General features: G+C 60.6%; 50 protein-coding genes and 1 other RNA gene (1 of these 51 only partly in view). 25 read left to right on the top strand and 26 right to left on the bottom strand.

What is annotated here, in order from left to right:
• Positions 1-31, bottom strand: the 5' end (the start) of a protein-coding gene (locus tag G8764_RS15580) for a hypothetical protein (RefSeq protein WP_166165594.1). The gene continues 1,277 nt to the left of window position 1, outside the view; 31 of the gene's 1,308 nt are visible here — the first part of the coding sequence; it begins with the start codon at positions 29-31; its stop codon lies beyond the left edge, outside the window.
• Between the two features lie 293 nt (positions 32-324).
• Between G8764_RS15580 and pap the strand changes: the two genes are divergently transcribed.
• A complete protein-coding gene (gene pap / locus G8764_RS15575; protein ID WP_166165593.1) occupies positions 325-1,812 on the top strand; it encodes a polyphosphate:AMP phosphotransferase in 1,488 nt (495 codons plus the stop codon).
• 137 nt (positions 1,813-1,949) lie between these two features.
• Here pap and G8764_RS15570 read toward each other — a convergent pair whose 3' ends face one another.
• Both G8764_RS15570 and cysQ read right to left on the bottom strand, forming a co-directional pair.
• A complete protein-coding gene (locus G8764_RS15570) occupies positions 1,950-2,171 on the bottom strand; it encodes a hypothetical protein (RefSeq protein ID WP_166165592.1) in 222 nt (73 codons plus the stop codon).
• A gap of 122 nt (positions 2,172-2,293) precedes the next feature.
• Positions 2,294-3,163: a 3'(2'),5'-bisphosphate nucleotidase CysQ gene (gene cysQ, locus G8764_RS15565; protein WP_166165591.1), complete on the bottom strand. Its 870-nt coding sequence runs from the start codon at positions 3,161-3,163 to the stop codon at positions 2,294-2,296.
• A 211-nt stretch (positions 3,164-3,374) separates the two neighbouring features.
• Between cysQ and yrfG the strand changes: the two genes are divergently transcribed.
• From yrfG to G8764_RS15535, 6 genes are all read left to right on the top strand, one after another.
• A complete protein-coding gene (gene yrfG, locus G8764_RS15560) occupies positions 3,375-4,040 on the top strand; it encodes a GMP/IMP nucleotidase (RefSeq protein WP_166165745.1) in 666 nt (221 codons plus the stop codon).
• Complete coding sequence (locus tag G8764_RS15555) at positions 4,040-4,432, top strand: RNA-binding S4 domain-containing protein (protein ID WP_166165590.1); 393 nt, start codon at positions 4,040-4,042, stop codon at positions 4,430-4,432. Before yrfG ends, G8764_RS15555 begins: the two co-directional genes overlap by 1 nt.
• A gap of 67 nt (positions 4,433-4,499) precedes the next feature.
• Positions 4,500-6,122 carry a S1C family serine protease gene (locus tag G8764_RS15550; RefSeq protein ID WP_243748836.1) on the top strand — a complete coding sequence of 541 codons (1,623 nt, stop codon included), beginning with the start codon at positions 4,500-4,502 and terminating at the stop codon, positions 6,120-6,122.
• Positions 6,123-6,148: 26 nt separating this feature from the next.
• Entirely contained in the window at positions 6,149-6,592 is a 444-nt protein-coding gene (locus tag G8764_RS15545; RefSeq protein WP_166165589.1) for a DUF4124 domain-containing protein, read from the top strand.
• Positions 6,593-6,818: 226 nt separating this feature from the next.
• Entirely contained in the window at positions 6,819-7,703 is an 885-nt protein-coding gene (gene hslO / locus G8764_RS15540) for an Hsp33 family molecular chaperone HslO (RefSeq protein ID WP_166165588.1), read from the top strand.
• Between the two features lie 74 nt (positions 7,704-7,777).
• On the top strand, positions 7,778-9,457 hold the full coding sequence (locus G8764_RS15535) for a phosphoenolpyruvate carboxykinase (RefSeq protein ID WP_341806403.1): 1,680 nt from the start codon (positions 7,778-7,780) through the stop codon (positions 9,455-9,457).
• A 102-nt stretch (positions 9,458-9,559) separates the two neighbouring features.
• Here the strand turns inward: G8764_RS15535 and ruvX are convergent, their stop codons facing one another.
• The 4 genes from ruvX to gshB are packed head-to-tail and all read right to left on the bottom strand — an operon-like array spanning position 9,560 to position 12,548.
• The gene (ruvX, locus tag G8764_RS15530; RefSeq protein ID WP_166165586.1) at positions 9,560-9,997 is read right to left on the bottom strand and encodes a Holliday junction resolvase RuvX; all 438 of its coding nucleotides are present in this window, start codon (positions 9,995-9,997) and stop codon (positions 9,560-9,562) included.
• A 26-nt stretch (positions 9,998-10,023) separates the two neighbouring features.
• Positions 10,024-10,602, bottom strand: a complete 579-nt coding sequence (locus tag G8764_RS15525; RefSeq protein ID WP_166165585.1) for a YqgE/AlgH family protein — start codon at positions 10,600-10,602, stop codon at positions 10,024-10,026.
• A gap of 50 nt (positions 10,603-10,652) precedes the next feature.
• The gene (locus tag G8764_RS15520) at positions 10,653-11,558 is read right to left on the bottom strand and encodes an energy transducer TonB (RefSeq protein ID WP_166165584.1); all 906 of its coding nucleotides are present in this window, start codon (positions 11,556-11,558) and stop codon (positions 10,653-10,655) included.
• Between the two features lie 39 nt (positions 11,559-11,597).
• Entirely contained in the window at positions 11,598-12,548 is a 951-nt protein-coding gene (gene gshB / locus G8764_RS15515) for a glutathione synthase (protein ID WP_166165583.1), read from the bottom strand.
• A gap of 255 nt (positions 12,549-12,803) precedes the next feature.
• Between gshB and G8764_RS15510 the strand changes: the two genes are divergently transcribed.
• From G8764_RS15510 to G8764_RS15485, 6 genes are all read left to right on the top strand, one after another.
• Positions 12,804-13,214: a response regulator gene (locus G8764_RS15510; RefSeq protein ID WP_166165582.1), complete on the top strand. Its 411-nt coding sequence runs from the start codon at positions 12,804-12,806 to the stop codon at positions 13,212-13,214.
• A 101-nt stretch (positions 13,215-13,315) separates the two neighbouring features.
• Entirely contained in the window at positions 13,316-13,678 is a 363-nt protein-coding gene (pilH, locus tag G8764_RS15505) for a twitching motility response regulator PilH (RefSeq protein WP_166165581.1), read from the top strand.
• A gap of 13 nt (positions 13,679-13,691) precedes the next feature.
• Positions 13,692-14,282, top strand: coding sequence for a chemotaxis protein CheW (locus G8764_RS15500; RefSeq protein ID WP_166165580.1), 591 nt, complete (start codon positions 13,692-13,694; stop codon positions 14,280-14,282).
• A gap of 114 nt (positions 14,283-14,396) precedes the next feature.
• Positions 14,397-16,589 (top strand): methyl-accepting chemotaxis protein, encoded by a 2,193-nt coding sequence (locus G8764_RS15495; protein WP_166165579.1) that lies wholly within the window; start codon positions 14,397-14,399, stop codon positions 16,587-16,589.
• Between the two features lie 117 nt (positions 16,590-16,706).
• Positions 16,707-22,757 carry an Hpt domain-containing protein gene (locus G8764_RS15490; protein ID WP_166165578.1) on the top strand — a complete coding sequence of 2,017 codons (6,051 nt, stop codon included), beginning with the start codon at positions 16,707-16,709 and terminating at the stop codon, positions 22,755-22,757.
• 27 nt (positions 22,758-22,784) lie between these two features.
• Positions 22,785-23,276 (top strand): chemotaxis protein CheW, encoded by a 492-nt coding sequence (locus G8764_RS15485; protein ID WP_166165577.1) that lies wholly within the window; start codon positions 22,785-22,787, stop codon positions 23,274-23,276.
• Positions 23,277-23,327: 51 nt separating this feature from the next.
• Here G8764_RS15485 and G8764_RS15480 read toward each other — a convergent pair whose 3' ends face one another.
• From G8764_RS15480 to G8764_RS15450, 7 genes are all read right to left on the bottom strand, one after another.
• Positions 23,328-24,200 carry an HDOD domain-containing protein gene (locus G8764_RS15480; protein WP_166165576.1) on the bottom strand — a complete coding sequence of 291 codons (873 nt, stop codon included), beginning with the start codon at positions 24,198-24,200 and terminating at the stop codon, positions 23,328-23,330.
• Between the two features lie 38 nt (positions 24,201-24,238).
• Entirely contained in the window at positions 24,239-24,967 is a 729-nt protein-coding gene (locus G8764_RS15475; protein ID WP_166165575.1) for a 16S rRNA (uracil(1498)-N(3))-methyltransferase, read from the bottom strand.
• A gap of 70 nt (positions 24,968-25,037) precedes the next feature.
• Entirely contained in the window at positions 25,038-25,877 is an 840-nt protein-coding gene (gene metF, locus G8764_RS15470; protein WP_166165574.1) for a methylenetetrahydrofolate reductase [NAD(P)H], read from the bottom strand.
• 12 nt (positions 25,878-25,889) lie between these two features.
• Positions 25,890-27,296 (bottom strand): adenosylhomocysteinase, encoded by a 1,407-nt coding sequence (gene ahcY, locus G8764_RS15465; RefSeq protein ID WP_166165573.1) that lies wholly within the window; start codon positions 27,294-27,296, stop codon positions 25,890-25,892.
• 51 nt (positions 27,297-27,347) lie between these two features.
• The gene (metK, locus tag G8764_RS15460) at positions 27,348-28,562 is read right to left on the bottom strand and encodes a methionine adenosyltransferase (RefSeq protein ID WP_166165572.1); all 1,215 of its coding nucleotides are present in this window, start codon (positions 28,560-28,562) and stop codon (positions 27,348-27,350) included.
• The gene (locus G8764_RS15455; RefSeq protein ID WP_166165571.1) at positions 28,555-29,583 is read right to left on the bottom strand and encodes a metalloregulator ArsR/SmtB family transcription factor; all 1,029 of its coding nucleotides are present in this window, start codon (positions 29,581-29,583) and stop codon (positions 28,555-28,557) included. Before G8764_RS15455 ends, metK begins: the two co-directional genes overlap by 8 nt.
• A gap of 69 nt (positions 29,584-29,652) precedes the next feature.
• Positions 29,653-30,702 (bottom strand): phospholipase A, encoded by a 1,050-nt coding sequence (locus G8764_RS15450; protein ID WP_166165570.1) that lies wholly within the window; start codon positions 30,700-30,702, stop codon positions 29,653-29,655.
• A gap of 145 nt (positions 30,703-30,847) precedes the next feature.
• Between G8764_RS15450 and G8764_RS15445 the strand changes: the two genes are divergently transcribed.
• Entirely contained in the window at positions 30,848-31,324 is a 477-nt protein-coding gene (locus tag G8764_RS15445) for a peroxiredoxin (protein WP_166165569.1), read from the top strand.
• Positions 31,325-31,403: 79 nt separating this feature from the next.
• The gene (locus G8764_RS15440; RefSeq protein ID WP_341806406.1) at positions 31,404-32,474 is read left to right on the top strand and encodes an endonuclease/exonuclease/phosphatase family protein; all 1,071 of its coding nucleotides are present in this window, start codon (positions 31,404-31,406) and stop codon (positions 32,472-32,474) included.
• Positions 32,475-32,551: 77 nt separating this feature from the next.
• On the opposite strand, the gene G8764_RS15435 is transcribed toward G8764_RS15440, so the two are convergent.
• From G8764_RS15435 to G8764_RS15420, 4 genes are all read right to left on the bottom strand, one after another.
• The gene (locus G8764_RS15435; RefSeq protein ID WP_243748834.1) at positions 32,552-33,238 is read right to left on the bottom strand and encodes a 5-formyltetrahydrofolate cyclo-ligase; all 687 of its coding nucleotides are present in this window, start codon (positions 33,236-33,238) and stop codon (positions 32,552-32,554) included.
• A gap of 126 nt (positions 33,239-33,364) precedes the next feature.
• A non-coding RNA gene (gene ssrS, locus G8764_RS15430) (6S RNA) lies at positions 33,365-33,543 on the bottom strand.
• An 80-nt stretch (positions 33,544-33,623) separates the two neighbouring features.
• The gene (locus G8764_RS15425) at positions 33,624-33,911 is read right to left on the bottom strand and encodes a cell division protein ZapA (RefSeq protein WP_166165567.1); all 288 of its coding nucleotides are present in this window, start codon (positions 33,909-33,911) and stop codon (positions 33,624-33,626) included.
• A 35-nt stretch (positions 33,912-33,946) separates the two neighbouring features.
• Entirely contained in the window at positions 33,947-34,177 is a 231-nt protein-coding gene (locus G8764_RS15420) for a TIGR02449 family protein (RefSeq protein ID WP_166165566.1), read from the bottom strand.
• 167 nt (positions 34,178-34,344) lie between these two features.
• Here G8764_RS15420 and G8764_RS15415 point away from each other — a divergent pair, with 167 nt between their 5' ends.
• The 4 genes from G8764_RS15415 to G8764_RS15400 all read left to right on the top strand — a co-directional run bounded on the left by G8764_RS15415 (position 34,345) and on the right by G8764_RS15400 (position 39,170).
• A complete protein-coding gene (locus tag G8764_RS15415; protein WP_166165565.1) occupies positions 34,345-34,935 on the top strand; it encodes a UPF0149 family protein in 591 nt (196 codons plus the stop codon).
• A gap of 80 nt (positions 34,936-35,015) precedes the next feature.
• Positions 35,016-36,332 carry a Xaa-Pro aminopeptidase gene (pepP, locus tag G8764_RS15410; RefSeq protein ID WP_166165564.1) on the top strand — a complete coding sequence of 439 codons (1,317 nt, stop codon included), beginning with the start codon at positions 35,016-35,018 and terminating at the stop codon, positions 36,330-36,332.
• Between the two features lie 24 nt (positions 36,333-36,356).
• Complete coding sequence (gene ubiH / locus G8764_RS15405; protein WP_166165563.1) at positions 36,357-37,577, top strand: 2-octaprenyl-6-methoxyphenyl hydroxylase; 1,221 nt, start codon at positions 36,357-36,359, stop codon at positions 37,575-37,577.
• A gap of 327 nt (positions 37,578-37,904) precedes the next feature.
• Complete coding sequence (locus tag G8764_RS15400; protein ID WP_166165562.1) at positions 37,905-39,170, top strand: UbiH/UbiF/VisC/COQ6 family ubiquinone biosynthesis hydroxylase; 1,266 nt, start codon at positions 37,905-37,907, stop codon at positions 39,168-39,170.
• A 36-nt stretch (positions 39,171-39,206) separates the two neighbouring features.
• Here G8764_RS15400 and G8764_RS15395 read toward each other — a convergent pair whose 3' ends face one another.
• On the bottom strand, positions 39,207-39,683 hold the full coding sequence (locus tag G8764_RS15395) for an Lrp/AsnC family transcriptional regulator (protein ID WP_166165561.1): 477 nt from the start codon (positions 39,681-39,683) through the stop codon (positions 39,207-39,209).
• A 188-nt stretch (positions 39,684-39,871) separates the two neighbouring features.
• Between G8764_RS15395 and G8764_RS15390 the strand changes: the two genes are divergently transcribed.
• The 3 genes from G8764_RS15390 (at position 39,872) to G8764_RS15380 (ending at position 45,474) form a co-directional block, all read left to right on the top strand.
• Entirely contained in the window at positions 39,872-43,360 is a 3,489-nt protein-coding gene (locus G8764_RS15390) for an indolepyruvate ferredoxin oxidoreductase family protein (protein ID WP_166165560.1), read from the top strand.
• Positions 43,361-43,371: 11 nt separating this feature from the next.
• Positions 43,372-44,445: a Leu/Phe/Val dehydrogenase gene (locus tag G8764_RS15385; RefSeq protein WP_166165559.1), complete on the top strand. Its 1,074-nt coding sequence runs from the start codon at positions 43,372-43,374 to the stop codon at positions 44,443-44,445.
• A gap of 138 nt (positions 44,446-44,583) precedes the next feature.
• Positions 44,584-45,474: an alpha/beta fold hydrolase gene (locus tag G8764_RS15380; protein WP_166165558.1), complete on the top strand. Its 891-nt coding sequence runs from the start codon at positions 44,584-44,586 to the stop codon at positions 45,472-45,474.
• A 20-nt stretch (positions 45,475-45,494) separates the two neighbouring features.
• On the opposite strand, the gene G8764_RS15375 is transcribed toward G8764_RS15380, so the two are convergent.
• Together G8764_RS15375 and G8764_RS22815 are read right to left on the bottom strand one after the other, a co-directional pair.
• Entirely contained in the window at positions 45,495-48,104 is a 2,610-nt protein-coding gene (locus G8764_RS15375; protein WP_166165557.1) for a tetratricopeptide repeat protein, read from the bottom strand.
• A 198-nt stretch (positions 48,105-48,302) separates the two neighbouring features.
• Positions 48,303-48,434: a hypothetical protein gene (locus G8764_RS22815; RefSeq protein ID WP_279538460.1), complete on the bottom strand. Its 132-nt coding sequence runs from the start codon at positions 48,432-48,434 to the stop codon at positions 48,303-48,305.
• Positions 48,435-48,712: 278 nt separating this feature from the next.
• Here G8764_RS22815 and hisB point away from each other — a divergent pair, with 278 nt between their 5' ends.
• Both hisB and hisH read left to right on the top strand, forming a co-directional pair.
• Positions 48,713-49,306 (top strand): imidazoleglycerol-phosphate dehydratase HisB, encoded by a 594-nt coding sequence (hisB, locus tag G8764_RS15370; protein ID WP_166165556.1) that lies wholly within the window; start codon positions 48,713-48,715, stop codon positions 49,304-49,306.
• A gap of 75 nt (positions 49,307-49,381) precedes the next feature.
• A complete protein-coding gene (gene hisH / locus G8764_RS15365; RefSeq protein ID WP_166165742.1) occupies positions 49,382-50,056 on the top strand; it encodes an imidazole glycerol phosphate synthase subunit HisH in 675 nt (224 codons plus the stop codon).
• Between the two features lie 42 nt (positions 50,057-50,098).
• On the opposite strand, the gene G8764_RS15360 is transcribed toward hisH, so the two are convergent.
• On the bottom strand, positions 50,099-50,494 hold the full coding sequence (locus tag G8764_RS15360) for a PilZ domain-containing protein (RefSeq protein WP_166165555.1): 396 nt from the start codon (positions 50,492-50,494) through the stop codon (positions 50,099-50,101).
• A 229-nt stretch (positions 50,495-50,723) separates the two neighbouring features.
• Between G8764_RS15360 and hisF the strand changes: the two genes are divergently transcribed.
• Complete coding sequence (gene hisF, locus G8764_RS15355; RefSeq protein ID WP_166165554.1) at positions 50,724-51,497, top strand: imidazole glycerol phosphate synthase subunit HisF; 774 nt, start codon at positions 50,724-50,726, stop codon at positions 51,495-51,497.
• A 94-nt stretch (positions 51,498-51,591) separates the two neighbouring features.
• On the opposite strand, the gene G8764_RS22810 is transcribed toward hisF, so the two are convergent.
• The 4 genes from G8764_RS22810 to gpmI all read right to left on the bottom strand — a co-directional run bounded on the left by G8764_RS22810 (position 51,592) and on the right by gpmI (position 57,186).
• Positions 51,592-52,515: a divergent polysaccharide deacetylase family protein gene (locus tag G8764_RS22810; RefSeq protein WP_166165553.1), complete on the bottom strand. Its 924-nt coding sequence runs from the start codon at positions 52,513-52,515 to the stop codon at positions 51,592-51,594.
• A 322-nt stretch (positions 52,516-52,837) separates the two neighbouring features.
• On the bottom strand, positions 52,838-54,214 hold the full coding sequence (locus G8764_RS15345; protein WP_243748833.1) for a S41 family peptidase: 1,377 nt from the start codon (positions 54,212-54,214) through the stop codon (positions 52,838-52,840).
• A 237-nt stretch (positions 54,215-54,451) separates the two neighbouring features.
• Positions 54,452-55,597: a murein hydrolase activator EnvC family protein gene (locus tag G8764_RS15340; protein ID WP_166165552.1), complete on the bottom strand. Its 1,146-nt coding sequence runs from the start codon at positions 55,595-55,597 to the stop codon at positions 54,452-54,454.
• A 41-nt stretch (positions 55,598-55,638) separates the two neighbouring features.
• Complete coding sequence (gpmI, locus tag G8764_RS15335; RefSeq protein ID WP_166165551.1) at positions 55,639-57,186, bottom strand: 2,3-bisphosphoglycerate-independent phosphoglycerate mutase; 1,548 nt, start codon at positions 57,184-57,186, stop codon at positions 55,639-55,641.
• Between the last annotated feature and the right edge of the window lie 107 nt (positions 57,187-57,293).

Raw genomic sequence — 57,293 nt, 5'->3', positions numbered from 1 at the left:
TGACAACCAGATCGCGTAGTTTACTGGCCATGACTTTGGTCCTTGGTGAACAAAACTCCTGTTTCCAGGCAGCATAATCGCGTTTGCAATACGCCACAATTGCTATCAGTAAAAGCAGCCAATTCTGGCGTGCAATGTGCTCTGGCGGATGCTCTGGCGCGTCTTGCTCCAAGGTCGATGGCCGTTGCCGCGCTGGCTGCACCGATCTGACATTGCTACCATGAGCGGGAGAATTAATAAAAGAATTAATCATTAGCAGGATCACTCAACCCCATTAAGTGACGCTGGCCCTAAACGGAATCCACGATCTTCACCGGAGTGAATATGCCGCCATCGCGCTTTGCCGCCGACCCCCAGCCCCGCCTTCGCAAGGCGGAATTCAAGCAGCGAGAGAGTAGCCTGCATACCCACCTGCTGCAGGCCCAGCAGCAGTGCCGGCAGGCGGGCAAACCGGTGGTGATTCTGGTGTCCGGGGTCGAGGCGGCCGGCAAGAGCGAGGTGGTCAATCGCCTCAGCAGCTGGCTGGATATGCGCTTCGTGCGCACCCTCACCTACTGGCAGGAAAGCGATGAGGAGCGCAGTCGCCCCCGGGACTGGCGCTATTGGAGGGGCTTGCCGGGCAAGGGTGAAATGTCGATTCTGTTCAGCTCCTGGTATATGCGCACCATTCTGCAGGCCCTGCCGGACGAATTGTCCGGGGAAGCCAGTCCCGTGGCTCACGATCAATTAAAAACCCTCAAACAGCAGTGTGAGCACATCACCCGCTTTGAGAAACTGCTCCGCGATGAAGGGGTAGTGCTGATCAAACTCTGGTTTCATATCGGTAAAAAAGCACAGAAAAAGCGCCTGCAAAAGAAAAAGGCGGCAGGCCATTACGTCAATCCCTGTGAGTCCGTGCACGCCCGCTTTTACGACCAGTTTGTCGATGTCGCCGAGCGGGTGCTCGAGCGCACCGATACCCTGGTGGCGCCCTGGCATATTGTGCAATCCGAGGACGAGTTGGGGCGGGATTTGCGCGCCGGTGAAATCATCCTGGAGGGATTGCGGCGGAGCTCCGGGCACAGCCTTGAAGCACAACCCTGGCTACAGGAGATGACCGCCGGTCTGCCTCTACAGCAGGTAGAGCAACAAGTGTTGCCCGCTCCGAAGTACAAAAAGGCGCGGGCGCGCTACCAGCGTGAACTGGGCGAAATACACTGGCGTCGCTGGGATAAGCAGCGCTCTGCGGTGTTGCTGTTTGAAGGCTGGGATGCCGCCGGCAAGGGCGGGGCGATTCGCCGCCTCACCGCGGCGATGGATGCGCGGCTGTACCGGGTCATACCTGTCGCTGCGCCCACCGATGAAGAGCTGGCGCACCACTATCTGTGGCGCTTCTGGCGGCAGCTGCCGCGGGATGGCTATATAACCATTTACGATCGCTCCTGGTACGGTCGGGTGCTGGTGGAGCGGGTGGAGGGTTTTGCCAGCGACGCGCAGTGGCAGAACGCCTACGGGGAGATCAACGATTTCGAGCAACAACTGACCAATCATGGCATTACGCTGGTTAAATTCTGGCTGCAAATAACTCCCCATGAACAATTGCGACGCTTTCAGGAGCGCGAGCAACTGGCACACAAGCGCCACAAGATCAGTGATGAGGACTGGCGCAACCGGGAGCGCTGGACCGATTACGAGCTGGCGCTGGAGGATATGCTGGCGCGCACCAGTACCGCGGCCGCCCCCTGGCACGTGATTGCAGCTGACAACAAGCGCCACGCGCGAGTGGAAATATTAAAAACTGTGTGTCAGCGGTTGAGCCGGGACATTGATTAACTAGCCCGCACTCGCCTGGCGCAACTGGTTGCTGCTGTTTGCGGAAGCCTTCCTGCGCTAATAGCCGCGGGGCTTAGAGGTGGTAGCTATATGCATGCTATTCAGGACGGCGACGTTGAGGGAAGATCGAGGCGCCGTTAAAACAGGGTTGTACCCGGCATTGTGATCAGCATTTCCCGGCGCGAATGGATCATCTCCCGGTAGGTTTGCTCGAGCGAGTAATCCACTCCGTCATCGAGCAATTTCAATTGTTTGAGCTTGCTTTCCAGCGAGTTGATTTCCCGCATCAGTTGCTCGCGCATGGCGATGGAATTGCCGTTGTCGACGTTAACCAGCGCCGTTGCAGGTTTTTGCTGCATTATTAATTGCCTCTCTCTGGCCTTAGGGCTGTCGGGCCTGTGCATCGAGAGTAAACCGGTTTGTGCGGAAAAGCATGGGGTCTGTGGCAAATTGGCGCGAATTGTCTCTTTATTGGCGCCGTTTAGCGAGCTGCGCCAGAATTTCCCAGAATACTGACCCAGTTGAAGTTCGAATCACCGATAACGTAGAAGAACGGGTTCAGCAGGCTGTCTTTCTGGTTGTAGCGCAAGGGCTGTAGTTGTACATCCAGCACGGCACCGCCGGCAGCCTCCACCACTGCCTGGGCGGCCGCGGTATCCCATTCGCTGGTGGGCGCCAGGCGCGGATAGAAATCGGCAGCACCTTCAGCGATCAGGCAGAATTTGAGCGAGCTGCCCATATTGCGGGTCACCACGTCACCGGCCCTGGCCGCCAGCCGCTCTAGCAGGGCAGCAATGGCTTCGACGCCGTGACGGCGGCTGGCAATTACCTCGATGGGCAGCTGTTGCTGCTGGCGGGCGGCGATGGTGCGGACCCGGATGGCGCGGCTGCTGCCGTTTTCATATTTGCGCGCGCCGCACTGGACGAGGCCGCTGTAGCTTACGCTGGTTAGCGGCAGGTGCACCACGCCCAGCACCGCTCTCCCCCGCTCAACCAGGGCAACGTTGACGGTAAACTCGCCATTGCGCTGGATAAACTCTTTGGTGCCGTCGAGAGGGTCTACCAGCCAGTAGCGCTGCCAGTGGCGGCGGATATCGAAAGGCGGAATCTGGCCCTCTTCGGACAGCACCGGTACGCCGGGCAACAGATTCCTGAGGCCGGGGTCCAGAATTGCGTGGGCGGCGCGGTCGGCGGCGGTAACTGGCGAGTTGTCGGCCTTGTTCGTCACCGCGATGTCCGGCCCGCGCTGGTAGACTGCCATTATGGCGTCGCCAGCCTCGCGGCACAGGGCCAGCAGTTGGTCCAGCAAGTGCTGGTCCAGTGTCCCGGCTTCCAGTAAAGTCTCGCCCATCACCTCTGCTCCCGTTAAAATAAAGTCAGTATACAAGCTGGGCAGCGGGGCTGCTCAAGCACCCGCAGCCAGATCTACTTACTGTAGTGCCAGCTGCAGAATGCTTGGCTTTGGTGGTTAAAAGGTAAATTTATGGGTCGATTAAGTGTTAGACCTATAAAAATGTGTCTTAAGTTATGCAATATGCAGGAGTCCCTAACAGTTGGCAGGCATGATTGACTGGAACGCTATCGATACCGTCCTGCTGGATATGGACGGCACGCTGCTGGATTTGCATTTCGACAACTACTTTTGGCTGACCCACCTGCCCAAGCGCTACGCCGAGACTTACGGGGTCGACGAGGCCACTGCCAGGGCCAGGCTGGAAGCTCATATTCGTGCCCATGAGGGTACCCTGAACTGGTATTGCCTGGAGTTTTGGTCCGCGTCGCTGGGGCTGGATATCCGCGCCCTGAAAGAAGAGGTAAAGGACAAAATCAGCGTTCGCCCGTTTGCAGTGGAGTTTTTGCAAGCCCTGCGGGCGCGGGACAAGCGCCTGGTACTGATCACCAACGCCCACCCCCAAAGCCTTGATTTGAAGCTGGAAGTGACAGCCATCGACCGCTGGTTACACATGGTGATCTCCTCCCACGAATTCCAGCAGCCCAAGGAGGCGCAGGAGTTTTGGCAGCAGTTGCAGCTGCGCGAGGCGTTTGACCCCGCCCGCACCCTGTTTATCGACGATACGGTGCGGATCCTTGATTCCGCCCGTGAATTCGGTATCCGTCATTTACTCTGTCTGCACCAGCCGGACAGCCAAAGCGCCCATCGGCAGATAGACGCCTATCCAGCCATCCACCATTTTGATGAAATAATGCCCCATGCGGAGGTTGGCTGATGGAGCGGGTGCGGGTCGACAAGTGGCTGTGGGCGGCGCGATTCTTCAAGACCCGCAGCCTGGCGAAACAGGCCATTGACGGGGGCAAGGTGCACTGTGACGGGCAGCGCATCAAGCCCAGCAAGGAGATACCAGTCGGTGTGGAGCTGACGGTGCGCCAGGGTTGGGACGAGAAAACTGTGCAGGTCATCGCCCTGTCGGAACAGCGCCGGGGAGCTCCGGAAGCGGCGGCGCTGTACCGGGAAACCGAGCAAAGTCGCACCAAGCGCGAAGCCGCGGCGCAGCAGCGCAAGGCGCTTAGCGGCAGTGGACCCCAGGCCAGTAGCCGACCCAGTAAAAAACAGCGGCGCCAGATTCATCGGTTCCTGCGTGAAGATAGCGACCAGCGCTAGTTGTAATATGTAGTTGGCGCCGCTGGCATTGATAGGCCGGATAAACATGAAAATAGCAGGAGTAATTATGGCGACCAGCCCACGGGCTATGGTGATGGCACTGGGGCGGGCTGGGATGCCGCGTCCTGCCCTGCTGGCGGCGCTTGTCCGGCGTGCAACTTTGACCCGTTCAGTCATTTGGCGAACCAGGGTCCCCATGGCCATGGCGCTGCTGGCTTGCGGCCTGCTGGCAAGCGGGTTGGCTCGGGCTGCGGTCGTCAGCGGGGTCGAACAGCTCAAGGACGCGGTGGTAAAAATTCACACCACCTCCACACCGCCGGATTATTTCACCCCCTGGCGGCTGCTGAACGCCAGCCAGGGCAGTGGATCCGGGGCGGTAATCAGCGGCAAGCGCATCCTCACCAACGCCCATGTGGTCGCCGATGCCACCTATATTCAGGCCCAGAAACACGGCGATCCGAAGAAGTACCTGGCGCGGGTCGCCTTTGTCTCCCACGAGGCAGACCTGGCCATCCTGGAGGTGGAAGAGGCATCGTTTTTTGATGGTTTGCGGCCGCTCGCCATCGGCAAATTGCCGGCACCGCTGCAGGAGGTATCGGTGTTCGGCTATCCGTTCGGCGGCACCACTCTCAGCATTACCCGGGGGGTGCTGTCGCGGGTGGAGCACCAGTACTACGCCCACGGCAGCGGCTACCTGCTGGCGGGCCAGATTGACGCTGCCATCAACCCCGGCAACAGTGGCGGCCCGGTCATAGTCGACAATCGCATTGTCGGCGTGGTGATGCAGGCCAATACCAGTGGCAGTGCCGAGAACCTTGGCTATTTCGTTCCCCCCAGCGTTATTCGTCACGTGCTCAAGGACGCCGAGGATGGGGTCCACGATGGCTTTCCCCGCCTCGGCTTTCGCACCCAGGACCTGGACAGCCCCGCCATGCGCCGCCTCTACGGGGTGGAAAACCAGTCCGGCGGGATGCTGGTGGTAGATGTATTTGACGGCAGCGCCGCTGACGGCAAGCTGCTGCCCGGCGATGTGATTCTGGCCATCGACGGCTTCGCCATTGCCGATGACAGCAGCATCGAGTTTACCCGCAACTTGCGCACCAATTACAAATACGCGCTCGACCAATACCACCACGGCGACCGGGTCGAGCTGCGACTGGTGCGGGCCGGCCAGCGCCTGACCATTGATCTGACGGTGGACCGGCCACCCCGGCACTACAGCCTGGTGGTGCCGGAACAGTTTGAGCAACAGCCCCAGTACCTGATTTACGGCGGGGTGGTGTTTGTGCCACTGAATATGAACCTGATCAAACGCTGGGGCAGGGACTGGCACCGCAAGGCGCCGGTGGATTTTCTCGAGGCCCGCAACCAGCGTTCCACCGAGCAGCGGCGGCAGTTGGTGGTGGCCCTGAAGGTGTTGGCCGCAGACGTCAACCTGGGCTACCACGACTGGAAAAACTGGCTCATAGAAAGCGTTAACGATGTGCCAATCGCCGACTTTAACCAGTTTTGCCAGTGGGTGACGAGCGAACCCCGGGAATTCACCGCCTTCCGCGATGCTCGCGGTTACCAGATGGTCATCGACCACGCCGACGCGGTGGCCAGCGAGGCGGTGGTGCTGGAGCGCTATCGGGTGCCCGGCAGTCACGTCTGTGAGCCCAGTGGCGGCTCGGCAGGTAGCGGGTTGTGAGTCGGGCCATAAGTGGAGTGAGGCTTGTGAGTCGGCAGCTGCTACTGGCGGGATTGCTGTGCTTGCCGGCAGCGCCACTGGTGGCGGAGGTTTACCAGTGGCGGGACGAGCAGGGGCGGGTGCATTTTAGCGATCGCAAACCGCCCGACCGGAAGACCAAAGTGGAGGCCCGGGAGGTCAAAGTCAGCAATATCGACGAGAGCTCTGCCGAGCGGGAAAAACTGGGCAAGTTGTTCCAGCCGGCCACGGCGGCGGAGCAAAAACTGCAACGCCAGCAGGCGCAGCAGCGGCAGCGCGACCAGCTAGAGCGTGCGCAGCAGTGCACTGAGGCGCGACAGCAGCTGCTGATCTTGCAGGGGCCGGTTTACTTTACCCGGGAAGACGGCAGTACCTACACCATCAGCGAAGCCGAGCGCGAGCAAAAGGCCGCGGCCGCGGCGGCCTGGATAGCGAGCCACTGTGACTTGTAGGCCGCAGGCCCTTGTCCGGCGCCTCTGTTTATCATCCGGCTTGTATAGCCCCAACCCTGGACATTTCCGACAATAGCTGTGCGCACAGCCGGACAAACCCGGGCACCGTTGCTGTCATAGCAAGCAGCGTGACCAAAAAGTCGCCGGGATCCGCGTTTTTCGTCCCAGCCGTGTTAAAATCCGCGTTTTTCCCCTGTCCCAACTCCCAGACTCAGCCCGGTAACCCATGCCCAGTAGTGACCTTATTCACCGTTTTATCTTCGATAAAGCCGACCTTCGCGGCGAAATATCCACTTTACAAGACAGTTATGGCGAGGTGTTGCAGCACAACAGCCACCTGCCGGAGCGGGTCAAATCCCTGCTGGGTGAGTTCCTGGCAGCGGTCACCCTGCTGTCGGGTACCTTGAAATTTGACGGCATTCTCACCCTGCAGGCGCGCGGCGACGGTCCCCTGACTCTGGTTATGGCCGAGTGCAGCCACCACCGGGCGGTGCGCGCCATTGCCCGGCTCGATCCGGACGCCGATGACGCGGCCCTGGCGGCGCTGGATATGCAGGCGCTGCTGGGCAGCAGTGTACTGGCCATCATTATTGAACCGGACAAGGGGGAGCGCTACCAGGGTATCGTGCCCCTGGATGGTGGCTCATTGGCGGCCTGTCTCGAACAGTACTTCGCCCGCTCGGAGCAGCTGCCGACCCGTTTTTGGCTGGCCAGCGATGGCACCACCTGTACCGGCATGATGCTGCAGGCGCTGCCCCGGCAGGTGGCCAGCGTCGAAGCTAACCAGCAGCTCTGGGAGACGGCGACGGTGCTGGCGGACACCGTCAAGCAGGAGGAGCTTTTGAGCCTGCCGCACGGGCAGTTGCTGCACCGCCTGTTTCACGAGCAAGAGGTGCGTTTGTTCGAGCCGGCGGCAGTGCATTTTGCCTGCAGCTGTTCCCGGGAGCGCTCGGCTAACGCACTGGTATCGCTGGGGCGGGCGGAAGTGGAGGCACTGCTGGTGGAGCAGGATATGATCAATATCGACTGCCAGTTTTGCAACCGCAGCTACGCTTTTGGCGCCGCTGACCTGGACCAGTTATTCGGCCCCGGTGAGCGGGAATTGCATTGAATAAAAAATCGCCAGCCCGGGATCGATTCCGGCGTTATTGTCTGGCATAATGTGCGCCCAATTTAAAATAGCGAATGGGCATAAGTACCCAATTGCAAATAATAATGAGACTGAAGTTGCCCCACGGCGTGTTTAGGAACAGTTTCCCCGTTAGGGGAGAGGCCAAGCCCACAAGCAAACAGGACTACAAACGCATGACAAAGATTGAAAACACGGCCCAGGCCGTATTCACTAACCTTACCTCCGCCGAGCTGGTTGAACAAGCGCTATTGCGCCGCGAGGGTCAATTGACCCACACCGGCGCCCTGGCCTGTGATACCGGCGCTCGCACCGGTCGCTCCCCGGCGGACCGCTTTATCGTGGAAGAGCCCTCCACCGCAGAACATATCGACTGGGGCACGGTCAACCGCCCTTTCCCGGCCGACAAATTTGACCTGCTGTGGAGCCGGGTACAAGAGTATCTGGCACAGACCAACAATTTCGTCTCCCAGTTGCACGTTGCTGAAGACCCGGATCATTACCTGCCGGTCAAAGTGACCACCGAGACTGCGTGGCACAACCTGTTCGCGCGCAATATGTTTATCCGCACGGAAAACTACAACCCGCAGGGCAAGGAAGAGTGGAAAATACTGCACGCCGCCAATTTTGTCTGCGAGCCCGAGCGCGATGGTACCAATTCTGACGCGGTGGTCATTATCAACTTTGCCCAGCGCAAGGTACTGCTGGCGGGTATGAAATACGCCGGTGAAATGAAAAAATCCATGTTCTCCGTGCAGAATTTTCTGCTGCCTGAGAAAGATGTGATGCCCATGCACTGCTCTGCCAACGTCGGCAAGGACGGCGATACCTGCCTGTTCTTCGGTTTGTCCGGCACCGGTAAAACTACCCTCTCAGCCGACCCGGAGCGCTACCTGATCGGCGACGACGAGCACGGTTGGGCCAAGGGTGCCGTCTTTAATATGGAAGGTGGCTGCTACGCCAAGACCATCGACCTGTCGCAAAAGAACGAGCCGGTTATCTGGGATGCCATCCGCTTTGGTGCCATTGTGGAAAATGTTGTCCACAACGAGCAGCGGGTGCCCGACTACTGCGATACTTCCCTGAGCGAAAACGGTCGCTGCTCCTATCCACTGGAGCACGTCGAGATGCGCGTGGAAGAGAACCGTGCCGGCGAGCCGAAGAACGTCATCTTCCTGACCTGTGACGTCTCCGGTGTGTTGCCGCCGGTGGCCATTCTCTCCAAGGAGGCGGCCGCCTACCACTTCCTGTCCGGCTATACCGCGCGCGTGGGTTCCACTGAAATGGGTGCTGCTGCCGGCATTCAGCCCGCTTTCTCAACCTGCTTTGGTGCGCCCTTTATGCCGCGTCCGGCGCGGGAGTACGCCGAGTTGCTGATGAAGCGAATCGAGGATTTTGACGCCAATGTCTACCTGGTGAACACCGGCTGGACTGGCGGCTCCGGCGGAGCCAACGGCGAGGGTTCGCGCTTCCCGATTCCGGTTACCCGCGCGGTAGTCGCCGCCTGCCAGGACGGCTCCCTGCAAAATGTCGCCACCGAGACTCTCGAGGCGATGAACCTGCAGGTGCCGGTGGCCGTGGCCGGTGTTGACAGCAAGTACCTCAACCCACGCAAGGCCTGGGCGGACCAGGCGGCCTACGATAAAGCAGCGGCGAAGTTGGCCGGTTTGTTTGCGCAAAACATCAAGAAGTTTAACGTCAGTGCCGAAGTTGAGGCAGCGGGCCCGCAAGCCTGACCTGACCAATAACGCCGCCGCCAGATTGCGTGGCGGTCGCAAAAAAGCCGCCCCGTCAGGAGGCGGCTTTTTTTATGCCTGCCGGTTGTATGCCCAGCCGCTTTAGGGCGATTGCTGGTTTTGTTGCTGTTGCTGGGTCAGCCAGCTTTCGAGAATCAGGCGCGCGGCAATGGAGTCGATGGGCTGCTTGCTGTAGTTGCCGCGCTGGCCGCGTTCACCGGCTTCATCCTTGGCGGCATAGCTGCTCAAGCGCTCGTCCATCATCTGCACCTCAACCCCGAAGCGACCGTGCAGGCGTTTGCCGAATTTCCGCGCCCTGGCGCTCAACTCACTCTCGCTACCATCCATATTGAGTGGTAATCCCACCACCACCTGGCGCGCTTGCCACTGCGCCAGCAGCCGCGCTATCTGCTCCCAGTCCGGGACTCCATCCCGGGCCTTGAGCGGCGCCAGCTCTGAGGCCAAACCGGTTTCAGGCTGGCTGCAGGCGACGCCGATATTGCGCAGGCCGTAGTCAAAAGCGAGGACGGGAGAGGGCATAAGATGGTAAAGCGGTGGTGGCCGGCTCAGGCGTGGCCGGCGGTAGTGGAAATCAGGTTGAGGTCGATACCAAGGTTTTGCGCCACCGAGCTCCAGCGCTGTTCGATGGGCGTGTCAAAAATAATGCGGCTGTCGGCGGGCGCGGTGAGCCAGGCGTTGTTGGCAATTTCGTTTTCCAACTGGCCACTACCCCAGCCGGCATAACCGAGCATAATCAGGAATTTCTCCGGCCCCTTATCTGTAGCGATGGCGTCAATGATATCCCGGGAGCCGGTCAGCATCACGTCCTCGGCAATGGCCATACTGGAATTCCACTGGCTGTCGGGGCTGTGCAGGACAAAGCCGCGCTCCGGTTGCACTGGCCCACCGGACAGGACCGGGGCGGCGGCAGTGCTGCCTTTGAAGCCCATCTGTGCGAATATTTCCGCCAGCGAGACATTCAGTGGCTGGTTGATAACCAGGCCCATTGCGCCATCGTCATTGTGCTCACAGATGTAGGTGATGGTGTGGGAAAAAATTGAATTGCTGAGCGCCGGCATGGCAATCAGGAACTGATTGCGGAGGCTGCCCAACTGGCAGGATTGTTTATCAGTGGAAGCGTTCATACAAGCAGTATTGGGCCGCTGCCGACGGAAAACAAGCGTTTTTTCCGGCTTTAGTTGGCGCTGCTGCTGGTTGACAGCCCGCTCAACTCAAAGTGCCAGGTGCGAATAATCTCCAACTGGTCGATATCCTTGCGCAATTCCAGCGGAAATGGCGGAAAAGGTGAGGCAAGGTGGACGATTTGCAACGCCGCTTCATCGAGGATCGGATGCCCGGAAGATTGCAGGATTTCCACCGATTGCACGCTGCCGTTGGAGCGCAGGGTGGTGGCCAGGCGCAATTTGCCGAAGATCTGTTGCTGGATCGCCTGCTGGGGGAAATTGCGGTTGCCGATATACTCCACCTTGCTGGTCCACTGGTTCAGGTAGGCGGCGTCGGTTGACGCCCGGGTGGCCACCGAGGTGATGCGCCGCAGGCGCGGTTTCTTGGCAATGGCCCGGCGCTGCTTGTCCAGCCTGGCGCGCAAACTCGCAATCTCCGTGCTCAGCGGGGTGTCCTGCTCATCCATGCCCTCCTGCGGCTGCTGCAGTTCCTCTTCCACAGCAGTTTCTACCCTTGCCTGGAATTTGCTCTCGGAGCGAGTGACCACCGGTACCAGGCTCTCGCTGGGGGTCACCGTAACAGCGCGCTGCTGGGGCAGTGGGTTGTTGGGCTGAATCAGGGTGTCGTCGATGGGAGCCAGCTGGTCGCTGGTCAACTGCCGGGCCTGGGTTTCGGTACCACTGGCCAGCTGGTTAAATTCCGCCAGGTAGTCGGCTTGCTGCGGCGCGCTATCGGACCTGTGGCTGGCGAGGGTGATTTCCAGGGTGGGGGGTGGCGGCCGGGTAAAGTCGGCGCTAAAGGTGATGCCAAGAATCAGCAGCGCGTGCAGAGCCACCGCCAGGAACACGGTAAAGCTGAGGCGGTCGCCGGTATCCACCGGCTCGGCCTCGAGTGCTACAGGATGTATTGCCGTCATTGAGCCTTTATTTATAGAGACCTGAGCCTGGCTACAGACCTAGGCTTGCAAGCGTTTCTCGATCGCGTTCATCAGGCGACCACCGATGTCAGTATTGTAGGCCTTGTCGATTTCGCGGGCGCAGGTGGGGCTGGTGACATTTATCTCGGTCAGATAGTCACCGATGACATCCAGGCCCACGAAAATCAAGCCCTTGCTTACCAGTGTAGGCGCCACCTGGTCAACTATCCACTGGTCGCGCTCACTTAATGGCTGCGCCACACCGGCACCGCCGGCCGCCAGGTTGCCGCGGGTTTCGCCCACCGCTGGCACTCGCGCCAGGGCAAACGGCACCGCTTTGCCGTCGATCACCAGAATGCGCTTGTCGCCCTGCAGTATTTCGGGGATATAGCGCTGCGCCATGGTCAGCTGGCGACCGTGGTTGGTCAGGGTCTCGAGGATGACCCCGACATTGGGGTCGTCGCTTTTACAGCGAAAAATGCTGGCGCCCCCCATACCGTCCAGGGGCTTGAAAATGACATCGCTATGCTGCTTGTGAAAGGCCCGTAATTGCTTGAGATTGCGGCTCACCAGCACCGGTGGGCAGCACTGGGGAAACTGGGTGGCGAAGACCTTTTCATTGCAGTCGCGCAAACTTTGTGGATCATTTATCACTAAACAGCCGTCTTTCTGTGCCGCCTCCAGAATATAAGTGCTATATATATACTCATTGTCAAAGGGTGGATCCTTGCGCATCAGCACCACATCCAGCTCCTTGAGCGCGATATCCTGTTGCTCGCCCAGTTCGAACCAGTGTTGCGGGTCGGCAAATACCTGCAGCTGTCGGGTGAGGGCGCGGGCGTTGCCATTGTCGAGATAGAGGTCGGCCTGCTCCATATAAAACAGCGAGCAATTGCGAGCCTGGGCAGCGAGCAACAGGCCCAGGCTGGTGTCCTTGGCATAGTTGATTCGATCGATAGGGTCCATGACGACCCCGAGTTTGATGGGCATGGGAAAGATCCGTTTGGCGTTGGCTGGTGGGCCGTTAAGGTACGATTTGAGGCGCTCTAAAGCAACCCTTTCAAGCTTGTCAACGGTTGTGAAGCAGCAAGTAACGGGCGCTGGGGCGGGGAATAAAAATGCCGGCGCCGGCGCGCCAAGTGGTTTATAGTTGTCTGTTGTACAAGTTTTGTGAAGTTATTGCTGCAATCAGCCAGTCGCGGCTAATTTGCACGCGGCAGAGATAATTTAAGAAGGTCCAAGTTTATGGAAATGAATCTCGAAAGCTTGAAGGTGATGGTGATCGATGACAGCAAAACCATCCGCCGTACCGCTGAAACCCTGCTCAACAAAGTGGGTTGCACGGTTATCACCGCCACAGATGGCTTCGACGCATTGGCAAAAATAGCCGATACCCGACCCGACATCATCTTTGTGGATATTATGATGCCGCGCCTGGATGGCTATCAGACCTGTGCGCTGATCAAAAACAACAGTGAGTTTAAATCGACACCGGTGATTATGTTGTCCAGCAAGGATGGCCTGTTCGACAAGGCCAAGGGCCGCATTGTCGGCTCCGATCAGTACCTGACCAAACCCTTCAGTAAAAACGAGTTGCTGGGCGCTATCCAGGCACACATCAAGGATCCGGAAAAGATAACCGATGCCTCCGGTTAAGGCTTGCCGGTTGCGGCCGGGTGCCGCGTCAAGCCGATACGGCTGACCGGCAGCGGCACCTGCACAAACATCAATATAACCTGTGGTAAGTAAGGTACAGTATGGCAAAAGTACTCATCGTCGACGATTCACCCACTGAAACCTATAAGTTGACCTCCATTCTGGAAAAGCATGGGCACACGGTCATCACCGCGGATACCGGTGAAATCGGAGTCCGGGTGGCCCGCAAGGAGCTGCCGGACCTGGTGTTGATGGACATTGTAATGCCCGGGCTGAACGGCTTTCAGGCCACGCGCCAGCTCACCAAATCCCCCGAGACCAGTGCCATTCCGGTGATTATCGTCACCACCAAGGATCAGCAAACCGATCGGGTTTGGGGCCTGCGCCAGGGCGCCCGAGCCTATCTCACCAAGCCTATACTGGAAAAAAACCTGATGGATGTGCTGGCCGAAGTAATGGCCTGAGGTGAGAGCGACCATGTCGGAAGAGATTAGCGCAGGCGATAACGCGACTGCTAACGCAACTAATAGCGCAGGCGGCCAGGCCGGTTTCCAGGCGCTGTTGAACCTGGCCGTGCAGTGCCGCCGCCACGCTCGCGGGTTGCCGGCCCAGGTGGATATCACACCGCACTGGAGTGGCATCGGTTTCGAATTGCTGGGGCGGCGCTTTGTGGCACCGCTGGGCGAAGTCAGTGAAATGCTGGAGGTGCCGCCCTACACCCGTCTGCCGGGGGTGCAGAGTTGGGTCAAGGGGGTGGCCAATGTGCGCGGTCGACTGTTGCCGGTGTGCGACCTGGCGGTGTATCTCGGTGATCGCCTGCACAGCCCGCGCAAGCAGCAGCGCATCCTGATTCTGGAAGATCACGATCTCTATACCGGGCTGCTGGTGGAGAAGGTATTTGGCATGCAGCACTTTCCCGTGGACAGTTTCGGGACTGCTGCAAATAGCCCGGCGCGGGCCGAGCCCTATGTCGATGGCTGCTATCGTCACCAGGACGTGGAGTGGCTGGTGTTCAGCCCAGCCCGCCTGGCGCAAGACCACAATTTTTTAAACGCCGCCGGCAATTAAGCGGTCGGGTACAACCGGTATTGAGAGCGGCTTCTGGTCGCCAGTCCGGGTCAAGGATACTGAAAGAGCAACGCCCGCCAAGGGCTGAACTCGCAACGTTGTCAGGAGCAAAAAATGAAAAATGAGTCCAATAGTCCAGTCTCTGCGGTCGGAGCCAATCGCACCATGACGGTGTTGGTGGTGGCCCTGTTCCTGGCACTGATTGCCACGGTGGTGAGTGTTATCCTGGTGCAGCGGGATGCTGCCAGGGATCAGCAATACCTGGGGGTTACTGCTGAATTGCGGGCGCTGTCCTACCGGGTTACTTCGCTGTCGCGGGAATCTACTTCTGGCAACGAGCAGGCGTTTACCGAGTTGCGCAGCGTGCTCGACAATATGGCCAGGTCCTGGAGCCAGGTGCAGTCCGGTGATGCCGTCACTCGCGCCGCACTGGCGGCAGAGATCAGCAACTATGACAAGGTCTGGCGCCGGGTCAAGGACAACGCCGAGACCATTATTACCAACAAGGACACCATCCTGTTCCTCAACGATGTGGCCGAGAAATTAAACAAGTCGCTGCCGGAGCTGCAGGCCGAGCACAATTACATTGTTGAAAGCTTGCTGGAGAACAAAGCCCCGGCCGACCAGGTGGCGGTAGCCCAGATGCAGTCCTGGCGCGCCGAGCGCATTGGTCGTAACGTCGACAAGATGCTGGCCGGCGGCAGCGATGCCGGCAATGCCGCAGACCAGTTTAACCTCGATGCCAATCTGTTCGGCAAGGTGCTGGCGGGTATGAAAGCGGGCGACACGTCCATGAACATTTCCCGCGTGACCGACCCCGATGCGGTGGCGAGCCTGAACGAAATCACCGAACTGTTTGCCTTCGTCAACTCGTCCATCAAGGAGATCTTCGAGGCCTCGCCGGCCCTGTTTAACGCGCGCCAGTCGGCTGACGCCCTGCTCGATGATGGCCCGGTGCTGCTGGAGGCCTTGAACCAGTTGTCGGAGGGCATTCTCGCCCAGGCCAGTCAGCGCCAGCCCAATAACCTCACTTCGCTGGTACTCGGTGGCCTGGTACTGCTGTGCCTGTTACTGCTCGCCTACCAGATGTACAGTGGCACCAACCGTCGTTTGAAAGAAACCGCCCAGACCAACGAGCGCAACCAGGCGGCCATTTTGCGCCTGCTGGACGAATTGGCTGACCTGGCCGACGGCGACCTGACCACGGCCGCCACGGTCACCGAGGATTTTACCGGCGCCATTGCCGACTCGGTCAACTACACCATCGACCAGCTGCGGGTGCTGGTCTCGCGTATCAACGAGACCGCGGAGAACGTTTCTGCGGCGGCCCAGAGCACCCAGCAGACTGCCATACATTTGGCCGAGGCCTCCGAGCACCAGGCCCAGGAAATTGCCGGTGCGTCGGCGGCGGTAAACGAAATGGCGGTCACCATCGACCAGGTTTCCGCCAACGCAGCCGAGTCGGCAGCGGTTGCCGAGCGTTCGGTATCCATCGCCAACAAGGGTTCGGCGGTGGTGCAAAACACTATCAATGGCATGGACACCATTCGCGAACAGATCCAGGACACCTCCAAGCGTATCAAGCGACTGGGGGAATCTTCCCAGGAAATTGGCGACATCGTCTCGCTGATCAACGACATTGCCGACCAGACCAACATCCTCGCCCTCAACGCCGCTATCCAGGCGTCTATGGCCGGTGACGCGGGCCGCGGCTTCGCGGTGGTTGCCGATGAAGTGCAGCGCTTGGCAGAGCGCTCGGCGGCGGCGACCAAGCAGATCGAAGCGCTGGTGAAAACCATTCAAAACGACACCAACGAGGCGGTTACCTCGATGGAACAGACCACCGCAGAAGTAGTTCGCGGTGCCCGCCTGGCGGAGGATGCGGGTGTGGCGCTGGAGGAGATCGAAGGGGTGTCGGCCAACCTCGCCGAGTTGATCCAGAGCATCTCCAACGCCGCCCGTCAGCAGGCATCGTCCGCCGGCCATATTTCCAACACCATGAACGTGATTCAGGAAATCACCTCGCAAACCTCCTCTGGTACCTCCGCCACTGCCGAATCTATCGGTAACCTGGCGGAAATGGCACTGGATCTGCGCCAGTCTGTGGCCGGCTTCAAGTTGCCCGAAGACGGCGTCAAAGGTAGCGCGTCAGGGGATAATTTTACCCCGGAAGAGGCGAGCTTCTCCCTGCCTGGGGAAATTACCCGCATCCAGAAAACGGCAGTAAAGGACGCTGACCTGACCTCCGATGAGGCCTTTGAACTGGACTTTGCGGAATTGGACAAAGCCAGAAAATCGAACGCTTGAGCGCTGGCAGCTGCTGGCACCGGAACCGGTCCCTGATGGGCCGGCTGGCTGGGAGTGCAGCGCACCGGCGCCGAGTGTTGATGCGCGCAGTGGAAATGATTGAGGGGATGCCTGAGCATGGCAACGAACCATAATTTTGCCGGCCTGGACTGGGTGGTCGGTGAAATCAGCGAGACCTTGAAAAAAGCTCGCCAGGCACTGGAGGCCCACGCCCGCGAGAGCGGGGAAGATAGCCAGTTGCACATCTGTCTGGAAAATATCCACCAGGTCAGTGGCAGCCTGCAGATGATCGAGTTTTACGGTGCGGCGCTGCTGGCGGAAGAAATCGAAGCCATGCTGCGGGCCCTGATCGCAAACAAAGTCAGCGATGTTGCCGCCGCGCAAGAATTATTGATGCGGGCGTTCCTGCAGTTGCCTGCCTATCTTGAGCGGGTCAAGGCGGCCCGTCGAGACGCCCCGGCGACCCTGTTGCCGTTAATGAACGCGGTGCGGGCGGGACGCGGTGCGCCGCCACTGCCGGCCAGCCAGTTTTTTGATCCCGACTTGAGCCCCGCCAGAATCATTCGGGGCGAACCGCATGCGGCCCAGGCCAACGATGCCCAGTTCAAGGCCCTAGTGGCCAAGATTCGCAAGATGTATCGCTACGCCGCGGCTTCGGTCATGCGCCAGGTGGATGTCGAAGAGAATCTTCCCTATTTAAAGAAAGCCGTGACCCGGCTCTGCAACTTGACCGCGGGCAGCCCGCGCAATCCAATGTGGGATCTGGCGCTGGCCATTGTCGAGGGGCTGGAGGACGGCCAGGTGGAGTTAAACGACTCCGTGCGCGAGCTGTTGCGGGTGCTGGATCGGGAGATGCAGCTGCTTGCAACTTCCGGGGTCGAGGAGCTGGGCAACTATAGCCCCGACGATCTAATCAAAAAGTTACTGTTCGTGCTGGCAGACAGCCCGGTTGCGAACCCCCGCAGCGATCGCTTGCGGCGTCACTACGGGCTTGATCAACTGGCGTTGGCACTGCCCACCATCACCCTTTCCGGTCCTGACACAGACACTATGCGCACCGTAGTGGCGGCCCTGAACGAAGAGCTGGTCGACATCAAGGAAGCGCTGAGCGACTGTGCTGTCGGCATTGATCAAAGCGCTCCCGAGCGGGCCCTGGCGATCATGACCCGCGTTGCCGATACCCTGTCGGTACTGGGCGTCGCAGACTTGCGGGCGAATATGTTGCAGCAAATCGACCAGCTGCAAACCGTTGTCAGCGGCGGCGTGATCGACCACGCCGCGCTGGCCACCATTGCCGAACAAGTAGTCGCGCTGGAGCACCATTTGGCGGCTCTGGCTGCGGTCGACTCGGGCGCGGTTGGCGGGCGCCAGCCAGACCGGGTGCAATTTGGCGCTGCCCAGCGCGCCGTGATTGAGGAGGCTATCAAGGGGCTTGAAGAAGTTAAAACCGTGGTCATTGGCTACATCGCAGCGCAGTGGGACCGCTCGAAACTGGAGCCTGTGCCGGCGCTGTTGAACAGCATTAGCGGTGGCCTCTCGATGATTCCACTGTCGCGACCCGCGCAAATACTGCAGGCCTGCCGCCACTATATCGATCACAATTTGCTGCAGCGGGGCGAAGTGCCCCAGTGGCGTGAACTCGATGCTCTGGCCGATGCGGTGGCGGGTGTCGAATACTACCTCAAGCGCTACAGTGACGGCGCCCAGGAGGAAGAGGATTGGCTGTTGACGCCGGCCGAGCACAGTATTACCGCACTGGCCCCGGCGGGTGAACTGCCTGTGTTCAAGCCTGCTGTGAGCACGCCGGTGGCGGACGCGAACAAGGCTGGCGCCGGGCCTGTGGTGCCGATGCCAGGGTCAGAGCAGCGCGATGTTGCTGCCACTGTCGCCGGCAGTGGCTTGCCTGCTGACAACAGCACTGTGGTTAGCGAGCCAGAGCCGGAACCAGCGCCAGCGGCACCTGCTACCGCAGCGGAGCAGGTTGGGGCGGACACCGACGAGCTCGAGTATGACGCCGAGATCGTGGAAATTTTCGTCGAGGAAGCCGGCGACGTGATGGCCACTATCGATGAGTTCCTGCCCCGCTGGCGCCAGGACCTGCTCGACCGGCCGGCGCTGGAGGAGGTGCGACGCGCATTCCACACGCTCAAGGGCAGCGGCCGTATGGTGGGCGCCAAGCAGATCGGAGAGCTCGCCTGGGCGCTGGAAAATATGCTGAATCGCCTGCTGGATGGCGGGCACGAGGCCCAGTTGCTGCAAGTGCAACTGGTGGAGGACGTGCGGGGATTACTGCCGGCGCTGGTGACTGCCTTTGAGCAGGGCCAGGATTACCCGGATCGCCAGCGCCTGGATTACCTGGCAATGGCGGCAGAGGCCTTTGCCAGCGGCCAGGTGCCGGAGCCTTACTCCAGCCCCAGTGATACTGGTGCAGTGGCGAGTGCAGGGTTCAACGCACCAACGGAGCCGCCTGCGACAGAGCCCGCTACCGACAGCGAGCAAGCTGGCGCCGAGGCGCTGCCCGTGGAACCCTCGCCGATCGCAGGCGCCACCCAAGTACCGGCTGGCGCTGACTGGGACGACGACGAGGATTCCAACGCCGTACTCTGGGAAATTTTTGCCGCCGAGGCCGATACCCACCTGCAGACGGTGAGCGAGTTTATTGACTCCATGGAGCAGGCAGCACCGCTCTATACCCCGCCCAGCGATGCCATGCAGCGCGCCCTGCACACCCTCAAGGGCAGTGCCCACATGGCCGACATTTACGACGTGGCGGCACTGGCGACGCCGCTGGAACGCTTTACCAAGGATCTGCGCGCCTACCAGCTCGATATCGACGATGACATCCTGCAGCTGTTTAAAGACGCGGTGGCATACATCCGCAAGGCGCTGGAGCAGTTGCGCAACGGCAGTCCTGCCACCATCGACAAGCTGGAACAGTTCCAGGCCCGAGTGGCCGAGTTGCGCGATCTCTTTATCAGCCCATTTGCCCACCGACCCGAGGCAACCCGGGTCAAGGCGGTGGATCCGCGTCTGCTGTCGATCTTTATGGCCGAAGAGATGGACCTGTTGATCGATGCCGACGACCTGCTCAAAGGCTGGCAGCAGGAACCGCTGCAGGCCGGCCAGTTGCCGGCGCTGCTGACCGAGTTGCAGGCCCTCGCCAACGGCGCCCGCCTGGCGAACCTGCCGGACATGGCGGAGCTCAGCTTGCAGTTGGCCGGAGCCTACGATGCGGCCGGGGATAATTTATGCGGCCTGGAGCAGGCTGATTTTGAGCTGTTACTGCAGGCCCACGAGCGACTGCTGGATATGGTGGATGCGGTGGCGGCGGGCCAGAACCAGCGCCCGCTGGAAGTACAGCTGTTGCTCTCCCTGGCGCAGCTGCAAGCGCGCCTGCTCGGGCACGAGGATGCCCGCGATAGCGACGCGGAGCCGGCGGGCGACGAATTGCACCACGCGACTGACGCCGATTCGGGCCCAGCGCCAGTGACTGCACCTCTCGATGAACCTGTGCTGGAACAACAGGGCTGGGAGGAACTTTTACAGGAAGCGGCTGGGCTGGACGAACTCGCCCAGGGTGAATCCGGCGCGGAAGAATTTGCCAGTGATGAAGCCCCTGCCTGGCAAGCGGCCGGGCAGGCGCCAGTCGAACAGCCGGACTCGAGCCCATGGAAAGCTGCGCCTGTTGCGGACACTGTGGACCCAGTGGACAGCGGCAGTGAGCTGGCGCGCGAGGCCGAACTGGACGCGGAAATCGTGGAAATCTTCCTCGAAGAAGCCCATGAATTGATGGAGGACATCGAGCAGGCTGTACATGAATGGAGCCAGGACTGGCAGCACGGCGAAAGTGGCGAAGCGCTGAAGCGGGCCCTGCACACTTATAAGGGCGGCGCGCGGTTGGCCGGCCTGACCAGCCTCGGTGATATCGCCCACGATTTTGAAACCGACATCATCGGCAGCGTCCAGTCCGGCGCTATCAATGGCGAGTTTTTCAGCCGTTTAAACAGCTACCTGGACCAACTGCTGAAAGGCCTGGAACAAGTGCACGGACAACTCGAGCGGCCGTCGGAGTCGGAGCAGGGTGCGCCGCAGCCGCAAGCCAGCGGCGCGGTGAGCGAGCAAACGGCGCCAGCGTCGCCGTCGCCCTCGTCGTCTGATAGTGCCCCGCCGGCAGAGGCAGAGATTTTGCCGTTCACCCCGAAGGACCTTATCCCGCTGGTGCGCAGCGGCGACCGGGCGCCGTCAGGCTTGCCCGGCCAGGGTGATTTTGTGCCCACCGGTGGTGGCGCCCGGCTCCAGCCGAGCCGTCGTTTTGCCCCCCAGGAAGTGGTCAAGGTGTCGGCGGAATTGCTGGAAGAGCTGGTCAACCTGGCGGGCGAGACGTCCATCAGTCGCGGCCGCATGGAAGAGCAAATGAGCGAACAGGGCTATGCCATTGAGGAGATGGCGGCCACCATCAGTCGCCTGCAGGAACAGCTGCGGCGCCTGGATATCGAAACTGAAGCACAAATTCTGTTCCGCCAGGAGCAGTTGGCGGAGGCGGAAGATTTTGACCCGCTGGAAATGGATCGCTATTCACAGTTGCAACAGCTGTCCCGCTCCCTGATCGAGTCCGCCTCCGACCTGATGGACCTGAAGAATACCCTGGCGGATAAAACCCGCGACACCGAAACCCTGCTGCTGCAGCAGTCGCGCATCAACACCGATCTGCAGGAAGGCCTGATGCGCTCGCGCATGGTGCCCTTTGCGCGCATGGTGCCGCGCCTGCGGCGCATTGTGCGGCAGGTGTCGGGGGAATTGTACAAGAACGTCAATCTGGAGATTGACAACGCCGAGGGGGAAATGGACCGCACGGTGCTGGAGCGCATGTTGGCGCCGCTGGAGCACATGTTGCGCAACGCCATCGACCACGGCATCGAGTCGCCGGCGGAGCGCTTGCAGCGAGGCAAGGCGGAAACCGGCACTGTGCGCCTGAGCCTGAGCCGGGAGGGCAGCGATGTGCTGCTGCGGCTGGTGGACGACGGCCGCGGTATCGACCTGGAGAAAGTCCGGGCCAAAGCCATCGAGAACGGGTTGCTGGCGGCTGAGTCCGCCCTCAGCGACAACGATATGATGCAGTTTATCCTGCAGGCCGGTTTCAGCACCGTGGAAGCGGTAACCCAGATATCCGGGCGCGGGGTCGGCATGGACGTGGTGCACGCGGAAATCAAGCAGCTGGGTGGCTCCATGACGATCCACTCGCGCTGGGGCGAGGGCACCGAGTTTGCGATTCGGCTGCCGTTTACTGTTTCCGTCAATCGCGCCCTGATGGTGCGTATCGGCGACGATCGCTACGCCATTCCGCTCAATACCATCGAGGGAATCGTGCGGGTCAGCCCGTTTGAACTGGAACATTATTACCGGGATGAAACAGCGGTGTTCGAGTACGCCGGTGAGCAGTACCAGATGCGCTACCTGGGCAATCTGCTCAACAGCGATGCCCGTCCCAAACTGGAGCTGCAGTCCATGCCCCTGCCAGTGGTACTGGTCAGGACCGCGCAGTTTGCGGTCGCCATCCAGGTCGACATGTTGATGGGCAGTCGCGAGATCGTGGTCAAGAGCCTGGGGCCCCAGTTTGCCGGGGTGCTGGGCGTGTCCGGGGCGACGGTGATGGGCGATGGCAGCGTAGTGGTGATCCTCGATCCGCACGCGCTGATTCGCCAGCAGGCGGCGCTGGTGCACGGGCCCGAGCCCATGCTGCTGGATGCCGTGCCGGAAAAAGTCGACACTGAAGTCAAAACCGTCATGGTGGTGGACGACTCGGTGACGGTGCGCAAGGTCACCGGTCGCTTCCTGGAGCGCGAGGGCTACGAGGTGATCACCGCCAAGGACGGTGCCGATGCCCTGATGCAGCTGCAGGATCATATTCCTGACATAATGTTGCTGGATATCGAGATGCCGCGCATGGATGGCTTTGAGGTGGCGAAAAACATGCGCTCCAGCAGCCGCCTGAAAAATATCCCGATTATTATGATTACCTCCCGCACCGGCGAGAAACACCGCCAGCGGGCGTTTACCCTGGGGGTAAACAAGTATATGGGCAAGCCCTATCAGGAAGAGCTGCTGTTGCACAATATCCAGCAGCTCACCGGCGCCGGCAGCGGCACGTCGGCGAGCAGCCACCCTTAATCACAGAGACAGAGCGACGCAAACGAGATGACGCAAAACAGTCTGCAGAGCCGGCCCCAACCGGCGCCTGAATCGCTGCCCGGTTTAATGATACCGCTGGCATCACGGGTGCTGCTGGTGCCCACTGTGGCGGTAGCTGAAATTGTTGCCTACCTGGAACCGCTGCCTGTAGACCCGGCCCCGGCCTGGCTGCTGGGTGATTTTCCCTGGCGTGGCCAGCGGGTACCGCTGTTGTCGCTGGAGTTGCTCAGTGGCGAACCGGCGCCGCCCTTGCAGGCGACCACCCGCGTCGCGGTGTTCAACAATACCGGGGTGAGTACTGACCTGCCCTTTATCGCCATTGCCACCGAGGGTATTCCGAAGCTGGTGCAAGTGAGCGAGCAAGATCTGCAGGCCAGTGATAACGGGCCGCGCTCATTTGAGAGTGCGCGGCTTGTGTGGCAGGGCGAGGAGCTGGTGATTCCCGATCTCAGCGCGCTGGAGCGGGCCTGCCTGGACTGCTCCAGCAGTAACGGCTAAAGCGTCAACCGCGAGATTCGAACCATTACCGTCCATTCCCGGCACAGGGCCTTAGTGAAATGCCTGTGCCGCCGCCACGATTTGCTTCAGGTTCTGGCTGATCACATTGAGTAAACCCCGCTCATCCAGCTGCTGCTGGCGCTCGGGCAGGCGCTGGAAACAGGCCAGCCCGGTCAGTGCTGGCAGGTTGTGGTCCGGTTTGAGCAGGCAGACGCTGTGGTAGAGGGACAAATTGACCACGTCGAGCGTGCTCATCGCCCCGGCTGGGCTGCTGCTATCCGCGGCGCTCCAGTTGCCGCACTCCTTGGTGATCTCGATGTACTTGGAGTCCAGGTCCCAGCGCCGCAGGATGATGGTCGCCAGGGATTTGCTGTAGTGGCGGCACAGGGTCAGGTAGGTGCGTTGATCGGGCACCTCTTTCACTCCACTCAGGGACGACAGGATGGCGAGGGTGCCCACTTCACTTAGCAAGCTGGAGATAAAGGCCTCATCGGCGGATTGACCCGGAATAGTACTGGCCAGGAAGCGGCTCATGGAGGCCTTCAGCGCCTGGCGCTTCCAACTGATGGCGAACAGCGCCTTTAATTGCGGGTTGTTGTTGATAAACAGGCTCTTGAGGCTGTGGGCCATGATGATATTGGCAACGTGGGCGATGCCCATCAGGCGCACGGCGCTCTCCAGGTCCCGGGCCTGCTCCAGGGTTCGGAAAACCGGGCTGGAGGAGTGGCGCATGATGACCACACTGAGGCTGGGGTCGGTGCCAATCAAGCTGCACAGCTTGCTGATGGTGGTATTGGGGTCACTGGCGGCGCGGCGGATCTGAAAGGTCATGTTGGGCAGGCTGGGCAGGCGCTCCTCGCCCTGCATCACCTGCTCAATGGCCTTGCGATAGATGGCAAAGGTAGTCGGTTGGGCCGCTGACATGTGATGATTTCTCTCTCTGAATTCCCTGAGTTACGACACTAGGATAGATCGCCCCACAAGAATTGCAAAATACTGATCGCCGCCACCGGCGCGGTCTCGGTGCGCAACACCCGCGGCCCCAGTGCCAGGGGCTGGAATTGCAGGGCCAGGGCGCGCTCAATTTCGGTGTCGGAAAAACCGCCCTCTGGCCCGATGGCAAGGGTTACGGAAGTGGGTCGCGACGCCGCGGACAGGCGCGTGTCGGTGCGGTGGTGGAGAATAAAGCGGCAGGGGTCGCTGATGCTCGCCAGCCAGTCGGCGGCTTCCTGCGGCGCCTGCAAGTCCGGCAGGTGGGTGCGCTGGCTCTGCTCGCAGGCAGAGATCATGATTTGCTGCCAGTGTTGCTGCTTTTTCTGCAGTCGCTCGGCGCGCAGTTTGACTTCGCTGCGCTCGGTAAACAGCGGCGTCACGGCGCTGACACCCAGCTCCGTGGCCTTCTGCAGTACCCAGTCCATACGTTCACCCCGGGATATACCGATACCGAGATGGATCGCCAGCGGCGATTCACGCTCCTGGGCAGCAAACTCACCCACCTCGACCAGCGCACTTTTTTTGTCCAGTTGCAGCAGGGTTGCGTTGAACTCCCCGCCCTCACCATTAAACAGCAGCAGTGGCCGGCCCGGCTCCATGCGCAACACCCGCCCCAGGTAGTGGGCGGCGCTTGCATCCAGGGTCAACTGCGCGCCGCTGTTGAGCGGCTGGCAGGTATAGAGTCGCGGTATGCGCATGGCGTTGGCGTGTCTATTCTTTTAGTGGCAGTAAGCTAGTGGCAGTAAGCGTGCTCGTCAGCGCTGTGGCTTAAAAGCGCTCCAGGTTGCGCACGATGGTGGTGGTGGGCTCCGCCTGGTTCATGGTGTAGAAATGCAGGCCCGGGGCACCGTTGTCGAGCAGGGTTTCGCACAATTCCGACACCAGGTCGATGCCAAAGGCCTTGATGCTGGCGCTGTCGTCGGCGTAACTTTCCAGTCGCTTGCGCAGCCAGCGCGGTATCTCCGCGCCGCAGCCCTCGCTAAAGCGGATCAGGTTGCGGTAATTCAGGATTGGCATAATGCCCGGGTAGATGGGCTGGTCAATGCCCTGCCGCTGGCACTGGTCCATAAAGTAAAAGTAGGCATCCGGGTTGTAGAAGTACTGGGTAATTGCACTGTCGGCCCCGGCGTCGAATTTGCCTTTCAGGTAGCGCAGGTCGGCGTCGTAACTGCTCGCTTCGGGATGCACCTCCGGGTAAGCCGCCACTTCCAGCTGGAACTGGTCGCCGAAGTGTTGGCGAATAAACGCCACCAGCTGGTTGGCGTAGACCATCTGGTAGGCGCCGCCCATGCCCGAGGGCATATCGCCGCGCAGCGCCACGATACGGTCGACGCCGGCCTCCTGGTAGGACTGCAGCAGTGCCTTCATGGTGTCTTCGTCGTCACCGCCGAAAGACAGGTGCGGCGCGATGGAGACACCGGCGGCGCGGTAGTCGACCACGATACCGCGGGTATTGTCCCGGGTTGAACCGCCGGCGCCGTAGGTCACCGAAAAAAACTCGGGACCCAGTTTATTGAGTTCATCGCGTACCCCGGCCAGGTTGGCCTTGCCCGCCGGTGTTTTCGGCGGGAAGAATTCAAAGCTGAGTCGCAGGCTGGTGTCGGTCATGTTGATCTCGCTCTAGTACTTGTAGGACTCGGGCTTGAACGGGCCCTCGGCTTTGACATTGATGTATTTGGCCTGGGTCGGGGTCAGCTGGGTCACCACGCCGCCAAAGCCTTCCACCATATCGCGGGCCACTTCCTCGTCCAGTTTTTTCGGCAGTACCTTGAGGTAGACGGCGGCCGCTTTTTCGGCGGCGGGCAGGTCGGCAAACTTGCGCTCGTAGAGGTACATTTGCGCCAGTACCTGGTTGGCAAAGGAGCCATCCATGATACGCGACGGGTGACCGGTGGCATTGCCCAGGTTGACCAGGCGACCCTCGGACAACAGGATCAGGTGATCGTTGCTGGCCTGGTCCCGGTAGATCTTGTGCACCTGGGGCTTGACCTCGTCCCACTGGTAATTCTTACGCAGGAAGGCAGTGTCGATCTCGTTGTCAAAGTGGCCGATATTGCACACGACCGCGCCGCTTTTCAGGCTTTGCAGCATGGCCGCATCGCAGACGTTGACGTTGCCGGTGGTGGTTACCACCAGGTCGGTATTGCCCAGTACCGCGCGGTTGATGTCGGCCACTGCGCCAGTATTGATGCCGTTATTGTAGGGGGACACCACTTCAAAACCGTCCATGCAGGCCTGCATGGCGCAAATAGGGTCGATCTCGGTCACCTTGACGATCATGCCCTCCTGGCGCAGGGAGGCGGCGGAGCCCTTGCCCACATCGCCGTAGCCGATGACCAGGGCCTTCTTGCCCGCCAGCAGGTGGTCAGTGGCGCGCTTGATGGCGTCATTGAGGGAGTGGCGGCAGCCGTACTTGTTGTCGTTCTTGGATTTGGTGACCGAGTCGTTGACGTTGATGGCCGGTACCAGCAGCTCGCCCTGTTCCATCATTTCCAGCAGGCGGTGCACACCGGTGGTGGTCTCTTCGGAGATACCGTGGATGTGGTTCAGCAGGTCCGGGTACTTGCTGTGCACCATTTCGGTCAGGTCACCACCGTCGTCGAGGATCATATTGGCGTTCCAGACTTCGCTGCCGTCCTTGCTCGCCAGGATGGTCTGTTCGATACACCAGAGGAACTCCTCCTCGGTCTCGCCCTTCCAGGCGAATACCGGGATACCGGCGGCGGCAATGGCAGCGGCGGCGTGATCCTGGGTGGAGAAGATATTACAGGACGACCAGCGCACTTCGGCGCCGAGGTCGATCAGGGTTTCGATCAGTACCGCCGTCTGGATGGTCATATGGATGCAGCCCATGATGCGGGCCCCGGCCAGCGGCTGGTCGTCTTTGTACTTGCGACGCAGTGCCATCAGGGCCGGCATTTCGCCCTCGGCGATGTCGATTTCCTTGCGCCCCCAGCTGGCCAGGCTCAGGTCGGCGACCTTGTAGTCGGTAAAGGTGTCGGTGGCAGTTTTCTGTGCGCTTGTCATGGTATCTCTCCTGTGCCGGCGCCCTGCGGGCGCCAGTTTGTGTTTGTTTGCTTAAACGTTGAGGGCCGCTTTCAGGGCATCGACCTTGTCGGTTTTTTCCCAGCTGAAGGCGGTAAAGGTATCGGATTTCTGCTCGTCGTTTTCCTTCCAGCTGTAGGTGTGCTCGAATGGCTCGCGGCCGAAGTGACCGTAGGCGGCGGTCAGCTGGTACATGGGGTGGAGCAGGTCCAGGGCTTTGGTGATGGCGTAGGGGCGCAGGTCAAATACCTGGCGAATGGCCTCGATCAACTGGCCATCACTGACCTTGCCGGTGCCGAAGGTGTTGATGGAAATGGAGGTGGGCTCGGCCACGCCAATGGCGTAGGACACCTGCACTTCGCAGCGCTCGGCGAGACCGGCGGCGACCACGTTCTTGGCCACATAGCGACCGGCGTAAGCGGCGGAGCGGTCCACTTTGGACGGGTCCTTGCCGGAGAAGGCGCCGCCGCCGTGGCGCGCCATGCCGCCGTAGGTGTCGACAATGATTTTGCGGCCGGTGAGGCCGGCATCGCCAACCGGGCCACCGATGACAAACTTACCGGTGGGGTTGATGTGGTACTGGGTGCCGGCGTGCAGCAGCTCGGCGGGCAGTACGTGCTGGATAATATTCTCCAGCACCGCATCGCGCAGGTCGGCCTGGGAGATGTCCGGGTCGTGCTGGGTGGACAGCACCACCGCCTCGATAGCCACCGGCTTGCCGTCTTCATAGCGCAGGGTGACCTGGCTCTTGGCGTCCGGGCGCAGCCACGGCAGCACGCCGTCCTTGCGCAGTTGCGCCTGGCGCTCCACCAGGCGGTGGGCGTAGTAGACCGGGGCCGGCATCAGGCTCTCGGTCTCGTTGGTGGCGTAGCCGAACATCAGGCCCTGGTCGCCGGCGCCCTGGTCTTCAGGCCTGGCGCGGTCAACCCCCTGGTTGATGTCCACCGACTGCTTGCCAATGGCATTGAGTACGGCACAGGTGGCGCCGTCGTAGCCGACGTCGGAGCCGTTGTAGCCAATGCCGGTGATAACGTCGCGGATAATGTCTTCCAAATCGACGTAACAAGAGGTGGTGAGTTCGCCGGCGACAATGGCCATGCCGGTTTTGACCAGAGTCTCTACGGCGACCCGGGCGTGTTTGTCGCGGGCGATTACGGCATCCAGGATGGCGTCGGAAATCTGGTCCGCCATCTTGTCCGGGTGACCTTCAGAGACTGACTCGGAGGTAAAAATTGAATATTCAGACATAGTGGTTGTGCTCCTGGTGCTCAGTGCCCCGCAGGGGGCTGAAAAATTGTCGAACCTGAATTTGAAAACCGTTGCGCAGGGCGATGTACTGGCTCAAGCCCTCTTCCAGACCGGCCTGGTGGGCCCAGCCGGACAGGTCATCGGGCTCAAAGCCGAGCCACAAATCGCCGCAGGCCTCTCGCGCCCACTGCTGGTCGTGATGACAGAGATCGGTGATAAACAGCACCCCGCCGGGGTTCAGCAATTTGCCGATATCGTCAAACACGCTGGCGGGGGAGGCCACGTGGTGCAGGACCATGTTGGCCACCACGCAGTCGGCGCGCAGCTGGCGCTGCAGGGCAGCGCGGGTATCGCCGTGAATAAAGTCGATATTGGCGAGCCCGGCGTTGCGGGCAGCGGTGGCGGCCTTGTCCAGCATGCTGGCGGAATTGTCCAGCGCGCTGACGCGCTGGAAGCGCGGCGCCAGCACGGCCAGGAATTCGCCTTCGCCGGGTCCCACCTCCAGCGCGCGGCCGGTGGCCGTGAGCGGCGTTTTGGTCAGCAGTTCGGTGACCACGTCGGCGTAAATCGGGTAGCTGGCGATGAGGTCCTGCTGGGCGCGGAATTTGCCGGCGTTGTCGGTAAAAAATGCCTGCGACGCCCGCGCTCGCTCCACCTGGACTTGCCCTTGGCGCTGCTGTATCTCAGCGCTTAGAGGCTGCAGGTCGAGGGTAGCGAACAGGCTGGTGAGCAACTCCCGGCGCGGGTCCCGCTGCTCGGGCAGCGCGCGCCGGTAGTAGATGGAATTGCCTTCGCGCCGGGTCGCCACCAGGCCCGCGGTGGCCAGTACTTTCAGGTGGTGGCTCATACCGGACTGCTTGATGGCGAAGATGCGGCTCAATTCCATCACCCCGAATGAATCCCTGGCCAGCAGGCGCAAAACCTCCAGCCGCAGCGGGTCACTGGCGGCCTTGAGGGTCGCTGCCAGGTCGTGGGTGAGGTCGGGGCCGGCCACAAGCTCGGCGTGCAATTGCTGAGTCATGGCGGCAGTCTAGCAGGGCTTTACAGCTATATCAAAATATTTTGATATAGTTTTTGGCGCCGCCCGCAGCTACTTCCACTCATTGAGGATGACTCCGATGCCCACTCGGCGGGTGCGCCGGTTGTAGTCGATGAGCGTTTCGCCGTAGCCATTGACGTATTCGAAATAGCCATTGAGGGGCCCGGCCAGGGGAAACACCAGTGCCATATTGACGGAAGTGCGAGGCTGGCGGGAGTGAAAGTTGTGCCGCAGCTGGGTGGTGAGGGACAAGTCGGAGTGCCATTTGTAGCGCACCGATATATCGCCGTAGCCGAGGTAGTCGTCGATGTCGGGGTTGTCGTCGTCCTCCGCGTCTTCCGGCAGCCGATACCAGGGGCGCAGCGCCATGGTCCAGCGATTGTGGCTCAGCTCCACTTCACTGAAGATCCGGTTCCAGCTGCGTGACAAATCCTGGCCGCGACCGTTGGACTGGTGATTAAAGCCCAGGCTGACGCTGTCCAGGGCGACGCCGAACAGCTCCAGTGAGGTCGGCACCTGCCAGAATATCTCCGGCTCGTAGTTGGTTTCCCGAAAGGGGGCCGAGGCGTCCGTATTGTACATTTGCCACAGTGACACCTGGCTGTAGCCAGCCCAGAGGGTAGCGTCCTTGAGCAGCAGGTCGGTGGCCAGCGGGATTTTAAAGCTGATTTGGAACTTGACCTCCTCGCGATCCGCTTCCACGGTCGGGCCGGCGTCGCTGCTGTCGGTTGCACTGGCATTGGCAAAGGGGACGGTATTGACTCTGGTGGTATAGGTATAGGGCAGCAGGTAAGTGGGCCTGTGGGGCTGGATTGAGAAATTTTCGTCCAACAGGCGATAGCGAAACTTGCGCTTGGCTGGTTTGGCCGGTATTTGTTCCGCGGTGCTGGCAGCGGTTTGAGCGGCAGCGTCACTGGCAGCAGTGCCGCTCGCCGGCGGCAGCGAATCGTCACTTTGCGGCACTAGAAAAATGGCGTCATAGCAGGCCAGCCGCTCCGCAGCAGCGATCATGGCGCGGCACTCTTCCAGCGTGTCGACGGCACGGGCTGCCTCCACCGGGTTGGCGACCAGGGCAAACAGCAGGGCGCTGGTTTTTTTCATAGGCTTGAATTCATTGGCGCAAAAAATTGTGTCTGGAAATTAGCGCAATGCTAAATGACCGGTTTGTTGTAACTGTCACTTGAGTTCGGCGGTACATTGAATCAGACTTCGAAACTTACGCATACCCAAAATAAAGGTAACTGTTATGACAATCAAAGTGGGCGACAAAATACCATCTATAGCCTTGCAAGTCATGGGCGCCGAGGGTCCGCAGGCGGTCACCACGGATGGTTTGCTGGCCGGCAAGAAGGTGGTTCTGTTTGCGGTGCCCGGGGCCTATACCCCAGGTTGCTCCAACACCCATATGCCGGGCTTTGTGATTCACGCTGACAAGATCAAGGCCAAAGGGGTGGACGACATTATCTGCACCTCGGTAAATGACGTGTTCGTGATGGCGGCCTGGGGGCGCGACCAAAATGCTGAGCACATCACCATGCTGGCCGATGGCAATGGCGAGCTGGCCGAAGCGCTGGGCCTGACCCTGGACTTGACCGGAGCCAAGTTGGGGGTGCGCAGCAAGCGCTACGCCATGATCGTCAACGATGGCGTTGTGGAGCTGCTGAATGTGGATGACAAGGGTATTGAGAAGAGCAGCGCTGAAACCATCCTCGAGGCACTGTGAGCTGCAGCGAGGGCAGCAGCTTGCGCGGCTCGTTGCTTTGCTCGGCGCCGCGAATACAGGCAGGTACTGATTGAGCAAGGTGAAACTGCGGCTCTACGGTTTGCTGCTGCTGGTAATTACCAGTTGGGTGGCGGGCATGCTGATCTGGACCAGCGTGCCCAGCTACCCGCCGCTGCTGGAGGTGGCGGTGCAGTGCGACCGGGCTGCGCCGGCCTGGCCGACCAGCGCGCCACTCAAGGTCATGAGTTTTAATGTCCAGTACATGGCTGGCAAGGGCTATTTCTTCTACTACGATGTGGAAAATGGCCCCGACCGGCGTCCATCCGTGGCGGCGGTGGCCAGCACCCTCGATCGAGTTGCGGAGCTGATTCGCGACGAATCCCCGGACCTGGTGCTGTTGCAGGAAATCAACGATGCGGATGACAGCCGCACCCACCATGTCGAGCAACTGACTGAGTTACAGCAACGCCTCGGCGCGGCGGCGTACCCCTGTTCGGCGGCCGCCTGGTACTGGAAGGCCGGCCTGGTACCGCACCCCAAAATCATGGGCGCGGTCAGTATGAAGCTGGTGACTCTGTCGCGCTATTCCCTCAGTGCCGCTCGCCGGCACCAGTTGCCGTTGATGGACAATGATTTTGTCACCCGTCATTTCTACTTCCAGCGCGCCGTGCTTGAAACCCGCCTGGACTCCGACTCCGATACGCAGGTCGCCATACTCAATACCCATTTTGACGCCTGGGGTGCGGGCAGTAACCTGATGGCGGCACAGACTGCGACCACGCTTGAGTTGTTGCAAGCACTGGACGCGGGCAATGTTGCCTGGGTGCTGGGTGGGGATTTCAATATGTTGCCGCCGGATGGCGGTCGTCAGTGGCAGCGCCTGGCGCGACAGTACGATGCGCAGACGGCGCTCGCCAGTCTCTACCGGGAGTACGGCGCAGTGCCCGCCCTGGAAGATTTGACCGGGCCGGACGCCGCCCGCTGGTATACCCATTTCCCCAATAATCCGCAGATAAGCGCACCGGATCGAACCATTGATTACATCTTCTACAGCCCGCAGTGGCGCTTGCTGGCAGGTCGGGTGCGACAGCACGATACGCTGGATGTTTCCGATCACCTGCCGGTGATTGCCGAACTGCAGTTGCACTGACAACAATTCATCCGGGTAACAATCTATCCGAGCAACAATTTATCCGAATAACAACCAGCCCGGCAACAGCGTTCAGTTCACGGGGGGACGTTTCCCGATGAGGGCAGGAAGTCGCGCTGCTGGCCGTTGCTGGCACTCATGAAAATAGCTTCATCGGTCACCACTGCGTGCAGGGGGATGTCCCAGCTGGCCAGCGGCAGTGAATCGACTTGTTGGCAGCTGTGCGCCAGCCCCAGCAAATAGGGTCGCCGCTGTCCGCGGTCGCTCTTGCCGCTGTCGGACAGCTTGAAGGCAAAGGTGCGATCGTAAAAGCCGCCGCCCATGCCCAGTCGGCCGCCGCGGGAATCAAAGCCCACCAGCGGCAACAGCACCACATCCAGTAAATTGGCTGGCAGGCCCCGCCGGCGCAGCGCCGGCTCGGGAATGTTGAAGCGATTGGGGCGCAGCGGGCTGCTGGCGGTGTAGCGAATAAAGTACAGGCTGTTTTGTTGCAGCGGGCGCAATACCGGCAGGTAGCAGTGTTTGCCCAGTTGCAGCGCGGTGCGAATCAGCGGTTGGGGATCGATCTCGCCGTCGTTGGGCAAATAAAACGCAATGTGCTTACAGCGTATAAACAGCGGCTGACGCTTGAGGTTGCGGGCCAGTTTGAGGGCGGCAATTTTCTGCTGTTGCGGTGACAGTGCCCGGCGGCGCTGGCGCAGCTGTTGGCGCAGTTGCCGGCGGCTGGCAATCGATGTGGTATTGACCAGGGGGGAATCGACCAATTTATTACCGACCAACTTGTTACTGACCGACTTGTTACCGACCGATCTATTTGCGGCCAATACCGATTGGTAATGGCCAATGCAGAATCGACCTTGAGGCGGTCTCGACCGGTATGACAGATGTGTGGAAACCCCGGATGTGCGGCTGTCAACTTGGCCTTGAACCGAGAGGCTCAAGGGTGGGGGTTCCTGCAGCATCTCAGGCTTTCCGTCAGGCGGACATGCACACTGATACTGGCGAGTCACCCCCGGGGTACAGATTATCGGCTCGAGGACTTGTCGACTGGCCAACACTCCAGGGTGAATTCAAGTATAGACCAGAAGCAGGTTTTCTTACAGATTGATTTTTATTGGGAAGGCGAGTATGGCCGGCATGCAGTGCTGGCTAGTCGTTGCTCAGGGCTTGTTCTACTTTGCTGGTTAGCCGCTGGATGACCGCTTCATCCCGGGCCTTGCTGTTGGCGACGCTGTTGGCTTGCAACAATTCATGACTCAGGTTGAGTGCGGCCATCACCGCGATGCGCTCCAGGCCAATCACACTGCTCTTGCCACGAATGCTGCGCATCCGCTCGTCCAGGGTCCGCGCCGCCTGGTTTAACGCTTGCTCCTCGCCGGGCGGGCAGGCCACCTGGTATTCCTTGTCGAGGATTTTCACAAACATGGTACCGCTCATATAACGTCCTTTGGGGGTTGAATCAAATAGTGGGGTCAGGCTTGCTCTTCCAGGCTCTTCAGACGGGTGATCATGGCCTCCACCCGGGTGCGGGCCAGGTCGTTTTTTTCGATCAGGCGGGAGCGCTCCTGCAACCAGCCTTCTTCTTTCTCTTTAAAACCGGCGGCCTGCTTGTGCAGGGCGGCGTTTTCCCGCCGCAGGCGTTGGCACTCTGCCAGTAATTGGTCCAGTTTTGATTCAAGTGTTGCTAGCGGATGGTCGGCCATGGGGTGAGGTCTGTGGTGGTTGGTTGAGCTGTGCCCGCACAACTATATGGTGCGGCTTGAAGGCGGTCAACAAGGGCGCCCACTATTTCAGCCCGGGATGCCAGTGGCGGCAGGCACGGCGGCCGGAATCGTGATAGCATTTGGCGCGAATTTTAAGCGGATTAATTATGTCTACTGTGGAACCCCTGATTGCGTTTGTCGAATTAAACCACTATCTCGTCCCCCTGGGAGCACTCAATAGCCCGTCCGAGTTACACGGTATGCTGTGTGGAAAATTGAGCGGTGGGGCCCGCCTGAGCCAGGAGCAATGGCTGCTGGAAGCGCTGGCTTTTCTCGATATTATTACCGATGAGAACGGCGTTGTGGGCGACAGCGAGGGCCAGGGCCAGGCCGCCCTGGCGAGGTTGTACCCGGTGACCCTGGCGCAACTGGAAGACAGCCAGTATCGCTTTGATTTGCTACTGCCGGGCGACGAGGCCACGCTGGCCCAGCGCAGCAGTGCCCTCGGTGAGTGGTGCCACGGTTTTCTGTCGGGTTTCGGCAGCTCCGGTTTGGATCCACAGCAGAAGTTTTCGGCGGAGTGTGCCGAGGCGCTGCGGGACCTGGCGGCCATCGCCAATATCGACGATGGCCTCGAAGATGAAGAAGAGGACGCCGAAACCAGTTTCACCGAAATTGTCGAATATGTGCGCATGGCGGTGTTGACCCTGTTCGCGGATTTTGGCCGCCAGGCGTCAGACAAGCGGGTGCTGCACTGAATGGTGCGTCGATCCGTGCGGTCACAATTGCCTGTCAGTGGGTTCAATAGTTTAAGAGTAGAGGCTAGTTAGCAGAAACTATGAAAATAGGTAAACAAGAGTTTGCCCGTCGCCGCAAGCGACTGATGGCAATGATGGAACCCAACAGTATTGCCATCCTGCCGGCAGCGCCGGAAAAAATCCGCTCCCGCGACACCGAATACCCCTACCGCCAGGACAGTGACTTTTATTACCTGAGCGGGTTTGTCGAGCCGGAGGCAGTGATCGCCCTGATTCCCGATCGTGAGCACGGCGAATACGTGATGTTCTGCCGCGAGCGCGATCGGGAAAAAGAACTCTGGAACGGCTATCGAGCGGGTCCGGAGGGGGCCTGCAGCGACTTTGGCGCCGACGACGCCTTTCCCATCGACGACATCGACGACATTCTGCCGGGCCTTATCGAGGGGCGCGAGCGGGTCTACTATTCCATGGGGCGGGACCGGGACTTTGACCACCGGGTCATGGGCTGGGTCAATACCATTCGCGGGCGGGCCCGGCTGGGGGCCATCCCACCGGGCGAGTTTCTCGACCTCGATCACTTTTTACACGACATGCGCCTGTACAAGAGCGCTGCGGAAATCAAGCTGATGAAGCGGGCCGGGGCGATCTCGGCCGACGCCCATACCCGCGCCATGCAGGCCTGCCGTCCGGGTATGGGTGAATATCAGCTGGAGGCTGAAATCCAGCACCAGTTCGCCAGCAACGGCGCCCGCTTCCCGGCCTATAACAGCATCGTCGGCGGCGGCAAAAACGGCTGCATACTGCACTATGTGGACAACTCCGCGCCCCTGAAAAACGGCGACCTGGTGCTGATCGATGCCGGCTGTGAATACGAGTACTACGCCGCCGATATCACCCGCACTTTCCCGGTTAACGGCAAATTCAGCGCCGAGCAACGGGCGCTCTACGAGATTGTGCTGCAGGCCCAGGCGGCCGCTATTGCGGCGATCGCGCCGGGCCGCCACTGGGAGGAGCCCCACGATGCGGCGGTGCGGGTCATCACCGACGGCTTGCGCGAGCTGGGTCTGCTGCAGGGTGAGCTGGATACGCTGCTGGAGACAGAGGCTTACAAGCCTTTCTATATGCACCGCACCGGGCACTGGCTGGGGCTGGATGTACACGATGTTGGCGATTACCGCGTCGGCGGCCAGTGGCGCCTGCTGGAGCCGGGTATGTGCATGACGGTGGAGCCCGGCATCTATGTGGCGCCCAACAATACCGACGTGGAAGAGCGTTGGCGCGGCATCGGTATCCGCGTTGAGGATGACGTGGTAGTGACCAAGACCGGCTGTGAGGTGCTGACCGAGGCGGCGCCGAAGTCGGTGGATGACATCGAAGCGCTGATGGCGGAGCGCTGAACCGTGAACGCGAGCGGGCAAGCAATGCAAACACACATCACCATTGTCGGCGGCGGCATGGTGGGCGCGGCGCTGGCGGCGCTGTTGGCAGCGGCCAACGAGCGCTGGCAAATTGCGCTGGTGGAGGCCTTTGCGCCGCCGGCCGCGGCAACGGACAGCTTTCAGCCCGGTTACGACGAGCGTTCCACCGCCATTGCCCACGGCAGTGTCGAGCTGCTGCAGCTGGCCGGGGTCTGGCCGCAACTGGCGCGCTTTGCCACGCCCATTAAGCGGGTGCATGTGTCCGATCGCGGTCATCTCGGCGGAGCGCTGATCGACCGGCAACAGCTGCAGGTCGAGGCGCTGGGCTACGTGGTGCCCAACGCCTGGATCGGCCGGGTGTTGCTGGCCCATCTGCAGGGGCTGGCCAATATCAGCCTGCTGGCGCCCGCCACTGTGCGCCGCTTGCAGCCCCGGGTCGGGGGCGTGGAGCTGCAGGTGGAGAGGGATGGCGAAGAGGTAAGTGTTCACTCCGAGCTCGCGGTGGTGGCCGACGGCGCCAACTCCGGCCTGCGCCAGAGCCTGGGTATCGATGTCGACCGGCAGGACTACCAGCAGACCGCCATTATCGCCAATATCAGTTATGAGCTGCCCCACCAAGGGGTTGCCTACGAGCGCTTTACCGACGCCGGGCCGCTGGCCATGCTGCCTTTGGGTGGCGCCAGTGGCCAGCAAAGTGCCCTGGTCTGGACCCACCCCAGTGACCGGGCAGAGGCGGTTATGGCGCTCGACGATGAGCAGTTTCTTGAGCTGCTGCAGCAGCGTTTCGGTTATCGACTCGGGCGCCTGTTGCAGGTGGGGCGACGGGACAGCTATCCCCTCAGCTTGTCGGTGGCGAGGGAGCAAATTCGCTCCTCGATCGTGCTGATGGGCAATGCCGCCCACTTTCTCCACCCGGTCGCCGGGCAGGGTTTTAACCTGGCCCTGCGCGACTGCGCCGCGCTGGCGACCTGCCTGCAGCAAGCCGGGGCAGACCAGCCGCTGGGCAGCATCGCCTTGCTGCAGCAGTACCAGTGCCAGCAGCAGCTGGATCAGCAAACCACCATTGGCTTTAGCGATCAATTGACCAAGTTGTTTTCCAGCACTGGCCTGCCGCAGGCGGCGCTGCGCGGGCTGGGTTTTTTCGGCCTGGAGTGCCTGCCGCCCGCGAAGGGCATGCTGGCGCGCCAGACTATGGGCAACGCCTCGCGGCGTGTAATCTTGTAAACCCTTACCTAATTACGCCTATGAATAAGCCAGTTATCGGCGATAGTAAACATATACCCTGTAGCCCTTGGGACAGCAGCTTTGCTCCCGGCCTGGCTCCAGGGGCTTGCTTTCAAGACTCGCCGTGCCCAAAGCACTCGCTGCGCTCGCGGGGCAGGCTCAGGTTCCATCCATGCACCCAAAGCACTCGCTCCGCTCGCGGGGCGGGCTCGAGGCTCCACGACAGCATCCCTGCTGTCGAGGGTCTTGAAAGCAAGCCCCCGAAGCCAGACCTAACATAGTGCCGGCTGCACGAAAGCTTAGCCTAGGTGGTAATTAGGAAATCTTATGAGTGATTCCGATAGCGCGCGAGCAGTGCCCGCGCCAGCCCTTGAATATGACGTAATTATTGTCGGTGCCGGTCTGGTGGGCGCTGCCATGGCCTGTGCGCTGGCTTTTACTGAAGGGCAAGTGGGTGCTGCGCCGTTGCGCATCGCCGTGCTGGACGCGGGCGCGGAGCCGGCCCGCTTTAGCGGCTGCGAGTTTGATCCCCGGGTGGTGGCCCTGACCCGAGCCTCCGAGCAACTGCTCGACAGCGTCGGCGCCTGGACTCAAATCTGCGCGGAGCGGGCCTGTGCCTACACCGATATGGAGGTGTGGGACGCCGCCGGCACCGGCCACATTCACTTTGACTGCCGCGAGGTGCAGCAGCGCAATCTCGGCCATATCGTCGAGAGCAGTGTGGTGACCCGCGCGCTGCTTGAGCGCCTGGGGCAAAATCCGGCTGTCAGCCTGCTGCGCCCGGCCCGGGTGTTGGAGCTCCAGCGGGATGATGAGCAGGGGCTATCCCAGCTGCAGCTGGACGACGACCGCCGCCTGGTGGCGCCGCTGGTGCTGGCCGCCGATGGCGCTAACTCGAAGCTGCGCCAGCTGGCGGGTATTCCCACCCGCGAGTGGGACTACGGTCAGCGGGCCATAGTGACCACCGTGCGCACCAGCGAATCCCATGGCTACACCGCCTGGCAGCGCTTCCTCGATAGCGGTCCGCTGGCCTTTTTGCCGTTGCAGGTCGCGCTCGACGACGGCCTCTGCAGTCACTACAGCTCCATCGTCTGGTCGGTCACGCCGGAGCTGGCGGGAGAGCTGATGCAGTTGAGCGACGCCCGGTTCCAGCAGCGCCTGGGTGCGGCCTTTGAGCAGCGCCTGGGGGAGGTGACCGCTGTGGCCCGGCGCTTTGACTTTCCGTTGCGCCAGCGTCACGCCACTGAATATATCGGCCCCGGTCTCGCCCTGCTGGGGGATGCCGCCCACACCATCCACCCCCTGGCCGGGCAGGGGGCCAATCTCGGCCTTCTCGATGTGGCCGCCCTGCGCGATGAAATCCTGCGCGCCCAAAGCCGGCAGCTGCCCCTTAGTGAGCCTTCGATCCTGAAGCGCTACCAGCGCAATCGGCGCGGTCATAACCTCGGCATGATGGCCCTGATGGAGGCCTTCAAGCGCCTGTTCGGGGCCGACCAGTTGCCGGTGCGCTGGGCCCGCAACGAGGGCATGCGCACCCTCAACAGCCTGCCGCTGCTGAAAAATGCCGTGGTCAAGCAGGCCATGGGGCTGTAAAGAACGCCTCCGCGTCGCTGTGATCCTGGCTGGCGATCAGAGCTGGGTGTCCAGCGGCAGGGCGGTGGTGTTTTTGATGGCGGTGACGGCGATATTGGAATGAATCTCCTGAATGCCGGGCATCTGGGCGAGAAAGGTGCGGACAAATTTTTCGTAGTGGCGAATATCCCGGGTGACGATCTTCAGCATGTAATCCATGGTGCCGGTCATGGTGTAGCACTCGATGACCTCCGGCAGTTGTGCCACCGCCTGCTCAAATTCCTCCAGACTTTGGCGCCCGTGGGCGGAGAGGTTGACGCTGCAAAAAACCACCACGTCCATGCCCAGCTTCTCCGCGTTCAGCAGCGCGACGCGCTTTTGGATATAGCCTTCTTCCAGTAGTTTATTGACCCGGCGCCAGCAGGGGCTCTGGGACAGGCCCACTCGGCTGGCCAACTCGGCGGCAGTGAGGCTGGCATCGCTCTGCAGTTGCTTGAGGATTTTCAGGTCGGTAGCGGATAAGTTGGTTTGCATGATTATTCCGTTTTTAAAGATGTTTATGCATAGATATTTCAATTATGTAGGTTTTTGAATAAAGATAACAAAATAATTCCAGCCTCGATCATTTAATATTGCGTTGTAGTCGTTCGTGTCGACGTTATTCGTGCACTTTTAGCGCGAATAATCACTATGGATACCTCAGTGTGGCCGGAGTGAGCATTATGGGCAGTGCCAATATTCAACTCGATGACAAGTATCGCCTCAGTTCCGGCAGAGCCTATCTGTCCGGCATTGAGGCGCTGGTGCGGCTGCCGATGTTGCAGCACCAGCGCGACCTCAATCGCGGCTTGAACACCGCCGGCTTTATCTCCGGCTATCGCGGCTCACCCCTCGGTGGCCTCGACCAGGCCCTGTGGCAGGCCCGCCCCTTTCTCGATCCGCACCACATAGTGTTTCGGCCCGGCGTCAACGAAGACCTGGCCATGACCGCCGTGTGGGGCAGCCAGCAGGTCAACCTGTTTGCCGGGGCGAAGTACGATGGCGTCTTTGCCATGTGGTACGGCAAGGGCCCGGGCCTCGATCGCTCCATGGACGTGCTCAAACACGCCAATGCCTTTGGCACCTCAAAATACGGCGGTGTGCTGGCGGTGGTGGGCGATGACCACGCCTGCAAATCATCCACCCTGCCGCACCAGAGTGAACATTCATTTATTGCTGCCTCGGCACCGGTACTGGCCCCGGCCAATGTACAGGAGGTGCTCGACCTCGGCATTATGGGCTGGGAGCTGTCCCGCTACAGCGGCTGCTGGGTGGGCCTGAAGGCCATCACCGAGAATATGGATTCGTCCATCTCCGCGGACATCGACCCCGGCCGCATCACTATCCACCTGCCCGACAAGTTCCAGATGCCGGAAGGTGGTTTGCACGCGCGCTGGCCGGACCGGCCGCTGGAGCAGGAAGAGCGTCTCAACCGCTATAAAATCTACGCCGCCCGGGAGTTTGCCCGGGTCAACAACCTCAACTACGTGACCCACGACTCGCCGGCCGCCAAGCTGGGTATCATTACCTCCGGCAAGGCCTACCTCGATGTGTTGCAGGCACTGGATGACCTTGGCATCGATGAGGCCAAGGCCGCGGCCATCGGTTTGCGCGTGTTCAAGGTGGGCATGCCGTGGCCGCTGGAGCCGGTGGCGACCCATGAGTTCGCCAAGGGCCTGATTGAAATCCTGGTGGTGGAAGAGAAGCGCTCGGTGATCGAGGACCAGCTCACCGGCCAGCTCTATAACTGGCCGGTGCACGAACGTCCCAAGGTGGTGGGGGAGTACGACGAACACGGCCAGGTGCTGCTCACCAATTTGGGCGAACTGACACCGGCCATGGTGGCCCGGGCCATTGCCGCGCGGCTGCAACCTTTTTACCGCAGTGACGAGATCGAACGGCGGCTGGACTTCCTGCGACGCAAGGAGCAGTCACTGGCACGGCCGCGGGAGTTGATTGAGCGCATTCCCCACTACTGCTCCGGCTGCCCCCACAACACCTCCACCAAGGTGCCGGAGGGGTCGCGGGCCATGGCCGGTATTGGCTGTCACTATATGGTGACCTGGATGAACCGGCGCACCGATACCTTTACCCAGATGGGGGGTGAGGGAGCCACCTGGCTGGGCCAGGCGCCGTTCACTGATACCAAACACGTGTTCCAGAACCTGGGCGACGGCACTTATTTCCACTCCGGCCTGTTGGCCATTCGGGCAGCGGTGGCGGCGGGGGTCAATATCACCTACAAGATCCTCTACAACGACGCGGTGGCCATGACCGGGGGCCAGCCCCTGGACGGCGCCCTCAGTGTTGCGCAACTGGTCATGCAGCTGCGCGACGAGGGGCTGGAGCGCATAGCCGTGGTCACGGACGAGCCGGACAAATACCCGGCGGATTTTCCCCGCTTCAGTGGTTTGAGCATCGATCACCGGCGCCAGCTGGACGCCATTCAAAAGGAGCTGCGCGAAGTCAGTGGCACCACCGCCATCATCTACGACCAGACCTGCGCCGCGGAAAAGCGTCGCCGGCGCAAGCAGCACCAGTATCCCGATCCCGCCAAGCGGGTGTTTATCAATACCGCTGTCTGTGAAGGTTGTGGCGACTGCGGAGTGGTGTCCAATTGCCTGTCGGTGCTGCCCCGGGAGACCGAACTGGGGCGCAAGCGGGTCATCGACCAGAACGCCTGTAACAAGGACTACAGTTGCGTCGATGGCTTTTGCCCGAGTTTCGTTACGGTGCACGGCGGCCAATTGAAAAAAAGCGCCAGTGAATTGCAGCCCGCGGAGTTCGGCGATTTGCCCGAGCCGCAATTGCCGGCCCTGCGCCAGCCCTGGAATATTGTTATGGCCGGCATTGGTGGCACCGGCGTGCTCACCATCAGCTCCATGCTGGGCATGGCGGCTCACCTGGAGAGCAAGGGCTGTTCGGTGCTGAACCTGACCGGGCTGGCGCAAAAATTCGGCGCGGTGGTGTCCCATGTGCGCATTGGCGAGTCCCAGGCTGATATTCACGCGGTGCGGGTGCCCGCTGGCGATGCCCATTTGCTGCTCGGTTGCGACCTGGTGGTGGCGGCCGGGGCCGAGGCGCTGGCCAAGGTCAACCAGGAAATATCCCACGCGGTGATCAACGACTACGAGTCGCCGACCGCGGAGTTTACCGCCAACCCCGATGCGCGCTTTCCCAAGGTGGCCATGAAAAAAGCGATCAGCGATGAGGTGGGGGAAGAGAAGTGCGGTTTTATCAATGCCAGCCAACTGGCGCTGGATTTGATGGGCGATAGCATCGGCGCCAACTGCCTGTTGCTGGGCTACGCCTGGCAGCGCGGCCTGATCCCGCTCAAGCAGGAGTCAATCCTCGGCGCGATCGAGCTCAACCAGGTGGCGGTGGAGTTCAACAAACGGGCGTTTGCCTGGGGCCGAGTTGCCGCCCATGACTACCCGGGGCTGCTGCAGCGCCTGCCGAGCAAAGGCCAGGAGTTCAGCTGCCTCACCGAATACGAGGATATTCTCAGCTGGCGCGAAGAGTACCTGGCCCAATACCAGAACCGGGCTTACGCCCAACGCTATCGCCAGTTTGTCGAAGCCTGTCGCGAGCGGGAGCGGAGCCTGGATCCAGACTCCAGCCTCGAGTTCAGCAAGGCGGTGGCAAAGAGTTACTTCAAATTGCTGGCCATCAAGGACGAGTACGAGGTGGCGCGACTGTTCAGTGATGGCAGCTTCAAGCGCCAGATCGAGGCGCAGTTCGAGGGCGACTTCGAACTGCATTTTCACCTCGCCGCACCGCTGGTGGCGAAGCGCGACCGGCACACTGGCAAGCCGCTGAAGCGGGAGTTTGGCCCCTGGCTGATGCGCCTGTTCGGCCTGCTGGCGAAACTCAAATTCTTGCGCCACACGGCGCTGGATATATTTGGTTACAGTGCGGAGCGCAAGCTGGAGCGGAACCTGTTGCGCGAATTCGAAACCCTGATTGAAACAAGAGTACTGCCGTGCCTGAGCCGGGACAACCTGGCCGCGGCGACGGAACTGGTGGCCGCGGTGGAGAAAATCCGCGGCTTCGGCCATATCAAAGAGCAGTCGGTGGCACACTGGCGCAGCAAGCATGAGCAACTGCTGGCGCAGTTCGAAGGCACAGGGGAGTCGCCGGTGCGCATCGTTGAACTGGATAAGGTGAGTTGAGAGGTGACGATATGAGCGTGTTCGAACACAGATCTTTTGACGACCACGAGCGGGTGGCATTCTGCCAGGATAAGGCCAGTGGCCTGCGGGCGATAGTGGCCATTCACAATACCCGGCTCGGCCACGCCCTGGGCGGCTGCCGCATGTTTCCCTACCGCAACAGCTACGAGGCGCTGGACGATGTGCTGCGCCTGTCCCGCGGTATGACCTACAAGGCGGCCCTGGCCAACCTGCCCCTGGGAGGCGGCAAGTCGGTGATTATCGGCGATCCGCGACAACACAAGAGCGAAGCCCTGCTGCAGGCCATGGGGTGTTTTATCGACAGCTTCAATGGTGCCTACGTGGTCGCCGAAGATTCCGGAATCAATGAGCAGGATGTCCGGGTGATGGCCACCCGCACTGCCCATGTTGCCGGTGTCGGCGGTGACGGCGGCGTGCGTCAGCACGGCGACCCGTCACCGGCTACTGCCCATGGCGTGCTGGCGGGCATTAGCTATGCGGCCCGCAGCTGCCTCGGGCGCACTGACCTCGAAGGTTTGCGGGTTGCCATCCAGGGGCTGGGCAACGTCGGCTATGAGCTGGCCCGGCAGTTGCGCGCCCGCGGTGCGCAACTGTGGGTCGCTGATACGGTGCCGGAGCGAGTGCAGCAGGCGATAAGCGAACTGGGCGCCACCGGAGTGGGGGTGGCGGATATCTTTTCCCAGCCGGTGGATGTGGTTGCGCCCTGTGCCCTGGGCGCGGTCATAGATGACCTCGCCCTCAACCAGTTGCGCGCCCGGGTGATTGCCGGTTCCGCCAACAATCAACTGGCTTACGACGACCTGGGGAAGGCGCTGCAGGCGCGGGGTATTTGTTACCTGCCCGACTATGTTATCAATGCCGGCGGCTTGATGGAGGTCCATTTCCAGCGCCAGGGTATTTCCCGGGAAGACAGTTATCGCCGTATCGGCAGCCAAATTGAAGCCACCCTGGCGCAGATCATCGAGCGAGCTACTGCCCGCGGCGAGGCCAGCAACCAGGTCGCTGACGAACTGGCGCGCCAGCGCCTGGAGGGCAAGCAGCAGCCGGTTGGCAACGCCGCGTGAGCCCGGCTTTTGACCACCTCCCTGAAATGACTATACTGCGCCCTGGTTATTGCTACTGTTACGTTGCGATTGTGATTTTGCGAGGGGAGGGTTTGCTTGTCGCTTCAACCTGTTGTTAGTGCTGCAGCTCAACCGGGCATGAAAATTATCACCGCCAACGGTGTCAGGCTGGCTGTTTATGAGTGGCGCGCGGAACTCGCGGGGCGGCAACCGACGCTGGTATTTGTCCACGCCACCGGCTTTCACGGGCGCTGCTGGGACCGGGTTATCGAGCAGCTGGGTGATCGCCATGTGCTGGCGCTGGACTTGCGTGGCCACGGTCGCAGTGAAGCTGCTCACTTCACCAGCTGGCAGGATTTTGCGGTCGATTTGCTGCAGTTGCTGCAGCAGCTGGGTGTGCGCAGGGCGTTCGGAATCGGCCACTCCATGGGTGGCCATAGCATTGTCAACGCCGCAACCCGGGACGCGGCACTCTTCTCGCGCTTGTTGCTGATTGACCCAACGGTTTTTTCTGCGGCGTTTTATCAATCTTTTGCCGGACAGCAATTGGCGGCGGAGCCAAGCCACTTTGCCGCCAGGCGTCGCGCCGAGTTTGCGTCCGTGGAGGAGGTGCAGCAGCGCTATCGCCAGCGGCCCCCCTACAGTGAGTTCGACCACCAGGTGCTGGCCGATTACTGCCAGTACGGGGTGCGCCAGCTAGCCGGTCAAGAGGGGGTGGAATTGGCCTGTGCGCCGGCCTTTGAGGCCAGGATTTACGATGCCGGCGGCCTGGCCGGGTCCAACATTCTGGCGCGACTGTCCGCGGTGGATATTCCGGTGACGGTGGTGCGGGCCATGCAGGCACCATCGCTGCAAGCAGCCCGGACTGACTTCCGCTACTCACCTACCTGGCCGGGTTTGGCGGGGCTGTTTACCCAGGGGACAGATGTTTTCCTGCCTGAAGAAACTCACTTTCTGCCACTGGAAAAACCGGAGCTGGTGGCCGCGCTGATTCGCAACGCCGAAACGGCTTTGCCCGACGCAGGCTGACACTGCACTGGCCGCCTGGATTAACCCCTCGGCTTGCGGCCAAACACTGTTACATAGGTGTCGATCACTTCCGCGCGCTCCGGTGCACGGGAGATGGCACTCTCGGCAAAAAAGCGGGCTTTTTCCTGGTCGCCGACCTGGTGGTAGAGCCAGGCCAGGTTGTTGGCGGAGATCCAGTCGGTTTTCAATTCGGATTGCATGGAGCCGCTGTCCAGTATTTCAATGGCAAAGCGCGGGGAGTCTGCCATATACCACTGCGACGCCTGGCGGCGGGCCATGTTGTCGGCCGGGTGGGCCCTGAAGTAGGTGCGCACATGTTGCTTTACCGCGCTGTGTTGATTGATTTTGGTGCCGGCCAGGTAAAGCTTTGCCAGCTGGGGAAAGGTGATCTCCGCCGCTATTGCCTTGTCCAGTGCCTGCCAGGCCGCGCGATAGTCCTCTTCGGCGATGGCCAGGTCAGCGCGGGCTTCGAAATAACGGTTGTCTTCCACCCCATGGCTGGCGAGCACCTGGCGGGCCTTGTCCAGCTGGCCTAATTTTATGTAGGCGCCGCTGGCGATCAAATCGCGATCGCTGATCGCGATGTCTTGCTTGTCCGCTGCCTGCAGGGCCGTCAGCACTGTTTTATAGAGCTCGGCGCGAGCTGCACTGGCAACGATAAATTCGGCCACCCGGGGTGTCTTGAAATGGTTCGTATTGATGAAATCATCCATCCGTTTGGCGGCCAGCTCGCGCTCGCCCGCACCGATGGCGGCCAGCACCGCCGAGGCCCAGTGGCGCACAGTCCAGGGTTGTTGCGCCACCTGCTGTGCCAAATAGCTCTCTACCCGGTCGTACTGTTGGCTCTTAAGCAGGAAACTCAGCAGCACACCTTCCAGCTGTTGCTCCGGCTTGGCCTTAGCCAGGCGCAAGGCCTGCTCCCAGTAGGGTTGTTTTAATAGAAAACTGGCTTCGAGCCAGTAATTGAAAATCAGCGGGTTGACGAAGCCAATATCCTCCATCAGTGTTTTGCTGCGAGCGACTATAGCCGGCAAGTCTTTTTCGATCCTGGCCAGGTTGAGTTGCATAACCAGGCTGGGAATGTTTTGCGGGTCGATGGCCAGGGCTTTATCGAGGTAACTTTTCATCGCCGCCGGGCGGCCGGCGTGCTGCTCTACCAGGGCTGCGGCGTTGAGGGCGTTGACGTCTCTCGGGCTCGCTTGCAGCCAATCCCCGGCCAGGCGGCTGGCGTTTTCTGTTTCCTTGTCAGCCAGATACAGCAAGATCAAGCGCAGCTTGTCCTTGGCGTCGGAGTCCTGGCCCTTGATTGATTCAATCAGTGCCGCTTTAAATTCATTGCGTCGCAGGGCCTTGTCGAGGGCTTGCCGCTGCAGTACTAATTCCTCTTGTGCTACCGCAATATCGGCTACTTGTCGCTGTACTGCGGTGGCATCTTCATAGCCGCCCTCGCCAATGAGTTGAGCGCTGACGCGGTTGGCGAGGGCGACGTCGATAACGCTGTCCGTATCCAGGTTTTTAAATATCGCTGCTGCGTGTTTGGGTTGGTGCAGCTGCAGCTTGGTTTCAACCAGCATCTTCCTGGCGAAATGATCCTTGGGCAACTGGTCGCTGACCAGGGCCAGGTGGCGGTTGGCCTGCTCCCAGGCTTTTTGCTGGTAGGCACCGATGCCGATCAGCAGGTGATTCATTGGCGATTCCAGGCCGTGGGCCAAAGATTTCTCCCCGAAAGCTTTGGCGTCGTCGAACTGCTTGTCGTGCAGGGCCAGCATGCCCTGGAACTGCAGAATCATGGGGTGTTGCCCTAACTGCCGGGACAGGGTCGCAACCAGCTCGCGGGCAGTGTCGTACTGGCCGACCTGAAAGGCAGTCAGGGTGGTCAACATCATTGCTTTGGCATCGGCGGGGCGCAGTTTCCCATAGCGTTGATAATGTGCCAGCGCATCGGTGCTGTCTCCCTGGGCTTGCAGCAAACGTGCTTTTAATAGCACTGCCTGGGCAAAATCCGGCTGTTGGGCTAGCAGGTCTGAAACTACCCGCAGGGCCTCGTCGGGGTCGGCAGCAGCGCGCAGCAGCGCGTATTGATAGCGCACATAGGGCGATGCTTCAGGGGTGGGTGCGGTGGTGAGTTCAAAAGCGGAGCGGGCGTCGCTGCTATTGCCGGCAGCCAGCAGCTGGCGCACTTTGTAGATGGCCATGGCGGAGGGGCCAAAGCGGTCTTTGGCCAGCTGCAAGATGGTAGCGGACAGTTTCTGGTTGCCGCTGTCCCAGGCCGCCAATAGCCACTGGTGCCAGTCGTCATCGGTGGCCGTGATGGACGCGGAGACTGGCGCCGCCTCGAGCGCAACTGGCAGCGGCAGGGCATCGTAGAAGCGCGCGCTGTTGACGTTGTCACCGTAGCTAAAATAGGTCCTGGCTAACAGCAGGCGGGCGGCGCGCTCCAGTTCCTTGTCGGCCTGCTGCTGGGCTTCTGTGAGCAGGCTCTTGCCGGTGATTTCGGCGCTGCGATATTTGCCCTCGCGCAGATGCTGTTGCATTTCGGCGAGGTCTTGTTCGGTGGAACCGCAGCCGCCCAAGGTGAGCAGGAGCAAAAGGCCGAGGAGCAGGTGGATAGGGCGGCTACCGTGTTGCATTGATACATCCTTGTTGGTGTCAATGGACAAAGGATAACCTCAAATGCAACGATCTTACAGCGCTACTGCGGCATCTCCGGCGATTTTACTTCGGCCGACCTCTGCAGTTTCGGGGAGCATCGCGGCGGGCACTATTAAGCGGGCGGTTGCTCGCCTGCAGCTCACTTGATAGATGGTACGCTTGCCGACTGGCTTGTCTTAGTGACTGCCGCTGCGGTCGATACGATTTTCGATCCAGGCGACCAGGATGCCGGCGGTGGCCGCGAGGACGACAATACCACCCATGCTGATCGCCAGGCCCAGTGTGGCTGTGGTGACTGCTTCATTCATAACTGTTCCTTAAAGTGTTGAAATATCAAAGTGTTGAAAGAATTGGCGGTATTTTAGCCACTGTTCGAAAATCGGCCTTGATGTGTATCAAGCAACTCGCTGCGGGCGGGTAGTCTCGGACGGGCAGTTTCTGACCAGGTTATCCCCGGTGGCGGCCGGTAAGCGGATTGCCGCGGCAATTGTGTGACATCGACAGGTAGCGGGGTATAATCCCGGCGCACGTAGCGCACACCGCCACCTCAGGGCCGTGGGCCACAACCTTTTCGCTGGAGATTACTATGGCGCAACGCACGGCTTCGGTCAGCCGCGACACGCTGGAAACACAGATTACGGCAACGGTAAACCTGGACGGCACTGGCAGTGGTGTCTTTGCCACCGGGGTACCGTTCCTGGAACACATGATGGACCAGATCGCCCGGCACGGGCTGATCGACCTGGATATCAGTTGTAACGGCGACACCCACATTGACGATCACCACACCGTGGAAGATATCGGTATCACCCTGGGCCAGGCGGTGGCCCAGGCGCTGGGTAACAAGAAGGGTATCCGCCGCTACGGCCACGCCTATGTGCCGCTGGATGAGGCCCTGTCGCGGGTCGTGATCGACTTTTCCGGTCGCCCGGAGCTGGTGATGGATGTCGCTTTCACCCAGAAGCGGGTCGGCCACTTCGATACCGAGCTGTTCTGGGAGTTCTTCCAGGGCTTTGTCAATCACGCCCAGGTCACCCTGCACATCGATTGCCTCAAGGGGCACAATGCCCACCACCAGATTGAAACTGTGTTCAAGGCGTTCGGCCGCGCCCTGCGCATGGCGCTGGAGCTGGACCCGCGCATGGAAGGGGTTATGCCTTCCACCAAAGGCACGCTGTAATGCCAGCCCGTGTTTTTACCCGGGGCTCGCTGCCTGGTGAGCGCCAGGAGATAGCCGTTAATGACAGAGGTAGATATGACTAACCGCCGTGTTGCCGTAATCGATTATGGCATGGGTAACCTGCACTCCGTGGCCAGTGCCATTGAGCATGTGGCCAGCGATGCCGAGGTGGTGATCACCGCGGATCGAGCTGCTATTGCCGCCGCGGGACACGTGGTATTTCCGGGGGTGGGGGCGATTCGCGATTGCATGGCTGAAATTCGCCGGCTGGGCTTTGACAGCCTGGTGCCGGAGGTGATTGCCAGTGGCAAGCCGATACTCGGTATTTGCGTGGGCATGCAGGCGCTGATGGAATCCAGCGAAGAGAACGGCGGGGTTGAGTGCCTGGCACATCTGCGCGGCAAGGTTCGCTTTTTTGGCAATCACCTCAAGGATGAGCAGGGCTTGCCGCTAAAAGTCCCCCACATGGGCTGGAACCAGGTGGCGCAAGTGCGGCCGCACCCGCTCTGGCAGGGCATTGAAGACAACGCCCGCTTTTACTTTGTGCACAGCTACTACGTCAGGGCTGAGGATGGCGACCAGGTGGCCGGGCGCTGCCATTACGGCCACGATTTCGACGCTGCGGTCAGTCACGACAACCTTTTTGCCGTGCAATTCCACCCGGAGAAGAGCCATACCGCCGGATTGCAGTTGCTGCGTAACTTTGTTAATTGGGACGGACGGGTTAATTGGGACGGACGTGTCGGCTGAGACGTGTCAATTGAGACGGACGCTCCTGGCCGGGGGCGCGGCTCAGGTGCGCGGCCTGTCGCTCAGGTAAGCGGCCAGGTTGGCGCTGCAGGCGGGGCTGAGAGCGATGATTTCGCCGCCGGTAAGAAAGCGGTCCTGGGCCAGACGGCGCACATACAACATGCGACACTGCAGGGTTATAGGGGTCGGCTGGGGTGAGTCATCGGCTGGCGGCAGGCAGAAGTTCAACTCGACTTGCAGCGGCTGGTGCGGATCGGGGCGGTGAATATTGGGCATCAACTCTTCCAGTACCCGACGACTGCATTCCAGTTGCAAACCCGCCGCGGACAAGTTGGTGATTGTGACGCTATTGCTGCGACCGGCCGCCGCAACCTGGGCTTCGATGCGGGTTGTGAGACGGACGCCCTGGCGCCTGAGCTGATTGCAGGAAGGTTGCAATTAAGGTTGCTCCGTACCAATGCTGTTGCAGGATTTATCCACAGTTTAGACAATTATTTATCCACAGTTTAGACAATTGTGCTGAAATTGGCAGCATTTTGTCGCGCCCGGGCCGGGTCAATGTTGTCCGCACTCGGTTTCGGGTACAATCCCGCCCGGGTTTTTTCTATTCCTTTCACTATTGCAGCAACTGCTATTGCAGTCAGTTTCCGCGGGGCGCAAGTATTCTATGACTCTGGCAAAACGTATCATTCCCTGTTTGGACGTCGATAACGGTCGTGTCGTCAAGGGTGTCAATTTCGTCGGTATCCGCGACGCTGGTGACCCGGTGGAAATCGCCATTCGCTACAACGAGCAGGGTGCCGATGAGATCACCTTCCTGGATATTACCGCGACCCATGAAGACCGCGAAACCACCGTGCACACGGTGGAGCAAATTGCCTCCGAGGTGTTTATCCCGCTCACGGTGGGCGGTGGCATTCGCACTATCGAGGATATCCGCACCATGCTCAATGCCGGGGCCGACAAGGTCAGCATCAACTCCGCCGCGGTGCGCAACCCGGAGTTTGTGCGCCAGGCCTCGGCCCGATTCGGCGCCCAGTGTATTGTCGTCGCCATCGATGCCAAGCGGGTGAGCGCGGTGGGGGAGCCCGACCGGTGGGAGATATTTACCCACGGCGGTCGCAAGCCCACCGGTATCGACGCGGTGCAGTGGGCGAAGAAAATGGCCGAGTACGGCGCCGGTGAAATACTGTTGACCAGCATGGACCGCGACGGTACCAAAAACGGCTTTGACCTGGGGGTGACCCGGGCCATCAGCGACGCGGTGCCAATTCCGGTAATTGCCTCCGGTGGGGTGGGTAATTTGCAGCACCTGGTGGACGGGGTGCAACAGGGCCGCGCCGACGCAGTGCTGGCGGCCAGTATCTTCCATTTCGGCGAGTACACGGTGCCGGAAGCCAAGCAGTTTATGCGCGCCCAGGGTGTGGAGGTGCGGCTTTAGGACCAGACTGGCCGTCCATACTGGCTGTCCAGACTGGCCGTCCAAACGGGCTGTCCAAACTGGCTGTATCAAAAGTTCAGCGGGTACAAGGCGGTCAGGGTAGCTCCGGCTCGGTGCTCGCCCGCACCACCGATGCGGGCAGCGGGCGCGCGGGAAATTCCTGCAATAATTCACTGACAAAGATCAACTCGATACCCTCGCTGGCCAGGGCCGGAACGGCCCGGTTGAGAAAGGCCAGGGTTTCCGGGTAGGGGTGGCCGATGGCGATGGCGTTGCCGCGCTGCCTGGCAAGCTGCAACAGTTTCTGGAACTGCTGTTCAATCGCGGCCTCGGAGCGCACGTTGTCGAGGAAGATATCCCGTTTGCGGCTCGCCACCTCGTGTTGCAAGGCGACCTGGTGGGCGATGCTGTCGGGGCTGGTGCGGCTGTCGATAAAATACAGTTGGTCACGCGCCAGCTCGGCCATAAGCCACTGCATGGGCTTTTCCAGCTGGGTCAGGTAGCTGCCCATATGGTTGTTGACCCCGACAATATGGGGGATTGAATCGAGCCCGTCGCTGAGGGTGTCGGTAAATGAGTCCCGCCGCATATCATCGGTGAGGCCGCCGGGATCCAGCGGCAGTTGCTGGATATTGCTCATGGGTGCGTGCAGCATGATCTCCTTGCCATGCTGGTGCCCAAGCTCGGCCAGCGCCACCCCGTTGGGGCTGTGGGGCAGAATCGACAGGGTCAGGGCGGCCGGGAAGCGGGCGGCGATCATACCCTGTTGCAGGCTGTAGCCGAGGTCATCGATGATGATGGCGATCTTGTTGGTGGTTTCGCTGCTGGTACTTTTGTCGATCCGGGCGCTGTGGTCGGTCGAGGTGCTGTGGTCGGCCAGGGTGTTGGTGTCAACCGGGGCACTGTTGTCAATCGGGGTGGCCGGGTCGATGCGCTCGATCCTGGCGGGGCTGGCGATCGCTGCACTGGCCACACCTGCGCCAGCCACACTCTCCTCAGCCACACTCTCCTCAGCCACATTTGCGCCAGCTACGGCATTGTCAGATACAGCTTTGCCAGCGACCGCGTTACCAGAGTCTTCTTTTAGGGCCACTGCCGTAGCGGTTGCAGGCAGTGGATTGGCGAGCAACAGTAATAATATTGTCAGAGCGAATGGTTTTGCCAAGGTCCTGTGGCGCCTTATGTCCGGGAGTTGCGTTGTTAGAGGATTTTATCGCTACGGAATAATGACGTTAAATATAGCAGATGCTTGTGCGCTCGGGCAGCTTGTTTCACCGCCGCGTGGCGCCTAACCCTGGCGGCAGCTGCAGCCAGGGGGGGGTAAAAACGGGGCCGGGTCCTCAGGGTGAGACTTCCTGCAGGCCAGCGACGTTATCGAGGCTGGCCCTGGAAGAGCGGTGCCCGCCAAACAGGTTGATGCCCTTGAGCAGGTTCAGGGCCTCAAACATCTGGTTGTCACGCTGGAACAGCTGGGCCTTGTCGGCTTCTGCTTTTTCGAGCTCGGCGCTGTCGAGCGCCTTGCCGCCGTTGCCATTTTCCAGCCGACCCTGCAGGTCCGCTTCCTTGGTGCGATTGAGGGACTTGATGGCGGTTACCTCGGCACGCTCCACTTCGATATCCGGTTTGATGCCCTGGGCCTGGATCGAGCGGCCCTTGGGAGTGAAATAGAGTGCGGTGGTCAGCTTGATGGCGCGGTCATCGGTGAGTGGTATTACGGTCTGCACCGATCCCTTACCGAAACTCTGGGTGCCAAGGATAACGGCGCGGCGGTGGTCCTGCAGGGCGCCGGCGACAATTTCGGAGGCCGAGGCGGAGCCGTCGTTGATCAGTACCACGATCGGCAGGCCATTGGTGAGGTCGCCGGGGCTGGCGTTGTAGCGAATGTCGGAGTTGTCGATACGGCCCTCGGTATAGACGATCAGGCCGTCTTCAAGAAAGGCGTCAGCCACTTCCACCGAGGCCTGCAAGACACCGCCAGGGTTGTTGCGCAGGTCGATTATCAGGCCTTTCAGTTCGCCGTCCTGTTTTAGTTCCTCCACCGCTTTGATGGTATCGGCGCCGGTGCCCACCTGGAACTGGGCAATGCGCAGGTAGCCGTAGCCCTTTTCCAGGATTTTGGCGCGCACGCTTTGCACCTTGATGATGTCGCGAATAATGACCAGCTCAAACGGCTGCTCAATACCCTCGCGCACTATGGTGAGGGTGATCTTGCTGCCCTTGCTGCCGCGCATCATTTCTACCGCATCGCCGAGGTTCATGCCTTTCACCGGCTTGGTGTCCAATTTGATAATCAGGTCGCCCGCCATAACCCCGGCCTTGGCCGCCGGCGTATCGTCGATGGGCGAGATAACCTTGACGAAGCCGTTTTCCATGCCCACTTCGATGCCGAGGCCGCCGAATTCGCCGGTGGTATTGACCTGCAGGTCGTCAAAGGAGCTGGCGTTGAGGTAAGCGGAGTGGGGATCCAGCTCCGACAGCATGCCCTTGATGGCGTACTCCAGCAGGGTGCTGTCGCTTATTTCTTCGACATAGCCCTTGCGAATATGCTCATACACCTTGGTAAAGGTGCGCAAATCGTCGAGCGGCAGCTTGCCGGGTTTGGTTTCACTGCTGCTGGCAGGTTGATCTTTGTCGGCGACGTCTGCGGCCCAGCCGAGCGGCATTACACTTGCCAACAGGAAGAATGATAAGGGAACGACTATCTTGGCAAGTGGCATGATTTACTCCGGTGGCAGCTACTGCGGGCCTTGCAAGGCACCAAGCCATTGTAGCGCTATTCCTGACCCTGCACTATTGGCTTGGATCTTGAAAGAGGGTTCTGGTTCCGGATGGCCCGGTTCCGGACAGCCTGGTTCCGGACAGCCTGGTTGTGGGGAACCGACTGTGGGGAACCGATTGTGGGAAAGCGGGGCTGCGCTCCGCCGCGGAGGCTGCCCCTGTCGAGCGCAGCGCAGTCAGGCTTTGCGACACCAGCGCAGGGGGTCTGTGGGTTTACCCTGGTGGCGTATTTCAAAGTACAGCGCAGTCTGGTTCTGGCCGCCGGTATTGCCCACCCGTGCCACCGCTTCACCCGCGCTGACCCATTCGCCGGTTTCCTTGAGCAGGGCCTGGTTGTGCGCATAGAGACTCATATAGCCGCCACCGTGATCAATAATCAGCAGCAAGCCGTGACCGCGCAGGTAATCCGAAAACACCACCCGGCCGTGGTGGATGGCCTTGACATCGGTGCCGGCCGCGGCCTTGATCAGGATGCCTTCCCAGTTCAGTTTGCCCGCCACCTTGGCCTGGCCGAAGCCTTTTATAATCGGGCCGCTGGCGGGCAGCTGCATTTTGCCCTGGCGTTTGGCAAAGGGTTCGTTGCCCCCCGGTAGGGTCAGGTCGGCGATGGCCGAGGTCACCTCCTCCAGTAATTTCTCCAGCCGGCGCCGGTCCTGGGCCAGGGTTTTCAGCTCCTCATCCTTGCTGCTGATATCGCTGTTGAGGCGGGACAGGGTGGCCTGGCGCTCAGTCTGGCGCAGCTGCAGGGCTTGCTGGCGCTGCTGCAGTTTGGCTTCATTATCGCGCAGCTGTTGCGCCTGCTGCTCAATTCTTGGGGTGAGGCTGTCAATTTCAGCGATAGTGCCGAGGTAGGCGTCGATCTTCTCTGCCCGGGCGGCGAGCACGTATTGGTGGTATTTGTTGATGCGCGCCACCTGCTCCGGTTGCTCGAGGTTGAGCAGTAATTTCAGTTGGCTGTGGCCGCCTAAGCGGTAGGCGCTATTGATCTGCTGGGCGATCTCCTGCTGTTGCTGTTGCCGCGCCCGGGTCAGTGTTTGTTTTTGCTGTTGCAGCTGGGCCAGCTTTTGTTGCTGGCGCTGGCGCTCCTCTGCCAGCTTGCGAATATCAGATTGCAGTGTGCCGATGGTGGTTTCCGCCGCCTGCAGCTCGAGCTGCAGTTTGTCGCGGTTTGATTTGGCTTTGCTCAAATCCGCCTGCAGCGATTTGATAGTGCCCTGCAGGGCTTTTAAGCGGGCGTTGTAGTCCGCCTCGGAGGCCGACTCGGCCCCCGTTGCTGTTACCAACAGGCAGGCGATTACGACGCTAGCGGTCAAGCGCAGCATGGAGTTTGGCGCCGGCTGCGCTGCTTTGGTCGAGGCTGTGGTCAGGCGTCTGCCGCCAGGTTCTTGCCGGTCATGGCGGCGGGCTGGGCCACCCCCAACAAATTCAGCATGGTGGGCGCGATGTCCGCCAGGCTGCCGCCCTCGACCAGGCTCAGTTTCCGTTTGCCAACGTACACCAGCGGTACTGGCAGGGTGGTGTGCTGGGTGTGCTTTTGCCCGGAGGTCTCGTCAAACATCTCCTCGACATTGCCGTGGTCGGCAGTCACCAGGGCTTCGCCGCCGACTTTTTCCAGCGCAGCAAAGACCTTGCCGAGACAGGCATCGACCGCCTCTACCGCTTTGGTGGCTGCCTCAAAATCACCGGTGTGGCCCACCTGGTCGCAGTTGGCGTAGTTGCAGATAATGGCGTCGTACTTGCCAGACTCGATCGCTTCCACCAGTTTGTCGGTAACTTCGAAGGCGCTCATCTCCGGTTTTAAATCGTAGGTCTCTACATTGGGGGAGGGCACCAGGATACGATCCTCACCGGGGTAGGTCTCTTCCCGCCCGCCGCTGAAAAAGAAGGTTACGTGGGCGTATTTTTCCGTCTCGGCGATACGCAGTTGCTGCTTGCCGGCCGCTGCCATGACTTCGCCGAAGGAGTTGCTCAGGTCCTCCTTGGGGAAGGCCACCGGAGCGTCAATATCACCGGCGTATTCAGTGGTTTGCACAAAGGCCGTCAGTTTTGGCTGCTTGCGGCGCTCAAAGCCGTCGAAATCCGGATCGACAAAGGCGCGCACCAGTTGCCGGGCCCGGTCGGGGCGGAAATTCATAAACAGCACACTGTCACCGTCGTTGATCGTGGCTGGTTGCTCGCCGGCGGCGGCGATGGTTGTGGCTTTGACGAACTCGTCGTTCTCGTCGCGGTCGTAGGCGGCTTGCAGGCCCTCGAGAGCACTGCTGGCCTGGAACTCGGCCTTGCCGATGGTCATCAGGTCATAGGCTTGCTGGACCCGGTCCCAGCGGTTGTCGCGGTCCAGGGCGAAAAAGCGACCGCAGATAGTCGCAATCTTGCCGGCACCCAGTTCTTGCATCATCTCTTCTGCTTCGCGCAGCGGCTGTTCGGCGCTGCGCGGTGGCACATCGCGGCCGTCGAGGAAGGCGTGCAGGTAAATTTCCCTGGCGCCGCGCTGGGCTGCCAGCTTGATTGCCGCCATCAGGTGTTCGTCGTGGCTGTGGACACCGCCGGAGCTCAACAGGCCGAGAATGTGTACCGCCTTGCCGGCCGCGACTGCGCGATCGATGGCATCGAGGTACACCGGATTGGTAAAGAAGTCACCGTCGCTGATGGCCTTGTTGATGCGGGTGAAGTTTTGATAGACCACGCGGCCGGCGCCGAGAGTCATATGGCCCACTTCGGAGTTGCCCATCTGGCCTTCCGGCAGACCAACCGCCATGCCGGAGGTGTGAATCAAGGTATGGGGCTGCTGCGCCCAGATGCGGTCCCAAACCGGCGTGTTGGCGTTGCGAATTGCGTTGTATTCGGGTTTTTCAGAGTAGCCGAAGCCGTCTAATATAAGCAGTGCCAGTGGTTTTTTTACAGCAGTCATGATCTGATTGATTCCTGTGGCTGGAGCATGGATGACAGAAGCACCGATTCTACAGTTTTCACGGCGCGAACTCTACGCTCTGGTCCCACTTGCGGGGCATTAGTGTA

The organism is Pseudomaricurvus alcaniphilus (assembly GCF_011440395.1).
In the GTDB taxonomy this organism is placed as follows: Bacteria; Pseudomonadota; Gammaproteobacteria; order Pseudomonadales; family Cellvibrionaceae; genus Pseudomaricurvus; species Pseudomaricurvus alcaniphilus.
Note: the sequence above shows the minus strand (reverse complement) of the source record. Positions and strands in the feature narration are given on the sequence as shown.

Bases quoted from the DNA above. Each gene is read 5' to 3' on its own strand.
- pap (WP_166165593.1), top strand. From the start codon at position 325: ATGCCGCCATCGCGCTTTGCCGCCGACCCCCAGCCCCGCCTTCGCAAG.
- G8764_RS15570 (WP_166165592.1), bottom strand. From the start codon at position 2,171: ATGCAGCAAAAACCTGCAACGGCGCTGGTTAACGTCGACAACGGCAAT.
- cysQ (WP_166165591.1), bottom strand. From the start codon at position 3,163: ATGGGCGAGACTTTACTGGAAGCCGGGACACTGGACCAGCACTTGCTG.
- yrfG (WP_166165745.1), top strand. From the start codon at position 3,375: ATGATTGACTGGAACGCTATCGATACCGTCCTGCTGGATATGGACGGC.
- G8764_RS15555 (WP_166165590.1), top strand. From the start codon at position 4,040: ATGGAGCGGGTGCGGGTCGACAAGTGGCTGTGGGCGGCGCGATTCTTC.
- G8764_RS15550 (WP_243748836.1), top strand. From the start codon at position 4,500: ATGGCGACCAGCCCACGGGCTATGGTGATGGCACTGGGGCGGGCTGGG.
- hslO (WP_166165588.1), top strand. From the start codon at position 6,819: ATGCCCAGTAGTGACCTTATTCACCGTTTTATCTTCGATAAAGCCGAC.
- G8764_RS15535 (WP_341806403.1), top strand. From the start codon at position 7,778: ATGGGCATAAGTACCCAATTGCAAATAATAATGAGACTGAAGTTGCCC.
- ruvX (WP_166165586.1), bottom strand. From the start codon at position 9,997: ATGCCCTCTCCCGTCCTCGCTTTTGACTACGGCCTGCGCAATATCGGC.
- G8764_RS15525 (WP_166165585.1), bottom strand. From the start codon at position 10,602: ATGAACGCTTCCACTGATAAACAATCCTGCCAGTTGGGCAGCCTCCGC.
- G8764_RS15520 (WP_166165584.1), bottom strand. From the start codon at position 11,558: ATGACGGCAATACATCCTGTAGCACTCGAGGCCGAGCCGGTGGATACC.
- gshB (WP_166165583.1), bottom strand. From the start codon at position 12,548: ATGCCCATCAAACTCGGGGTCGTCATGGACCCTATCGATCGAATCAAC.
- G8764_RS15510 (WP_166165582.1), top strand. From the start codon at position 12,804: ATGGAAATGAATCTCGAAAGCTTGAAGGTGATGGTGATCGATGACAGC.
- pilH (WP_166165581.1), top strand. From the start codon at position 13,316: ATGGCAAAAGTACTCATCGTCGACGATTCACCCACTGAAACCTATAAG.
- G8764_RS15500 (WP_166165580.1), top strand. From the start codon at position 13,692: ATGTCGGAAGAGATTAGCGCAGGCGATAACGCGACTGCTAACGCAACT.
- G8764_RS15495 (WP_166165579.1), top strand. From the start codon at position 14,397: ATGAAAAATGAGTCCAATAGTCCAGTCTCTGCGGTCGGAGCCAATCGC.
- G8764_RS15490 (WP_166165578.1), top strand. From the start codon at position 16,707: ATGGCAACGAACCATAATTTTGCCGGCCTGGACTGGGTGGTCGGTGAA.
- G8764_RS15485 (WP_166165577.1), top strand. From the start codon at position 22,785: ATGACGCAAAACAGTCTGCAGAGCCGGCCCCAACCGGCGCCTGAATCG.
- G8764_RS15480 (WP_166165576.1), bottom strand. From the start codon at position 24,200: ATGTCAGCGGCCCAACCGACTACCTTTGCCATCTATCGCAAGGCCATT.
- G8764_RS15475 (WP_166165575.1), bottom strand. From the start codon at position 24,967: ATGCGCATACCGCGACTCTATACCTGCCAGCCGCTCAACAGCGGCGCG.
- metF (WP_166165574.1), bottom strand. From the start codon at position 25,877: ATGACCGACACCAGCCTGCGACTCAGCTTTGAATTCTTCCCGCCGAAA.
- ahcY (WP_166165573.1), bottom strand. From the start codon at position 27,296: ATGACAAGCGCACAGAAAACTGCCACCGACACCTTTACCGACTACAAG.
- metK (WP_166165572.1), bottom strand. From the start codon at position 28,562: ATGTCTGAATATTCAATTTTTACCTCCGAGTCAGTCTCTGAAGGTCAC.
- G8764_RS15455 (WP_166165571.1), bottom strand. From the start codon at position 29,583: ATGACTCAGCAATTGCACGCCGAGCTTGTGGCCGGCCCCGACCTCACC.
- G8764_RS15450 (WP_166165570.1), bottom strand. From the start codon at position 30,702: ATGAAAAAAACCAGCGCCCTGCTGTTTGCCCTGGTCGCCAACCCGGTG.
- G8764_RS15445 (WP_166165569.1), top strand. From the start codon at position 30,848: ATGACAATCAAAGTGGGCGACAAAATACCATCTATAGCCTTGCAAGTC.
- G8764_RS15425 (WP_166165567.1), bottom strand. From the start codon at position 33,911: ATGAGCGGTACCATGTTTGTGAAAATCCTCGACAAGGAATACCAGGTG.
- G8764_RS15420 (WP_166165566.1), bottom strand. From the start codon at position 34,177: ATGGCCGACCATCCGCTAGCAACACTTGAATCAAAACTGGACCAATTA.
- G8764_RS15415 (WP_166165565.1), top strand. From the start codon at position 34,345: ATGTCTACTGTGGAACCCCTGATTGCGTTTGTCGAATTAAACCACTAT.
- pepP (WP_166165564.1), top strand. From the start codon at position 35,016: ATGAAAATAGGTAAACAAGAGTTTGCCCGTCGCCGCAAGCGACTGATG.
- ubiH (WP_166165563.1), top strand. From the start codon at position 36,357: ATGCAAACACACATCACCATTGTCGGCGGCGGCATGGTGGGCGCGGCG.
- G8764_RS15400 (WP_166165562.1), top strand. From the start codon at position 37,905: ATGAGTGATTCCGATAGCGCGCGAGCAGTGCCCGCGCCAGCCCTTGAA.
- G8764_RS15395 (WP_166165561.1), bottom strand. From the start codon at position 39,683: ATGCAAACCAACTTATCCGCTACCGACCTGAAAATCCTCAAGCAACTG.
- G8764_RS15390 (WP_166165560.1), top strand. From the start codon at position 39,872: ATGGGCAGTGCCAATATTCAACTCGATGACAAGTATCGCCTCAGTTCC.
- G8764_RS15385 (WP_166165559.1), top strand. From the start codon at position 43,372: ATGAGCGTGTTCGAACACAGATCTTTTGACGACCACGAGCGGGTGGCA.
- G8764_RS15380 (WP_166165558.1), top strand. From the start codon at position 44,584: ATGAAAATTATCACCGCCAACGGTGTCAGGCTGGCTGTTTATGAGTGG.
- G8764_RS15375 (WP_166165557.1), bottom strand. From the start codon at position 48,104: ATGCAACACGGTAGCCGCCCTATCCACCTGCTCCTCGGCCTTTTGCTC.
- G8764_RS22815 (WP_279538460.1), bottom strand. From the start codon at position 48,434: ATGAATGAAGCAGTCACCACAGCCACACTGGGCCTGGCGATCAGCATG.
- hisB (WP_166165556.1), top strand. From the start codon at position 48,713: ATGGCGCAACGCACGGCTTCGGTCAGCCGCGACACGCTGGAAACACAG.
- hisH (WP_166165742.1), top strand. From the start codon at position 49,382: ATGACTAACCGCCGTGTTGCCGTAATCGATTATGGCATGGGTAACCTG.
- hisF (WP_166165554.1), top strand. From the start codon at position 50,724: ATGACTCTGGCAAAACGTATCATTCCCTGTTTGGACGTCGATAACGGT.
- G8764_RS15345 (WP_243748833.1), bottom strand. From the start codon at position 54,214: ATGCCACTTGCCAAGATAGTCGTTCCCTTATCATTCTTCCTGTTGGCA.
- G8764_RS15340 (WP_166165552.1), bottom strand. From the start codon at position 55,597: ATGCTGCGCTTGACCGCTAGCGTCGTAATCGCCTGCCTGTTGGTAACA.
- gpmI (WP_166165551.1), bottom strand. From the start codon at position 57,186: ATGACTGCTGTAAAAAAACCACTGGCACTGCTTATATTAGACGGCTTC.